The 57378-nt window shown below is 69.2% G+C and carries 54 protein-coding genes and 1 pseudogene (1 of these 55 only partly in view); 34 read left to right on the top strand and 21 right to left on the bottom strand.

Annotated features, from left to right (window positions below; translation table 11 throughout):
* Positions 1 to 646, bottom strand: the 5' portion of a protein-coding gene (locus IE307_RS29230) for a beta family protein (RefSeq protein WP_191302605.1). 446 nt of this gene lie to the left of the window's left edge; the window shows 646 of its 1092 coding nt (coding positions 1-646); it begins with the start codon at positions 644 to 646; the stop codon falls past the left edge of the window.
* Positions 647 to 1062: 416 nt separating this feature from the next.
* Here IE307_RS29230 and IE307_RS29225 point away from each other — a divergent pair, with 416 nt between their 5' ends.
* Positions 1063 to 1341 carry a type II toxin-antitoxin system Phd/YefM family antitoxin gene (locus IE307_RS29225; RefSeq protein ID WP_191302604.1) on the top strand — a complete coding sequence of 93 codons (279 nt, stop codon included), beginning with the start codon at positions 1063 to 1065 and terminating at the stop codon, positions 1339 to 1341.
* A complete protein-coding gene (locus IE307_RS29220) occupies positions 1334 to 1738 on the top strand; it encodes a type II toxin-antitoxin system VapC family toxin (RefSeq protein ID WP_191302603.1) in 405 nt (134 codons plus the stop codon). The genes IE307_RS29225 and IE307_RS29220 overlap by 8 nt, the downstream gene beginning before the upstream one ends.
* A gap of 46 nt (positions 1739 to 1784) precedes the next feature.
* On the opposite strand, the gene IE307_RS29215 is transcribed toward IE307_RS29220, so the two are convergent.
* Positions 1785 to 2462, bottom strand: coding sequence for an MBL fold metallo-hydrolase (locus tag IE307_RS29215; protein ID WP_191302602.1), 678 nt, complete (start codon positions 2460 to 2462; stop codon positions 1785 to 1787).
* A gap of 138 nt (positions 2463 to 2600) precedes the next feature.
* On the opposite strand from IE307_RS29215, the pseudogene IE307_RS29210 reads away from it, so the two are divergent.
* Positions 2601 to 3560, top strand: a pseudogene (locus IE307_RS29210) (acyltransferase family protein); the annotation flags it as partial.
* A gap of 47 nt (positions 3561 to 3607) precedes the next feature.
* On the opposite strand, the gene IE307_RS29205 reads toward IE307_RS29210, so the two are convergent.
* A complete protein-coding gene (locus IE307_RS29205; RefSeq protein ID WP_191302601.1) occupies positions 3608 to 4360 on the bottom strand; it encodes a maleylpyruvate isomerase family mycothiol-dependent enzyme in 753 nt (250 codons plus the stop codon).
* A 224-nt stretch (positions 4361 to 4584) separates the two neighbouring features.
* Between IE307_RS29205 and uvrA the strand changes: the two genes are divergently transcribed.
* Together uvrA and IE307_RS29195 are read left to right on the top strand one after the other, a co-directional pair.
* Positions 4585 to 7464 (top strand): excinuclease ABC subunit UvrA, encoded by a 2880-nt coding sequence (gene uvrA / locus IE307_RS29200; RefSeq protein WP_191302600.1) that lies wholly within the window; start codon positions 4585 to 4587, stop codon positions 7462 to 7464.
* 83 nt (positions 7465 to 7547) lie between these two features.
* Entirely contained in the window at positions 7548 to 8012 is a 465-nt protein-coding gene (locus IE307_RS29195; protein WP_191302599.1) for an SRPBCC family protein, read from the top strand.
* Here IE307_RS29195 and IE307_RS29190 read toward each other — a convergent pair.
* Genes IE307_RS29190 through IE307_RS29180 form a run of 3 tightly spaced genes read right to left on the bottom strand, consistent with a single transcriptional unit; the run spans position 8009 to position 11077 of the window.
* Complete coding sequence (locus tag IE307_RS29190) at positions 8009 to 9199, bottom strand: vWA domain-containing protein (RefSeq protein WP_191302598.1); 1191 nt, start codon at positions 9197 to 9199, stop codon at positions 8009 to 8011. The two genes, IE307_RS29195 and IE307_RS29190, sit on opposite strands and share 4 nt — an antisense overlap.
* Positions 9196 to 10446: a VWA domain-containing protein gene (locus IE307_RS29185; RefSeq protein ID WP_191302597.1), complete on the bottom strand. Its 1251-nt coding sequence runs from the start codon at positions 10444 to 10446 to the stop codon at positions 9196 to 9198. Before IE307_RS29185 ends, IE307_RS29190 begins: the two co-directional genes overlap by 4 nt.
* A gap of 34 nt (positions 10447 to 10480) precedes the next feature.
* Positions 10481 to 11077 (bottom strand): TetR/AcrR family transcriptional regulator, encoded by a 597-nt coding sequence (locus IE307_RS29180; protein ID WP_191302596.1) that lies wholly within the window; start codon positions 11075 to 11077, stop codon positions 10481 to 10483.
* Between the two features lie 74 nt (positions 11078 to 11151).
* On the opposite strand from IE307_RS29180, the gene IE307_RS29175 reads away from it, so the two are divergent.
* Positions 11152 to 12303 (top strand): FAD-dependent oxidoreductase, encoded by a 1152-nt coding sequence (locus tag IE307_RS29175; RefSeq protein WP_191302595.1) that lies wholly within the window; start codon positions 11152 to 11154, stop codon positions 12301 to 12303.
* 73 nt (positions 12304 to 12376) lie between these two features.
* On the top strand, positions 12377 to 13540 hold the full coding sequence (locus IE307_RS29170) for a hypothetical protein (RefSeq protein WP_191302594.1): 1164 nt from the start codon (positions 12377 to 12379) through the stop codon (positions 13538 to 13540).
* Positions 13541 to 13587: 47 nt separating this feature from the next.
* Here IE307_RS29170 and IE307_RS29165 read toward each other — a convergent pair whose 3' ends face one another.
* The 5 genes from IE307_RS29165 to IE307_RS29145 all read right to left on the bottom strand — a co-directional run bounded on the left by IE307_RS29165 (position 13588) and on the right by IE307_RS29145 (position 20622).
* Positions 13588 to 15678, bottom strand: a complete 2091-nt coding sequence (locus tag IE307_RS29165) for an alpha-galactosidase (RefSeq protein ID WP_191302593.1) — start codon at positions 15676 to 15678, stop codon at positions 13588 to 13590.
* 95 nt (positions 15679 to 15773) lie between these two features.
* A complete protein-coding gene (locus IE307_RS29160) occupies positions 15774 to 16217 on the bottom strand; it encodes a hypothetical protein (protein ID WP_191302592.1) in 444 nt (147 codons plus the stop codon).
* 121 nt (positions 16218 to 16338) lie between these two features.
* Positions 16339 to 17736 (bottom strand): GntP family permease, encoded by a 1398-nt coding sequence (locus IE307_RS29155; RefSeq protein ID WP_191302591.1) that lies wholly within the window; start codon positions 17734 to 17736, stop codon positions 16339 to 16341.
* Positions 17733 to 19316: an N-acyl-D-amino-acid deacylase family protein gene (locus IE307_RS29150; protein WP_191302590.1), complete on the bottom strand. Its 1584-nt coding sequence runs from the start codon at positions 19314 to 19316 to the stop codon at positions 17733 to 17735. Before IE307_RS29150 ends, IE307_RS29155 begins: the two co-directional genes overlap by 4 nt.
* A gap of 13 nt (positions 19317 to 19329) precedes the next feature.
* On the bottom strand, positions 19330 to 20622 hold the full coding sequence (locus IE307_RS29145; protein ID WP_191302589.1) for an amino acid deaminase: 1293 nt from the start codon (positions 20620 to 20622) through the stop codon (positions 19330 to 19332).
* Between the two features lie 85 nt (positions 20623 to 20707).
* On the opposite strand from IE307_RS29145, the gene IE307_RS29140 reads away from it, so the two are divergent.
* From IE307_RS29140 to IE307_RS29110, 7 genes are all read left to right on the top strand, one after another.
* Positions 20708 to 21673 (top strand): sugar kinase, encoded by a 966-nt coding sequence (locus IE307_RS29140; protein ID WP_191302588.1) that lies wholly within the window; start codon positions 20708 to 20710, stop codon positions 21671 to 21673.
* Positions 21674 to 22420, top strand: coding sequence for an IclR family transcriptional regulator (locus tag IE307_RS29135; protein WP_191302587.1), 747 nt, complete (start codon positions 21674 to 21676; stop codon positions 22418 to 22420). It begins immediately after the preceding gene.
* Positions 22421 to 22432: 12 nt separating this feature from the next.
* Positions 22433 to 22813: a RidA family protein gene (locus IE307_RS29130; RefSeq protein ID WP_089923748.1), complete on the top strand. Its 381-nt coding sequence runs from the start codon at positions 22433 to 22435 to the stop codon at positions 22811 to 22813.
* A gap of 89 nt (positions 22814 to 22902) precedes the next feature.
* Positions 22903 to 23553: a hypothetical protein gene (locus IE307_RS29125; protein WP_229905172.1), complete on the top strand. Its 651-nt coding sequence runs from the start codon at positions 22903 to 22905 to the stop codon at positions 23551 to 23553.
* Positions 23550 to 24305 (top strand): DUF7919 family protein, encoded by a 756-nt coding sequence (locus IE307_RS29120; protein WP_191302585.1) that lies wholly within the window; start codon positions 23550 to 23552, stop codon positions 24303 to 24305. Before IE307_RS29125 ends, IE307_RS29120 begins: the two co-directional genes overlap by 4 nt.
* A gap of 75 nt (positions 24306 to 24380) precedes the next feature.
* Positions 24381 to 24971, top strand: coding sequence for a hypothetical protein (locus IE307_RS29115; protein ID WP_191302584.1), 591 nt, complete (start codon positions 24381 to 24383; stop codon positions 24969 to 24971).
* Positions 24968 to 25621 (top strand): hypothetical protein, encoded by a 654-nt coding sequence (locus IE307_RS29110; protein WP_191302583.1) that lies wholly within the window; start codon positions 24968 to 24970, stop codon positions 25619 to 25621. Before IE307_RS29115 ends, IE307_RS29110 begins: the two co-directional genes overlap by 4 nt.
* Positions 25622 to 25656: 35 nt before the next feature.
* On the opposite strand, the gene IE307_RS29105 is transcribed toward IE307_RS29110, so the two are convergent.
* Entirely contained in the window at positions 25657 to 25998 is a 342-nt protein-coding gene (locus IE307_RS29105; RefSeq protein WP_090096082.1) for a DUF1844 domain-containing protein, read from the bottom strand.
* A gap of 298 nt (positions 25999 to 26296) precedes the next feature.
* On the opposite strand from IE307_RS29105, the gene infC reads away from it, so the two are divergent.
* From infC to IE307_RS29080, 5 genes are all read left to right on the top strand, one after another.
* Complete coding sequence (gene infC / locus IE307_RS29100; protein ID WP_191302582.1) at positions 26297 to 26908, top strand: translation initiation factor IF-3; 612 nt, start codon at positions 26297 to 26299, stop codon at positions 26906 to 26908.
* Between the two features lie 50 nt (positions 26909 to 26958).
* Positions 26959 to 27153, top strand: coding sequence for a 50S ribosomal protein L35 (gene rpmI, locus IE307_RS29095; RefSeq protein ID WP_086663968.1), 195 nt, complete (start codon positions 26959 to 26961; stop codon positions 27151 to 27153).
* Positions 27154 to 27232: 79 nt separating this feature from the next.
* Positions 27233 to 27622 (top strand): 50S ribosomal protein L20, encoded by a 390-nt coding sequence (gene rplT, locus IE307_RS29090; RefSeq protein ID WP_090067920.1) that lies wholly within the window; start codon positions 27233 to 27235, stop codon positions 27620 to 27622.
* Positions 27619 to 28461: a TrmH family RNA methyltransferase gene (locus IE307_RS29085; RefSeq protein WP_191302813.1), complete on the top strand. Its 843-nt coding sequence runs from the start codon at positions 27619 to 27621 to the stop codon at positions 28459 to 28461. The genes rplT and IE307_RS29085 overlap by 4 nt, the downstream gene beginning before the upstream one ends.
* Positions 28462 to 28497: 36 nt before the next feature.
* Entirely contained in the window at positions 28498 to 29388 is an 891-nt protein-coding gene (locus IE307_RS29080; protein ID WP_191302581.1) for a S41 family peptidase, read from the top strand.
* Here IE307_RS29080 and IE307_RS29075 read toward each other — a convergent pair.
* Together IE307_RS29075 and IE307_RS29070 are read right to left on the bottom strand one after the other, a co-directional pair.
* Complete coding sequence (locus tag IE307_RS29075; RefSeq protein ID WP_191302580.1) at positions 29385 to 32087, bottom strand: tetratricopeptide repeat protein; 2703 nt, start codon at positions 32085 to 32087, stop codon at positions 29385 to 29387. The two genes, IE307_RS29080 and IE307_RS29075, sit on opposite strands and share 4 nt — an antisense overlap.
* A 2-nt stretch (positions 32088 to 32089) precedes the next feature.
* Positions 32090 to 33853, bottom strand: a complete 1764-nt coding sequence (locus tag IE307_RS29070) for an HSP90 family protein (protein ID WP_191302579.1) — start codon at positions 33851 to 33853, stop codon at positions 32090 to 32092.
* A gap of 147 nt (positions 33854 to 34000) precedes the next feature.
* Between IE307_RS29070 and pheS the strand changes: the two genes are divergently transcribed.
* The 3 genes from pheS (at position 34001) to IE307_RS29055 (ending at position 38472) form a co-directional block, all read left to right on the top strand.
* Entirely contained in the window at positions 34001 to 35068 is a 1068-nt protein-coding gene (gene pheS / locus IE307_RS29065; protein ID WP_191302578.1) for a phenylalanine--tRNA ligase subunit alpha, read from the top strand.
* A gap of 5 nt (positions 35069 to 35073) precedes the next feature.
* A complete protein-coding gene (gene pheT / locus IE307_RS29060; protein WP_191302577.1) occupies positions 35074 to 37551 on the top strand; it encodes a phenylalanine--tRNA ligase subunit beta in 2478 nt (825 codons plus the stop codon).
* Positions 37552 to 37974: 423 nt separating this feature from the next.
* Positions 37975 to 38472, top strand: coding sequence for a hypothetical protein (locus tag IE307_RS29055; RefSeq protein ID WP_191302576.1), 498 nt, complete (start codon positions 37975 to 37977; stop codon positions 38470 to 38472).
* Here IE307_RS29055 and IE307_RS29050 read toward each other — a convergent pair.
* Positions 38441 to 38950 carry a GNAT family N-acetyltransferase gene (locus IE307_RS29050; protein WP_308436410.1) on the bottom strand — a complete coding sequence of 170 codons (510 nt, stop codon included), beginning with the start codon at positions 38948 to 38950 and terminating at the stop codon, positions 38441 to 38443. The two genes, IE307_RS29055 and IE307_RS29050, sit on opposite strands and share 32 nt — an antisense overlap.
* A gap of 225 nt (positions 38951 to 39175) precedes the next feature.
* Positions 39176 to 39844 (bottom strand): DNA alkylation repair protein, encoded by a 669-nt coding sequence (locus IE307_RS29045; protein ID WP_191302575.1) that lies wholly within the window; start codon positions 39842 to 39844, stop codon positions 39176 to 39178.
* Between the two features lie 146 nt (positions 39845 to 39990).
* Here IE307_RS29045 and IE307_RS29040 point away from each other — a divergent pair, with 146 nt between their 5' ends.
* The gene (locus IE307_RS29040) at positions 39991 to 40995 is read left to right on the top strand and encodes a hypothetical protein (RefSeq protein ID WP_191302574.1); all 1005 of its coding nucleotides are present in this window, start codon (positions 39991 to 39993) and stop codon (positions 40993 to 40995) included.
* A 10-nt stretch (positions 40996 to 41005) separates the two neighbouring features.
* The gene (gene sthA, locus IE307_RS29035) at positions 41006 to 42421 is read left to right on the top strand and encodes a Si-specific NAD(P)(+) transhydrogenase (protein WP_191302573.1); all 1416 of its coding nucleotides are present in this window, start codon (positions 41006 to 41008) and stop codon (positions 42419 to 42421) included.
* On the opposite strand, the gene IE307_RS29030 is transcribed toward sthA, so the two are convergent.
* The 3 genes from IE307_RS29030 to IE307_RS29020 are packed head-to-tail and all read right to left on the bottom strand — an operon-like array spanning position 42422 to position 46045.
* A complete protein-coding gene (locus IE307_RS29030) occupies positions 42422 to 43063 on the bottom strand; it encodes a response regulator (protein ID WP_191302572.1) in 642 nt (213 codons plus the stop codon).
* A 10-nt stretch (positions 43064 to 43073) separates the two neighbouring features.
* Complete coding sequence (locus tag IE307_RS29025) at positions 43074 to 44552, bottom strand: sensor histidine kinase (RefSeq protein WP_191302571.1); 1479 nt, start codon at positions 44550 to 44552, stop codon at positions 43074 to 43076.
* Positions 44549 to 46045 carry a sensor histidine kinase gene (locus IE307_RS29020; RefSeq protein ID WP_191302570.1) on the bottom strand — a complete coding sequence of 499 codons (1497 nt, stop codon included), beginning with the start codon at positions 46043 to 46045 and terminating at the stop codon, positions 44549 to 44551. The genes IE307_RS29025 and IE307_RS29020 overlap by 4 nt, the downstream gene beginning before the upstream one ends.
* A gap of 118 nt (positions 46046 to 46163) precedes the next feature.
* Between IE307_RS29020 and argC the strand changes: the two genes are divergently transcribed.
* From argC to IE307_RS28975, 9 genes are read left to right on the top strand one after another with little or no spacing between them, the layout of a single operon-like run.
* Positions 46164 to 47177, top strand: a complete 1014-nt coding sequence (gene argC / locus IE307_RS29015) for an N-acetyl-gamma-glutamyl-phosphate reductase (RefSeq protein ID WP_191302569.1) — start codon at positions 46164 to 46166, stop codon at positions 47175 to 47177.
* On the top strand, positions 47174 to 48346 hold the full coding sequence (gene argJ, locus IE307_RS29010; protein WP_191302568.1) for a bifunctional glutamate N-acetyltransferase/amino-acid acetyltransferase ArgJ: 1173 nt from the start codon (positions 47174 to 47176) through the stop codon (positions 48344 to 48346). The genes argC and argJ overlap by 4 nt, the downstream gene beginning before the upstream one ends.
* Positions 48343 to 49212 carry an acetylglutamate kinase gene (gene argB / locus IE307_RS29005; protein ID WP_191302567.1) on the top strand — a complete coding sequence of 290 codons (870 nt, stop codon included), beginning with the start codon at positions 48343 to 48345 and terminating at the stop codon, positions 49210 to 49212. Before argJ ends, argB begins: the two co-directional genes overlap by 4 nt.
* A 20-nt stretch (positions 49213 to 49232) precedes the next feature.
* Positions 49233 to 50366 carry an acetylornithine transaminase gene (locus IE307_RS29000; protein WP_191302812.1) on the top strand — a complete coding sequence of 378 codons (1134 nt, stop codon included), beginning with the start codon at positions 49233 to 49235 and terminating at the stop codon, positions 50364 to 50366.
* Positions 50363 to 51295: an ornithine carbamoyltransferase gene (argF, locus tag IE307_RS28995; RefSeq protein WP_191302566.1), complete on the top strand. Its 933-nt coding sequence runs from the start codon at positions 50363 to 50365 to the stop codon at positions 51293 to 51295. The genes IE307_RS29000 and argF overlap by 4 nt, the downstream gene beginning before the upstream one ends.
* Positions 51292 to 51777, top strand: a complete 486-nt coding sequence (locus tag IE307_RS28990) for an arginine repressor (RefSeq protein WP_191302565.1) — start codon at positions 51292 to 51294, stop codon at positions 51775 to 51777. Before argF ends, IE307_RS28990 begins: the two co-directional genes overlap by 4 nt.
* Positions 51770 to 52036 (top strand): argininosuccinate synthase, encoded by a 267-nt coding sequence (locus IE307_RS47675; RefSeq protein ID WP_373306049.1) that lies wholly within the window; start codon positions 51770 to 51772, stop codon positions 52034 to 52036. Before IE307_RS28990 ends, IE307_RS47675 begins: the two co-directional genes overlap by 8 nt.
* Positions 52037 to 52048: 12 nt before the next feature.
* A complete protein-coding gene (gene argH / locus IE307_RS28980; protein WP_191302564.1) occupies positions 52049 to 53440 on the top strand; it encodes an argininosuccinate lyase in 1392 nt (463 codons plus the stop codon).
* The gene (locus IE307_RS28975; protein WP_373306048.1) at positions 53430 to 54032 is read left to right on the top strand and encodes a DNA-3-methyladenine glycosylase; all 603 of its coding nucleotides are present in this window, start codon (positions 53430 to 53432) and stop codon (positions 54030 to 54032) included. Before argH ends, IE307_RS28975 begins: the two co-directional genes overlap by 11 nt.
* Here the strand turns inward: IE307_RS28975 and IE307_RS28970 are convergent.
* Together IE307_RS28970 and IE307_RS28965 are read right to left on the bottom strand one after the other, a co-directional pair.
* Positions 54024 to 55064 carry a toll/interleukin-1 receptor domain-containing protein gene (locus IE307_RS28970; protein WP_191302563.1) on the bottom strand — a complete coding sequence of 347 codons (1041 nt, stop codon included), beginning with the start codon at positions 55062 to 55064 and terminating at the stop codon, positions 54024 to 54026. The two genes, IE307_RS28975 and IE307_RS28970, sit on opposite strands and share 9 nt — an antisense overlap.
* A 12-nt stretch (positions 55065 to 55076) precedes the next feature.
* A complete protein-coding gene (locus IE307_RS28965) occupies positions 55077 to 55469 on the bottom strand; it encodes a hypothetical protein (RefSeq protein ID WP_229905170.1) in 393 nt (130 codons plus the stop codon).
* Positions 55470 to 55606: 137 nt separating this feature from the next.
* Between IE307_RS28965 and tyrS the strand changes: the two genes are divergently transcribed.
* Complete coding sequence (gene tyrS, locus IE307_RS28960; protein WP_191302561.1) at positions 55607 to 56881, top strand: tyrosine--tRNA ligase; 1275 nt, start codon at positions 55607 to 55609, stop codon at positions 56879 to 56881.
* Positions 56882 to 57378 lie beyond the last annotated feature (497 nt).

The following is a 57378-nucleotide window of genomic DNA, read 5'->3' as shown; positions in this document are numbered from 1 at the left end:
TCCTGGTGGCGGGGGTCGAGCCGGCGAGCAGCGTGGTCGAAGCCGGACCGAGGTGATCGCTCAGCGCCGTGGCGAGTGACATCGCCAGTCCGACCTGCTGCGGATCAACGTTCTCCACGTGACCCAGGTCGATGACGGCGTGCATTGCGTTGTCGGCGAGGTGCGTCAGGCGGGCGATGTGGCGGAGTCGTTCGCCGAGCTGCGCGGTGCCGAGATCACGGAAGCGGACCACGATGTCGCGCGGCCTGTGTTCCTGAAGCATTGCGACCGATCCAAGCCGGTCATCGGTCGCCGAAGCCGGAATGACCGGCACGAAGGCCGGGGCGTCTGGGACGAAGAGGCCGAGTTCCTCGTGCAACGCGTTCTCGATGCGGTTGTCCAGGTACTCGAACGGGCCACCTGGGCACTGGGCGAGTGCAGCCGCCGAGCTCAGAAGATACGGGTCGATCCATGCGGGATCACCTCGTTTGCTCAGCTCAACCGCGGCAAGCACCAGCGAACGGAGGAGCCCACGACCTTCAGGCTGCACGGAGTCGAGAAGCTCGATGATGACTCTCGGAGTAGAATTCTTGCCATCGCCGAGATGTAGCAGGGAGTCGAACTCGCCCATCTTGCTCTTCATGGCGATCAGCGGCCTGAAGGACATGAGTCGCCCTTTCCCCAGCAGCAGCGCGAACCACTTCGATCATGCCGGGTGAAAGTTTGCAATCGGGCCGCCGTACGAGTGAATCTCGCGGGACGTTCGCTACCTCACGTCATCGCGACGGTGAAGGTTGCAGTCAACTGGCCTCCGCAGGTCGACCACGCCGAGTGTTTTCGAGGACCGGATTGCGCGGGTCAGGAGTGTTGACTTTTGGTGTGCAGCAGTAGTTCGTGCACTTCAGCGGCCATGTTAAAGCCATGATTGCCAGTGAGGCCGCTCGCTTGTGTGTGCGTTAGGAATAGTACCGATAATCAGAGGAGGCAAACCATGAATGATGAACGAGCGGCACCGTCGGCCAGCTGCTGCCAACGAATCCAGTCCGCGTAGCCTGATGAGCTACGCGGCGCTACACTCGAGGTGTGAAGGTCATCAGCCAGCGGGAGTTCCGCAACCACTCCGCAGCCGTCATGGACGCGGTGGAGGCGGGCGAGACGTACCACGTGACGCGCAACGGCGTTGAGGTCGCCGAACTCCGGCCCTTGCCTCGCCGTCGCCGGCTGACCGCTGAGGAGCTCGTGGAACGGCACCGGGCCTTGCCCCAGGTCGACCACGCCGCCATGCGCCACGAGGCTGATGAGTTCTTCGGCGACGAAGACCGAGTGGGCGACTTCGACCCGTGGGAGCGCAGCAATGACTGAGCGTCCCGCGTCCGGGGTTCTCGACACGTGCGCCTACATCGACCTCGGTCTTCTGGACCCGGCCGACCTACCCGTGACGCCTGAGCTCACAACGGTCACGATGGCGGAGCTGCATCAGGGGGTGGCGATGGCCAAGGACGCCGCCTCCAGGGCCGCACGCACCGAGAAGCTCGGCGCGGCGATCGTGGAGTTCGAACCGCTGCCCTTCGATGGTCAAGCGGCGGCCCGGTACGGCACGTTGGTCGCGTTGACGATGGTGGCGAACCGGAACCCGAAGCCCCGGCGGATGGATCTGATGATCGCCGCTGTCGCGTCGTCGCGCGGGTTGCCGCTCTACACGCGAAATGCCGACGACTTCAAAGGGCTCGACGACATGGTCACGATCATCGAAGTCTGATCGCGTTGAATGAGAGCCCGTTCTGACGGGCTCTCGTTCAACCAGCTCACCAGCCGCGTGAACGCCACTCCGCGAGGGAAGGGCGCTGCTCGCCCAGCGTCGAGTCGTCGCCGTGGCCGGGGTAGAACCACGTGTCGTCGGGCAGCACCGCGAACAGCCGGTCCTCGACGTCGTTGATGAGCGACGCGAAGTTGTCGGCGGACGTGGTCTTCCCCACACCCCCCGGAAAGAGTGAATCTCCGGTGAAGAGGTGCGGGTGGCCGTTCGGGTCGTCGTAGACGACGGCGATGGAGCCCGGGGTGTGGCCGCGCAGGTGGATGATCGAGAGCGGGACTTCTCCCACGTTGATGGTGTCGCCGTGGTCCACGAGGGTGTCCGGCGGGACGGGGAGGACGGCGGCGTCCAGTTCGTGCGCGACGGTGTTCGCGCCGTGTGCGCCGGCCAGGGAGCCGAGTGCCTGCCAGTGATCGGCGTGCTGGTGCGTGGTCACGATCATGCGCAGTCTCGGGCGGTCCGGGCTGTGGGCCAGGAGGTCCGAAAGGCGCTCGTGGTCGTTGGCCGCGTCGATGAGCAACGCTTCGTTCGTGGACCGGCAAACCAGCAGGTAGGCGTTGTTGTCCATCGGACCGACGGAGATCTTCGTGATGGTCAGCGCGTCCAGGGTGCGGCGGGCGGCTGGGCCCTCCGGATCGACGTGACCGGTGTAGTTCTCTAGTACGTCCACGGTGGCAGACGGTAGTCGCTCGATGCGGCGGGACGCACACCTTCAGGTTGCATACAGGTCTCACTCATAGGGTAAGTAAGGATCAAGCCTTCAAGCCCGAGTAGTCCGAACGAACCAACGAACAGGTCCCCGCCTCTCGTGATTCCAGAGCAACGGCAGAAGCCCCGGACGGCCCGCAGGGTCAGCTGGGACGTCCTCCGGGTCGTCGCCATCGGGTGCGTGCTGCTCCACCACGCCACGCTCACGAGCATCAGCAGCCACCCCGATCTCGGGCCGCTGCCGTTCGCCTTCCCGATGTCGATGGGCGCCAGCACGCTGATGGTCGTCTCGGCCTTCTTCGCCTGTGCCTCGCTCGACAGCGGCAAGCCGGGGCGGTTCCTGTGGAGAAGACTGGCGCGCCTGCTGCCCGCGTACATGGCGGCGGTGCTGCTCACCTACGCCGTGCAGAAGTGGATCGCGCCGGAGGGGTGGAGCCAGCTCGACGTCCGGGACGTCCTCTTCAACCTGCTGCTGGTCAACCAGTGGATGCCGGACGTCAACATCGTCGACTTCGCCTACTGGACCGTGCCGGTGCAGATCGCGGCGTTCATCGCCGGTGCGGCGCTCGTGAGGGTCCTCAGGGGCACGCGGCTCCGCGTCTTCCTGTGGGTGCTCGTCGTCACGCCGCTGCTGCTGCGGCCGTTGCTGGACCACTCGCACGTCCTGTCCGTCGTCTACAACGGGTTCGCGCTGCACAGGGCGCAGTTGTTCGCTGCTGGCATCGCGATCTGGCTGTGGCACAAGGACAGGCTGAAGACGCCCCATCTCGCCGCGCTCCTCACCGTCACCCTGATCGCGCAGGCGATTCACACGGGCGAGTACGGATCGACGCTGGGCTTCGGCGTACTGCTACTCCTGGTGTGCGCGGCGGCCGCTGGACCCGATTGGGTGTTCTTCAACCCGGTCGCCAAGCCGATCACGTGGCTCGCCGGCATCTCGTACGGGGTCTACCTCGTGCACCAGCAGATCGGCACGGTGGTGATGGACCGCATGCACGCCTTCGGGCTGCGGTCCTGGTGGCTGCTCGCCGGGTTCGTCACCTCGGCGCTGGTGCTCGGGTGGGCGATGACGAAGTTCGTCGAACGCCCCGCCTACAGACTTCTCACTCAGAGCCAGTCGGGCAGGTCCGGCAGCTCCCCGCGCAGGTCGGAGCCGTCGGTCCTGCCGGTCAGCCACCCGAGCACGGCGCTGGCGGACCCGCTGACGGAGTTGCGGCTCGCCGGGCCGTTGACCACCCAGTTGCGCTGATCACCGGTGGGGAGGGTCACCTCGACGCTGAAGGCCTCGACCCTGCCCTCGAACTGCTTCACCGCGTCGTCGAGGAACTCCTCCACGAAGTCGGCGGGCAGGTCGTCGAAGCCGACGCCCGCGTCGAGGTCGATGAGGTGGATCCAGATCTCACGCAGGCGCAACAGCGGCACGGCGGACGCCGGGATCGTCTGGCCCTTGGGCGCGGTGACCTCCGAACGCCAGGCGTGCGCTGGGAACTCGCGGCACGCGACCTCGAACCGCTGTGACGCGGAGTCCAGGTCGGCCTTGATTACCTGCAGCAGCCGGTGGGAACCCTCTTCGATGTCGGCGTCGCGGTCCGCCCGCGACGCGTAGGCCTGGTGCTCGACCCCGGTCTTCGCCCAGGTGAGCAGGTTCACCAACGCGTCCGCGTTGCGCGCGAGGTGGGTGATGACGTGTCCGCGGGTCCATCCCGGGAGCAGGCTCGCGCCGCGCACGGCGCTCTCGTCCAGCTCCTCGACGACCTCGTACAGGACGTCCGTCGCCTGGCGCACGGCGTTGATGTGCCGGTCGGGCACCCCTCGCGGTGCCGGTACGGAGGTGTCCTGCGTGGACGGCGTGTAGGTCATGTGCTGCCTCTCCCCGACGTTGAGGCTCTGATCGAAGTGACCAGACTATGAGTAAACCCAGCTCAGGGGAATGCGATAGCCGTCCGAACCGTTTTTGTCAGGGGTCACCCCTAGCATGGGCGGCGGGTCGGTCGCAGCCTCCAAAACGATGCTAGTACTCTTCGAACGCTTGTTCGGGAGAGTGTGGCGTGAGTGACCCGCCAATCGCAGCCGAAGGGACCCCAGTGGCAGACCGTCTTGTTGTTCGCGGCGCCCGCGAGCACAACCTGCGCGGCGTTGACATCGACCTGCCGCGGGACAGCCTGATCGTCTTCACGGGGCTGTCCGGCTCCGGCAAGTCGAGCCTGGCTTTCGACACCATCTTCGCCGAGGGCCAGCGCCGCTACGTCGAGTCGCTCTCGGCCTACGCGCGCCAGTTCCTCGGGCAGATGGACAAGCCCGACGTCGACTTCATCGAGGGCCTCTCGCCCGCGGTCTCGATCGACCAGAAGTCCACCAGCCGCAACCCGCGCTCGACCGTCGGCACGATCACCGAGGTCTACGACTACCTGCGCCTGCTCTACGCCCGCGCCGGCAAGCCGCACTGCCCGCAGTGCGGCGAGGCGATCGGCAAGCAGACGCCGCAGGAGATCGTCGACCAGGTGCTCGCGATGGAGCAGGGCGTCAAGTTCCAGGTCCTCGCGCCGGTCATCCGCGGCCGCAAGGGCGAGTACGTCGACCTGTTCCAGAACCTGCAGGGCCAGGGCTACTCGCGCGCGAAGGTCGACGGTGTCGTCTACGCGCTCGCCGAGGTGCCCAAGCTCAAGAAGCAGGAGAAGCACCACATCGCGGTCGTCATCGACCGCCTGAGCGTCAAGGCCTCCTCCAAGCAGCGCCTCACCGACTCGGTGGAGACGGCGCTGCGGCTCGCGGACGGCCTGGTCGAGCTCGAGTTCGTCGACCTCCCGGAGACCGATCCGAAGCGGATCAGGGGCTTCTCCGAGAACCTGGCGTGCCCCAACGGCCACCCGCTCGCGATCGAGGACTTGGAGCCGCGCTCGTTCTCCTTCAACTCGCCCTACGGCGCGTGCGTGGTCTGCACGGGCATCGGCGTGCGCAAGGAGGTCGACCCGGAGCTCGTGGTCACCGACGACGAGCTGAGCCTGGCCGACGGTGCCATCGCGCCGTGGGCGGGCGGGCAGACCGCGGAGTACTTCCAGCGCCTGCTGCAGTCACTCGGCGAGACCATCGGCTACCGGATGGACACGCAGTGGCGCCACCTGCCCGCCAAGGCGCAGAAGGCGATCCTGCACGGCATCGACGAGCAGGTGCACGTCCGCTACAAGAACCGCTACGGCCGTGAGCGCTCCTACTACGCCAACTACGAGGGCGTGATCCCGTTCCTCGAACGGCGTCAGGAGCAGACCGAGTCCGAGTTCATGCGGGAGAAGTACGAGGGCTACATGCGCGAGGTCCCGTGCCCCGCGTGTTCCGGCACCCGCCTCAAGCCCGAGATCCTCGCCGTGACGCTGCACCACGGCAAGAAGGGCGACCGCTCCATCGCCGAGGTCTGCGCGATGAGCGTCTCGGAGTGCTCCGACTTCCTCGACGGCCTCAAGCTCGGCAAGCGCGAGTCGATGATCGCGGGCGCGGTGCTCAAGGAGATCCAGGCGCGCCTGCACTTCCTGCTCGACGTCGGCCTCGACTACCTCTCGCTCGACCGCGCGTCCGGCACCCTGTCCGGCGGCGAGGCGCAGCGCATCCGGCTCGCCACGCAGATCGGTTCCGGTCTGGTCGGTGTGCTCTACGTGCTGGACGAGCCGTCGATCGGCCTGCACCAGCGCGACAACCACCGGCTGATCGAGACGCTGACGAGGCTGCGCGACCTGGGCAACACGCTGATCGTCGTCGAGCACGACGAGGACACGATCCGCGCCTCGGACTGGGTGGTCGACATCGGCCCCGGCGCCGGTGAGCACGGCGGCAAGGTCGTGCACAGCGGCCCGTACAAGAAGCTGCTCACGAACAAGGAGTCGATGACCGGCGCCTACCTGTCGGGCCGCAAGTCGATCCCGATGCCGGCCAAGCGCCGCAAGGTCGACAAGAAGCGCCAGCTCACGGTCGTCGGCGCGCGCGAGCACAACCTGCGCGGCATCGACGTGGCGTTCCCCCTCGGCACGCTCGTGTCGGTCACGGGCGTGTCCGGCTCCGGCAAGTCGACGCTGGTCAACGACATCCTGGCCACGGTCCTCGCGAACAAGCTCAACGGCGCGCGCCAGGTGCCCGGCCGCCACACCCGCATCAACGGCCTGGGCGAGGTCGACAAGCTGGTGCGGGTCGACCAGTCGCCGATCGGCCGCACCCCGCGGTCGAACCCGGCCACCTACACCGGCGTGTTCGACCACGTCCGCAAGCTGTTCGCGGCGACCACCGAGGCGAAGGTCCGCGGCTACCAGCCGGGCCGCTTCTCGTTCAACGTCAAGGGCGGCCGCTGCGAGGCGTGCGCGGGCGACGGCACGATCAAGATCGAGATGAACTTCCTCCCGGACGTCTACGTCCCCTGCGAGGTGTGCAAGGGCGCGCGGTACAACCGCGAGACGTTGGAAGTGCACTACAAGGGCAAGACGATCTCCGAGATCCTCGACATGCCGATCGAGGAGGCCGCGACGTTCTTCGAGCCGATCAACGCCATCCACCGCCACCTGAAGACGCTGGTGGAGGTCGGTCTCGGCTACGTGCGGCTGGGCCAGCCGGCGCCGACGCTGTCCGGCGGTGAGGCGCAGCGCGTGAAGCTCGCGTCCGAGCTGCAGAAGCGTTCGACCGGCAAGACGGTCTACATCCTCGACGAGCCCACGACGGGCCTGCACTTCGAGGACATCCGCAAGCTGCTGGGCGTGATCAACGGCCTGGTGGACAAGGGCAACAGCGTCATCGTGATCGAGCACAACCTCGACGTCATCAAGACGTCGGACTGGATCATCGACATGGGTCCCGAAGGCGGCTCCGGCGGCGGCATGGTCGTGGCCGAGGGCACGCCCGAGCAGGTCTCGCAGGTCGAGAAGAGCTACACGGGCCAGTTCCTGCTGCAGGTGCTCGAGAACGAGGAGGTGTCGGCGACAGGGTGATCCCGCTCGTGAGGGATTTTCGGATCGTGTGAGTTCTGTCGGGAACCTGTCACTCGGACGAGGTATCCGGGATGATGGCGGCCGTGCCACTCAACCGCTATCGCTTCCACAGCGTGTGGCACGTCGACGCGTGCCCGGCCGATGTGTACGAGGTGCTCTCGGACATCGCGAACTACCCGCTGTGGTGGCACGAGGTCCGGAAAGCCACGAAGATCGACGACGAGACCGGCGAACTCCGCTGCCGCTCCTTCCTGCCGTTCGACCTGGTCGTCCAGGTCAAGCACAGCATCCGCAACCAGCAGGCCGGCCTCCTGCGGGCCACGTTGTCCGGCGACCTCGAGGGCTACGCGAGCTGGGAGATCACCGGCCGTGACGGCGGCACCGACCTCCTGTTCGACCAGGAGGTCGTGGTCAACAAGGCGCTGCTGCGGCGCCTCGTGCTGATCGCGAAGCCGTTCTTCCGCGGCAACCACGACATGATGATGCGCGGCGGCTTCAAGGGCCTGAAGCAGGCCCTTGAGGCGAAGGCCGCCAGCCGCGAGGCCTAACGCTGGTACTCGCCGATCCGGATGACCTTGTTGTCCGTTGTGCGCGTGCACTTCAGCGGCGTTCCAGCGTGAGAGTAGCCGTCCTCGTAGGGCCAGACGCACGACCACTCGGCAGAGTCCCAGAACAGTCCCTGCCCTTGGGGTTCACCCGCCGTGATGGCCGCCCTGTACCGGTTCGCGATGTCGATGGCCGCGGGACAGCCGACCCCATCCACGTCAGTCACCTTGGACGGGGTCTCGCTGCAGACGACGGGCTCGAACTTGCATGTCAGCTTCCAGTCCTGCCACACCTCCTGCGGGACGGGATCGCAGGCCGGTGGCACACCGGAGCTCAGGTACTGCCACCTGCCCTCCTTGAATTCGAACAGCGCGTTGCCGCTGTCGCCCGCCATCAACGCCGTGTTCACCGCCGCGATGGCGTACCGGTCTTTGCACCTGATGTCGAAGTAGAGCAGATCGGCGTCGAGCGGGCGGGCGGCGCTCAACGTCTCCGGCGACATGCCGTCACACGCGTTGGTCTTCACCTGCTGTGTCACCAGATCCGTCGGGACAGACACTTCCTTCACGGCGGTCACGAGCTCGGCAGAGGTCTTGGTGAGACGTGGCTGCTGAGCGTTCGACGCGTCAGCGATCTCGGTGAGGACTTTTGCTTGCTCTGGACTGAGTTGGTGTCCGACGTACCGAAAATCAATCTTCACGCCCGAACGTGCGGTGTGGTCGGCGACGATCGCACGCACCTCGTCTGCACTCTTGCCGCACGAGTCCGCATCGCCCCGTGCGATCACCACGACGTGGTTGGTCTCGGACCCGCGGAACGGGTAGGCACGCGCGAAGTCATCGATCGCGGCGAGGACGCCGTTGAGCAGCGTAGCCTTCCCGCTCGGCGCGATCGCACGGGCCGCATCAACGATCTGGGTGGCCTGTCCGGTGCCCGGCGTGACGACTTCCGAGGTGCTCGGCGAGTCGCAAGAACCACCGAACTTCCGCAGTGCCAAGGAATCGTCAGGCGACATGTTCGAGGCCGCAGCACCGACGGCCTCCGCTACCTCGCGGAAGTCCGCAGACGATTCGGACGCGTCGACCAGGAACGTGGTGCGGTGGGCTGGAGTCAAGAACACCCACAGTCCGCCGGTGGTCAGCCCCAGAACCAACACCACGGCTCCCGCGACCAGCCACCAGCGTTTCATCGCGTTCCTCCTGGGCCCTGGGCGCGTAGCGATGTCAACGCGTCCGTCATGTTCCGCGCCTCGGCGTTGTACGCGTCGGCGGCCTTGGTGTAGCTGAGCAGTGGTTCCGCCAGGGCCCGCCCCGCACGAGCAGAGGCGAGCAGTGTCTCCGCGGCTCCGATCACTTCTGCCTGCAACGTCCGCAACCGGACCGCCATGTCGCGCAACCGGACTGCGTCGGTTGAACTGGTGCGACCGTCCAGGTCCTCGATCTGAACGTCCACGACGGCGTTCTTCGCATCTGCCATCGCGGTGTCGGCGAGGTCGAATCGGCCGTTCTTGATGGCCTCGGTGGCCGAGTTGAGCTTGTCGACGGTCGGGTTCAGCACGTTGACCACAGATTGCGACGACCGCAACACCGGCTCGATGGTGGTGAACCAGGCGAGCACCCGTTTCAGTTCCTCCGGGGAGTTCGTGAACGTCGGTTCTTGCTGCTTGAGCTGTGTGGCCAGCTCGGTCAACCGATCGCCGTCGTCGTCGACCTGGTAACCGATGAACTTGAACTCGATGGACAGGCCGGCCGCCGCGACCCGGCTCCGGATCTGGTCGTGGACGAACTCGTGGTCGGAATCGCAGGCGTCCTTGCCGTGCCTGGTCACGACGATGATCCGGTTGACCTGTCTGGCTTTGAGGGAGAGCGGAGTCGTGAAGTCGCCGACCGCCTCGACGATCCCACGCTGCAGCGTGGCCTTCGTGCCCTGTCGCACGGATCGCGCGGCTTCCGCGATCTCCTGCTGGTTACCGGTGCCGAAGCTGACGAGCTGCGAGGTGTTCTCGTCCGATCCGCAATCGCCGCCGAAGCTGCGCAACGACTGGGAATCTCGGTCACCCGAGTTCCCGACGATGGTGGTCAACGCACCGGTGACACTGGCCAAATCGCCTTCGGCGGCGTCGATCAGGAACATCGTCTTGTAGACGGGGGCGAACATCGGAACGATCCATCGGATCGCGACCACGCCACTCCCGACGACCAGCACGCCCGCGAGCAGGACGATCAGCAGGCGCCGGACGCTTTTCGGAAGCTCCCAGAACGTGTTCCACTGCCGGGCGTTGTCGCCGACGATGACGCCTTTGGACTTGCTCAGATTTACCGTGTAGGTGGAATTTCCTTCTGGTGTCTTGAGCTCGCCATGCGCTTTCTGGATCGCATCGGACGTCGTCGACGACAGCTGGTTCGCCGCGTCGACGGAAAGTCTGATCTCGTCCATGCGGAAAAGGTACAGAGTTTGGGGGGAAAAGAAATCAAGTTCGGCCGGACAGGTGACGCACCAGCAGGGTCAACTGTTCCGCGTACTTCGTGGCGAACTCGGGCGTGGCCGGGTCCTCGCCGGTGATCTGGCCCGCGGTGTGCCGCAGGGTCAACGGTGCCGAGGCCGCGGCCATGAGCGCCAGCAGCAGGAAGCCGGGGTCGAGGTCCGCGGGTAGTTCGCCGGCGGCCTGGCGTTCGCGCATCTGGTCGACCTGGGCGCGCAGGAACGCCTCGTCGGTGGGCGGGCTGTCGCCTGCCAGGTTCGACCACGCCCACAGCCGCCCGTGGTCGGTGAGGGTGGTGTGCACGAAGCCCGCGATCACGTCGGCGAGCGGCTCCGAGGTGCTCGCCATCTCCGCCGCGGACGAGTGCCAGCTCGTGGCGATCTCCTTGTACAGGCCCTCTTTGCCGCCGAAGTAGTACGAGATCAGCTGTTTGTTCACGCCTGCCCGCGCCGCGATGTCCGTGGTGCGCGTGGCCGCGTAGCCCTTCGCGCCGAACTCCGCCGCGGCCGCCTCCAGGAGCAGGGCCCGCGTGCGTTCGGGGTCCCGTTTGCGTTCCGAGGCGCTGGGAGAACGGCGTTGATCCACGGCGTCACGGTAGCCGACGAGCTTTATCAACCATCGGGTTGACTTAATCAACCGTACGGTTGAAACTCGACGGCATGAGGATCGCTGTGGTGGGTGGGGGAATCGGTGGGCTGTGCCTGGCGCACGGGTTGCGCAAGGCCGGTGTGGACGTGGCGGTGTACGAGCGCGATCGCTCGCGCACGGACCGCTTGCAGGGGTATCGGGTGCACATCAACCCGGACGGTGCCGCCGGGTTGGAGGAGTGCCTGCCGGCGAGGAACTGGCAGCGGTTCGTGGAGAGCGCGGGGACCAGCGACAACGGGTTCGGGTTCCTGACCGAGCAGCTCAAGCCGTTGCTGGTGCTCGACGCCGAGGAGGAGAAGCACTACTCGGCCAGCCGGATCACGCTGCGGCAGGTGCTGCTCGACGGGCTGGACGTCCAGTTCGGCAAGAGGTTCGTGCGCTACGAGCAGAACGACGCGATCAGGCTGCACTTCGAGGACGGCACGACCGCCGAGTGCGACGTGCTCGTCGGCGCGGACGGCATCAGGTCCCGCGTGCGCGCGCAGTACCTGCCGCACGCGGGGACCGAGGAGGTCGGGATCACCGCGGTCGCGGGGAAGCTCTTCCTCGACGACCACGACTGGATCCCGCGAAGCCTTCTGGTCAGGGCCAACTCGATCATTCCGACCAGCCGGTGCGGCATGTTCCTGGTGACCCACGACGGGCTGGGCCGTTCCGACGCGGATGGCGTGCTGTTCGACAACGTGCGTCCGTACCTGATGTGGGCGTACGCGGCGAAGGACCTCGACCTGAGCGACGGCATGCAGTCGGAAGTGCTGCGGCGGATCTCGGGGTGGAGCCCCGACCTGCGCAGGATCGTCGAGGCGTCCCCGGAGGAGACGGTCAGTCAGTGGCACATCAGGTCGTCGAAGCCGATCGAACGCTGGCGCTCCACCAACGTCACGTTGCTCGGCGACGCCATCCACGCCATGACGCCGATGAGGGGCATCGGCGCCAACATCGCGTTGAAGGACGCGCGGCTTCTCGCACGGTGCGTGGCCGAGGGCGGTGACGCGATTGCCCGGTACGAGGCGGAGATGTACGAGTACGGGTTCGCGGCGGTGCGCGACTCGCTGCGGGCGGCGAAGCAGTTCGCGCAGGGGAGTCCGGTGTCGCGGACCCTGTTCCGCACGGTGCTCAGGACGGCCGCGGCGATGCCCGCGTTGAAGCGCGCGATGTTCTGAGAAATTCTTTTGAACCGATCTGGCTCGCTCTACGTGTGATGGGCGTTGGAGGGCACGAGCCAGGAGGTTCAGGATGATCCGCAAGAGCGTTGCGGTCGTCGCGCTGGGGTTGATCTCGCTGACCGCCTGCGCGGGGACGCCGGAGACCACGCCGGTGGCGCAGCAACAGCAGGAAGGCGTTGTGGCGCTGAAGATCGCCGACATCGCGGACCTCGGTCAGGTCGTCACCGACGACCAGGGCTTCACCCTCTACCGGTTCGACGGCGACAAGCCGGGGGAGTCCACTTGCGACGGTGAGTGCGCCGCGGCCTGGCCGCCCGCCACGGTCGCCGACGAGAACTTCTCGGTCAACGGCGTCGACAAGAACCTGGTCAGCACCTTCGTCCGCAAGGACGGCAGCCGCCAGCTCCTCGTCGACGGCATGCCGCAGTACCGCTTCGCCAAGGACACCTCGCCTGGGGAGACCAAGGGGCAGGGCCTGCAGGGCAAGTGGTTCGCCACCGGCACGGACGGCACCCGCTCCCAGCTCGCGGCGCGCACGGGTGTCGTCACGGGGCTCGGCGCGGTGCTGACCAACAACGCCGGCCTCACGCTCTACCGGTTCGACGGCGACACGGCCCAGCCCCCGGTGTCCAATTGCGACGGTGGGTGCGCGGCGAACTGGCCGCCGGTGCTGGTGGAGGGCGGGACGCCGCGGGTCAAGGGCGTCGACTCGACGCTGCTCGGCACGATCACCCGCAAGGACGGCACGAAGCAGCTCACGGTCGCGAACTGGCCGCAGTACACGTTCAAGAACGACACCAAGCCCGGTGAGGCCAAGGGCGTCGCGGTGGAGAAGTGGTTCGCCACGGCCACCGACGGCAGGAAGGCCCAGCAGAACAAGGCGATCGCGCTCACCAGCGCGACCGTCGGGGACCTGGGGGTCGTCGCCACCGACAAGGACGGCATGACGCTCTACCGGTTCGACGACGACTCCGCGGAACCGCCGACGAGCACGTGCTCCGGCAAGTGCGCGGAGCAGTGGCCGCCCGCCTTCGTCAGCGAGGGCTTCCAGGTTCAGGGCGTGGACGCCTCGCTCGTGGGGACGATCGAGCGGGACGGCAAGCAGCAGCTCACCATCGCGGGGTGGCCGCAGTACCTGTTCGCAGGGGACGAGGTGTGCGGTGAAGCCAACGGGCAGGGCGTTGGCGGAAAGTGGTGGGCCACCAAGGCCGACGGAAGTCGCGCCGGCCGGTAAGAGGGGAGAGGAGAGAGCCCCGGCGGGATTCCGCCGGGGCTCTTTTCTCACTTGAGGCGCAGCAGCAGAGCCTGCTCCGGTTCGAGCACCGGCAGCTGGATCCCGACCTCCGACAGCACGGAACCGGGCAGCTCCACCGGCTTCCACTCCTCGGGCTGTCGCTGGATCAGTGCCGGGCGGCCGGCCGGAGCGTCGAACGACACCCGGTAGGTCCGCGCGGGGTCGAGCCCAGGCAGCCGCACCCGGCGCGGCTTGTTCTGCGTCGACGTCGTGAGCTGCACGTACCCGAACAGGGCCTCGGACCGGTCCGGCGCAACGATCCCGTGCACCCAGGCCGCGGGGTCCGGGTGGTCGGAGTGCACCGTGACACCGGTGTGCACCAACGACCGCACATCCTTGTAGTACTCGATCGAGGCCTGCAGCCCGGCGCGTTCCTCGTCCGTGGCCGAGTTGATGTCCCACTCGATCCCGAAGTGCCCGAACATCGCCGTCGCCACGCGGAACGACAGGTCGTGCACGCGCCCGGTCGTGTGCGACTTCGTGGGGCCGACGTGCGCGCCCATCAGCTCCGGCGGCAGGAACACGCCGGTCCACCGCTGGATCAGCTGGCGTTCCAGCGCGTCGTTGCAGTCCGACGTCCACACGCGGTCGGTGCGCGAGAGCACGCCGAGGTCGATCCGCGCGCCACCGGACGAGCAGCTCTCGATCTCCACGTGCGGGTGCCGCAGCCGCAGCTCGTCGAGCAGCCGGTAGAACGCGGCTGTCTGCTCGTGCACGCGCGAGCCGATCAGGTCGCGGTTGTGGTCCCACTTCACGAACGCGATGTCGTTGTCCGCCAGCACGGACGACACGCGGTCGAGGATGTACGCGTACGCCTCGGGATGCGCGATGTTCAGCACCTGCTGGTTGCGCGACGGCGGCGGCAGCACCCCGGGACGCGGCCCGAGCACCCAGTCGGGGTGCGCGCGGTAGAGGTCGGAGTCGGTGTTGACCATCTCGGGCTCGAACCACAGCCCGAACTCCATGCCCAGCGCACGGACGTGCTTGATCAACGGGGTCAGCCCGTCCGGCCACACCGTCTCGTCGATGAACCAGTCACCGAGGCCCGCGGAGTCGTCGCGGCGGTGCCGGAACCAGCCGTCGTCCAGCACGAACCGCTCCACGCCGATGGCGGCGGCGGTGTCGGCCAGCGACGTGAGGCGCGCGAGGTCGTGGTCGAAGTAGACCGCCTCCCACGTGTTGAGCACGACCGGACGCGGCCGCAGTGAACGCTCTCGCAGCTGCCGGTGGAACGCGGCGCTGATGCCGTCGACGCCCTCCTTCGAGTACGCCGCGTAGATCCACGGCGACTCGTACTCCTGGCCTGCTTCCAGGGTGACCTCGCCCGGCAGCAGCAGTTCCCCGCCGCCCAGGACGGGCGAGCCGTCGACCAGGTTCTCCGCGTACGTCACGTGGTTGCCGCTCCACGCCACGTGCAGGGCCCACACCTCGCCGTCGCGGAACGAGAAGCCCGGCGTGCCCGCCAGCAGCCCGATGGTCGCGTCGTGGCCTGTGCGCCCGCGCCGGCTCTCGCGTACCCAGGAGCCGTACTGGAACGCCTGCCGCTGCGGCGCGCGCTCACGAGCCCAGCGCCCGGTGAAGTCGAGCAGTTCGGTGGCGTGCGAGGGGACGGGGAGCGCGGTTTCCAGGCCCTCCAACGAGTACGGCGTCCCACCGTCGTTGCGCACGACGTGGCGCAGCCGCAGCATGCCCGACGGCAGCAGCTCGAGGGTGCCGGTCACGGTCAGCCCCGCGGCCTCGTCCGACGCCACGTACCGGAAGATCGAGTCGTCCTCGGCGCCGAACGACGTCACCGTCAGCGCGGGCGCGAAGTCCGAGCCGCCGCGGTGGCCGCGCAGTCCGGGCCTGCCGACGTACCCGGCACCGGCGTCGGGCAGCAGCGCGAGAGGTACGGGCGCGTCCGGCGCGTTGTTCGGGTTGGTCCACGACACGGCGCCGACGAGGCCCCGCAACGCGGCCTGGTCGACGTCTCCGAGCGTGCGCCCCCAGTGCGTCACGACCGGCAGGCTCGCGCCCGCGAGGGTGATGACGACGCTGGAGGTGTCGTCGTGCAGGTGCACGACCTCCGTGTTGCTCATGCGGGCCCCGTCCACATCAAACACAACTGAACAATGCGCCGATCCTCAGATGTGTGAAGCGGGTTGTCAAGCGTTCGAAGCTGTTGAGTTGTGTCTTAGCTCGTGCAGTTCGGGGCCTGCTTGTAGGCCTCCTCCAGCACGGGTTCCGCATCGCGCAGATTGCCGAGGCCGGGACCTTCCGGCAGCCACGACACGATGTCGGCGCCCGCCAGCAACGCGGGCGAGTCGATGCCCTGCGCGGGGAACCTCTGGGCGTTGTCGAGGTGGTCCTGCAGCTTCGGCACGAGCTCGGCCAGTCCCTTGCGGTGACCGGCGACCAGTTCGTCGCCGCGGGGGACGGGTGACGGACCGATGCCGTCGTACGCGGCCTTCGCCTGCGTGTACATGTCGCGCAGCCTGGTGAGGTAGGCGATCACGGCAGGCCGGTCGGCCTCCGTCGGTTGCTGCCCCTGGGCGAACTTCGGTCCGGTGGCGATCACGGCGCTCACCCCGAGGATCGGGTCGTCGGCGGCGCAGATCTGGTCGATCCACGCCAGCACGGCTGCTTTGTCCGGTCCGGCGGAGGAGGAAGTGGGGGGCGGAGACGAAACCGGCGGTGGCGAGGAACATCCCGCCACCGCCGCGATCACGAACGCGCAGATCAGGTTTCGATGCACACGGTCAGACAACCAGACTGAGCAAGGCGGCGACCACGAAACCGACGACCGAGAGAATGGTTTCGACGATCGTCCACGACTGCAGCGTTTCCTTCACCGACAGGCCGAAGTAGCGGGACACGATCCAGAACCCGCCGTCGTTGACGTGCGAGGCGATGATCGAACCCGACGCGATGGCCATGACGACCAGCGCGAGCTGCGGCTGCGAGTAGTTCAGGTCCGCCAGCGTCGGCGCCACGATGCCCGCGGTCGTCACGATCGCGACCGTCGCGGAACCCTGCGCGATGCGGATGACGCAGCTGATCACGTACGCCAGCGCGATCACCGGCAGGCCGATGCCCGACAGCTCCGTCGCGAGCGTCTTGCCGATGCCCGTCGCGGCCAGCACGGCGCCGAAGAAGCCACCGGCACCGACCACGAGCAGGATCATCGCGACCGGCTTGAGGGAGGCTGCGGACAGCTCCGCGACCTTCTCCCTCGTCATGCCGCGCCGGAAACCCAGCAGCCAGAACGCGAGCAGCACCGAGATCGTCAGCGCCACCGCGGGCGTGCCGAAGAACGTCGCCACCGAGTACAGGCTCGAGCCCTTGGCCAGCAGGATGGAGCCGAACGTGCCGGCGAGGATCAGCACCAGCGGCAGGCCGATGATCGAGAGCACCAGGCCGAGCGACGGCGGTTCGCGGCCGTCGTCGTCGCGGCGCGCCGCCTCGGCGGCCGCCAGCATCTCCTCCGGCACCGGCACGATGAGGCGGTTGCCGATCCAGTACGAGTACAGGATGCCGCCGACGAACCAGGACGGGATCGCCACCGCGAGACCCATGATGATGATCCAGCCGAGCGACACGCCCAGCAGACCGGCCGCGGCCACGGGACCGGGGTGCGGCGGCATGAACGCGTGCATGACCGAAAGGCCCGCCAGCAACGGCATGGCGAACAACACGATCGACTTGCCGCTGCGCTTGGCCGCCACGTAGACGAGCGGTGCGAGCACGAAGATGCCGATGTCGAAGAAGACCGGCACGCCGAAGATGAGACCGGCGAGACCGATCGCGACCGGCGCCTTCTTCTCGCCGAACGAGTTCATCAGCTTGTCCATCAGCACCTGCGCGCCGCCGGACGCCTCGAGGATCGCGCCGAGCAGCGTGCCGAGACCGATGATCGCGGCGATGTGGCCGAGGATCGAGCCGAAGCCCTTCTCCAGCAACGAGTCCGAGGCCTTCTGCGCCGACCCGACCAGCGTCTCCACCGGCACGCCCGCCAAGAGGGCGACCAGCAGTGCGACGACGATCAGCGCGATGAACGGCTCGACCTTGAACTTGATGATCAGCAGGAGCAGCACCGCGATGCTGACCACCGCGAGGGTCAACAGACCCGGAGTTGAGTGTTGCAACCAGTCGATCACGGGCGGCTCCTGAGTGAATGGCCTGGCAATGAGCCGGTGGCGGTTCCGTCGTCGATCACCGGCACCCCGTTGCAGAACACGAACGGGATGCCGGCTGCCTGCTGCCGAGGCTGGTCGAAGGTCGCCGTGTCGGCGATCGTCGAGGGATCGAACAGCACCAGGTCGGCCGCGTAGCCCTCGCGGACCAGACCCCGGTCGGTGAGCCGCAAGCGCTGGGCGGCACGGCCCGTGAGGTGCTCGACGCACTCCTCCAGGCTCAGCACGCCCAGCTCGCGGACGTAGCGCGCGAAGTAGCGGGGGAACGTCCCCCACGCGCGCGGATGTGGCCGGTCGCCGACCAGCAGCCCGTCGCTGCCGCCGGTGTGCGCCGGATGCTTCATGATCGCCTGCACGTTCTCCTCATGGCCCACGTGCATGAGGCACGAGGTACCCATGCGCTCGTCGACCAGCACGTCGAAGTACAGATCGGCCGGGGCGCGGTCGAGGCGTGCGGCCGAGCGCAGGACGCTCGCGCCCACGAGGTGCGCGTTGCGGTCGTTGCGGACGCCGTTGATCTCGATGGAGTCCCAGTCGACCGGCACGCCGTGGCAGCCGTCCGAGCCGGTCTCCTCGATCTCCACGCGGATGCGCTCGCGGGTGTCCACATCGGACAACCTTGCCAGCGCCCTCTCCGGCCCGCCCTCCGTGGCCCACGAGGGCAGGAGCGCGGACAGGTACGTCGCGCCCGGCAGGTACGGGTAGGTGTCGAGCGAGATGTCCGCGCCCTGGGCGATCGCGTCGTCCAGCAACTGGAGCAGTTCGGGCGCCTTGCCCTTGTTGACCGGGAAGTTCATCGTCGCGTGCGCGAGGTGCAGCGCGCAGCCGGCCCGTTTCGTGACGTCGACCATCTCGGCGTACGCCTCCAGCGCGCCGGCGCCGTAGCTGCGGTGGTGCGGGCTGTAGAAGCCGTTGTGCTGCCCGACGACCTCGCACAGCTGCACGAGTTCGGACGTGTCGGCGTACATGCCGGGCGTGTAGGTGAGACCTGACGACATGCCCATCGCGCCCTCGGCGAGCGATTGCGCGAGGACGGACCTCATCGTGTCCATTTCGGACTGGGTGGGCTTGCGGTCGTCCCAGCCGACGACGAGCATCCGCAGCGTTCCCTGCGGCACCAGGTAGGCGGCGTTGACCGCGATGCCCTGGTCGAGCCGGTCGAGGTACTCGCCGACCGAGCGCCAGTTCCAGTCGAAGCCCGGCGGGTCGTCGTTCCACCCGGCGAGCTGACCGCGCAGCGTCGCGAGCACCTCGTCGTTCACCGGCGCGTACGACAGGCCGTCCTGTCCGAGCACCTCGGTCGTGACGCCCTGCGAGACCTTCGCCAGGTGGTCGGGCTCGGCGAGGACGCGCAGGTCGGAGTGCGAGTGCATGTCGATGAACCCCGGCGCGAGCACCAGCCCGTCGGCGTCGATCGAGCGGGTGGCCGAGATCGAGTCACCGATCGAGGAGATCCTGCCGTCCTTGATCCCCACGTCCGCCTGGTAGGCGGGCGCGCCCGTGCCGTCGGCGACCAGCGGTCCGCGCAGGACGACGTCGTCCATCGCAGCACTCCTTCTAGAAGTAGGTACGGATCAGGTCGACCACGGTCGTGCCCCGCACGACCGGGATGAGCTGCCACTTGTCGAACACCGTGCACGGGTGGGACAGGCCGAGGCCGATCCAGTCGCCGACGCGGACGGTGGCCTCCGGGCCGAGCCGCAGGAACGCGTGCTGGTCGTTGAGCGCGGTGATCTCGGCCTGCGCGAGCGGGGCGATCGCGCCGTCGCCGCGGCGCACCAGCTGCGGTTCGGGCAGACCCTCGTCGAACGACGCGTCGCGCTTGCCGATCGTGAGCAACGCCAGGTCGCGCTGCGGGCGCGACGTGACCTGGGCCCACGCCTTGAGCGCCGGCTTGAACGGCTCCACACCGTCGATTCGCGCGAACGGCGAGATCCCGCGGTAGAAACCGTCGTCGTGCGTGATGTACGCACCGCTGCGCAGCACCGGCGTCACCGGCATCGGCCAGGGCTGGGACAGCGTCGCCGCCACCTGGTCGAAGTAGGCGCTGCCGCCGGCCGTGACGATCACCGAGTCCAGCTCGTCGAGCAGCCCGCCGTCGGCCAGACGCAGCACGAGCGTGCGCAGGTCGGTCAGGTAACCGTCCACAACGGACTTGGACGAGTCGGACGCGTCGTGCGCCAGCGCGCCCTCGTAACCGCCGGCGCCCACGAGCCGCAGCACCGGGCTCTGGTCCACGGCGCGTGCGACGGCCAGCGCCGTCTCCAGGTCACGCGCGCCGGTCCGGCCGCCGGGGGCGCCGAGCTCGACGATCACGTCGACCGGCCGTGAGGGCTGGAGCTCCTGCAGCGTCTCGCTCATCAGCGCGACCCCGGCCTCGGAGTCGGCCCAGCAGCTGAACTCGAAGCCCGGATCGCCGTCCAGTTCGCGGACGAGCCAGCGCAGCGCGGCGGGGTCGAGCAGCTGGTTGGCCAGCAGGATCCGCGAGACGCCGAACGCGCGGTAGACCCGCAGTTGCGACGCGTTGGCCGCGGTGAGGCCCCAGACGCCGTGCTCGACCTGCCGCTGGAAGAGCTGCGGCGCCATCGTCGTCTTGCCGTGCGGGGCCAGCTTGACGCCGTGGTTGTCGCACCACTTGGCCATCGTTGTCAGGTTGTGCGACAACGCGTCCGCGTCCAGCACGACGAGCGGCCCGACGAACTCGTCGGCGAACAGGTCGAGGCGCCGGTCGGCCACCTCGCCGATGGTCGCCCCGAACGTGCTCGACGGCAGGCCCTTGAAGCGCCAGCTCACCTGTTCCGACCTGATGTCCGCGACGGCCGAGAGGTCCATCTCCATCAGATGTTGCATATTTTGCAACTCCCATTGCGCGATGTGATGCTGAGTTGTGTAGCATTCGGTCTCGCCGCCGTCAACGAACACCTCTGGAGCGCGCATGCGGTTCGATCACGTCGGCGGTGTCGTGTGTCTCGGCGAGACCATGGTGATGATGGTTCCGGCTGAACCCGGTCCCGTGCATCTGGTGCGAACCTGGCACAGGGCCGTCGGTGGCGCAGAGTCCAACGTCGCCGTGCACCTCACGCGCCTCGGCGTGCGGTCGTCCTGGGTCAGCGCCGTCGGCGACGACTCGTTCGGGATTGCCGTGCTCGACACCGTCAGCGGCTTCGGCGTGGACGTGTCCGGGGTGCGGGTCGACCCGACCCGCCCGACCGGCCTCTACGTCAAGGAGGCCTCGCCGCACGGCAGCCCGGTGCGCTACTACCGGCGCGGGTCGGCCGCGTCGGGCATGGGCCTCGAGATGATCGACCGGCTCGGGCTCGGCGAGGTCGAGCTCGTGCACCTGAGCGGGATCACGCCCGCCCTGTCCGACTCGTGCCTCGCGATGATGCGCGAACTGCTGCGCCGGCCGCGGCACGGGTTCCGGATCTCGTTCGACCTGAACTGGCGGCCCGCGCTGTGGGCCGACCGCGACCCCCGCGTGCTGCGCGAGCTCGCCGACCTGGCGGACGTCGTGCTCGCGGGCTCCGACGAGGCCGAACTGGTGTGGGGGACGGGCGATCCGGCGCGGTTGCGGCAGCTGCTGCCCGGCCCGGCGTCGCTGGTGGTCAAGCAGGGCGCGGAGGGCGCGACGCTGCTGGAAGGCGGTTCGTCGTACTTCGAACCGGCGCTGAAGGTCGACGTCGTGGAACCTGTCGGTGCTGGTGACGCGTACGCGGCGGGCTTCCTCGCGGCTACCTTGGTGGGGGAGAGCCCGTCGGTGCGGCTGCGCGCCGGGCACCTGCAGGCGGCGTCCGCTTTGCTCACCGCGGAGGACGTCGGAGATCCTTTGCCGGACGACGTGACGGATCCGCTGCTGCGCGCCGACCCGCAGACCTGGGCGTCCGCCCGCCTGGAGGTGTAGATGAGCCAGAGTCTCGACAGAGCGCTCACACTCGTGAGCCAGCTCGCGACGGGACCGAAGACGCTGGACGAGCTGTCCGGCGTGATCGGCGTGCACAAGTCGACGACGCTGCGGCTGCTGCGCACCCTGGAGTCGCACCGGTTCGTGCAGCGCGACGGCGTGCACCACTACCGCCTCGGCACCGCCCTGTTCGACCTCGCGAACCTCGCCCTCGAGGAACGCGACGTCCGCCGCGCCGCCGAGCCCGCGTTGCGCGAGCTCAACTCCCGCCTCGGCCACACCGTCCACCTCGCGTCCTACGAGGACGGTGAGGTGATCTACATCGACAAGTACGAGTCCAGGCACCAGATGCGCATGTACTCGCGCATCGGCCGCCGCGCCCCGTTGCACTGCACCGCCGTGGCGAAGATCCTGCTGGCCGACCTGGCCGCGCCCGCGTTGCAGAAGGTGCTGGCCGGCATGGAGTTCCCGAAGCTGACCGAGAACACCATCCTGGGGCCCGCCGCGTACCTCGCCGAGCTGGAACGCGTGCGCGCCAACGGGTACGCCGTCGACAACTCCGAGCACGAGGACTTCATCCACTGCATCGCCGCCCCGATCAGGGGCGCCCGCGGCGAGGTGCTCGCGGCCGTCTCCATGTCCGTGCCGAAGGTGCTGCTCGACTACGACGGCCTGCTGTCGCACCTGCCGGACCTGCTCGCCACCGCCGAGGCCGCGTCGGTCGAATGCGGTCATGTTCCGAAGTGAAGGGAAGATCCGTTGTCCAAGGTAGAGATCAAGACCGCTGACGCTCCGCAGCCGGTGGCCCGCTTCTCGCAGGGTGTGCGCAAGGGCAACATCCTGCAGGTGGCCGGCCAGGTCGCGTTCGACCCGTCCTCGGGCGAGATCGTCGGCACCACCGTGGCCGAGCAGACGCGCCAGACGTTCGCGAACCTGCACGCCGTCCTCGCCGCCGGTGGCGCGTCCATCGACGACGTCGTCATGATCCGCGTCTACCTCACCGACACCGCGCACTTCGCGGAGCTGAACGAGGTGTACGGCGAGTTCGTCACCGACCCGGCGCCCGCGCGCACCACGGTGTACGTGGGGCTGCCGGCCGGGCTGCTGGTGGAGATCGACGCGCTCGCCGTCGTCGACTGATCTACCGTGCTGCGGGGCGCGCCCAACTCGGGTGCGCCCCGTTCGGCGTTTCTGGGGGAAGCGTGATTTCGGAGAGACCGAACAGACCGATGAGGGCGCACCTCGTGTCAGCGCGGCCGCGCGAGGCCGCGCTGCCCCGGAGTCTCGCCCGCATCGCGGCGGATGGCTGGGCGCGGGACGAGTCGGGTGCCTGTTTGCTGAGCGCCATGCGCTTGGGACCGGCCGGTCCGATCGACGATCTCATCGGCTACGAGGCCAGGGTGAACGGCTGGGGCATCCCGCACCACGACGACGTGGGTGTGTTGATCGAGTGGTCCACCCGGTACGCGCGCGAGTGCCTCCGCAGGGCGGATCGGGAGGTGAAGGCGTTGTTCACGTTCTCCGAACCGCACGACGACGTTCCGCGGACCGCTCGAGTCACGTTCTGGGCCGAGCACCCGGGAAACCTCCCGTACTCGGCGGACTTCCTGGAGTGGGACACGCCCGCGATGGTGCTCAGCAACGAACCGGTGACCTTCCTCTACCCGTGCGACGACATCCAGCAGGAACTGATGGAGGAGATGGCCGGGGTGATGGTGGCCGAACTGGGGCTGGGCGCGGCGGAGGCCGTGACTCGGGTGAACGCCTTCTGGCACGACCACCGCCGACTGCTCCACAGCGGATTGGCCGATCACCAGGACGCGCGCTACTGGGCCAGGACGGCCTGCCACACCGAAGTCGGCGACCTGGAGGAAACGTGACGCACTACCCGGACCTGTCGCCGTACGAGTACTCGGAGTCGCGGGTGCCGATGGTGAACGTCGGCTGGCTCGGCCCTCCGCACGACTTCCCGACCGGCCCCGCGCCCGACGGTCTGGCCGAGGCGTTGTGGCGCATGGGCAAACGGCCCCGGAACAGGATGCGCGGCTTCCACGTCTGCGAGTTCTGCGACGGCCGGCGGGAGTTCGGCGACCTCCCCCTCGCGAACGGTGAGATCCACGTCGACGCGGACGGCGTCCGGTACTCGGCGCCCGTGCTGGTGGGCCACTACGTGCGCGATCACCACTACCTGCCGCCGCGGGTGTTCGTGGACGCCGTGCTGGAGCACGACCTCAAGGGGCGGAGGTCGACCCGGCGGGTGCTCAGGGCGGCCGGGTGGGAGCAGGGCCGATCGGTGGACACGTCCGCCTGGCGCCGCGCCTTTCCCGGGCTCGGCTGGCACGACGCCGCCGAGGAGTTCCTGGCGGAGTTCGGCGGGCTGACGGTGCGCGGACGCGAGGTGGTCGACCTCGACCCGATGCGCTGCACGGGGGCGGCGGATCGGTTCGTGCAGTGGCACAAGACCTTCCGCGAGGCTTTTCCCGTCGGTGTGACCGGTGACCACTTCCTCGCCGTCGACTCGCTCGGTGAGGTGCGCGCCTTCTCGGATCACGGCATCAGGCGGATCGGCCCGGGGAGTGCGGCGCTGCTGCTGCTGAGCGAGGGCGCGCATCTGCACGACTCCGACGACTGAGCTGTTCGTCGCAACGGCGGTCCGGAGTCTCAGCGAGGCGCCGGGCCGCCGCGGGCGTTGTGACACCATCCGCGCATGAAGTGGTACGCGGACAGACCTGTCAGGTTCACGCGTCAGCTGATCGCCGATCTCCTCGCCGTCGGCTGGGTCGCGCTCTGGATCTGGGTGGCGACCACCGTCCACGACTGGGTGCTCGAGCTGCGGGCGCCGGGGGACGGACTGGTCAACGCGGGTGGCAGCATCCGCGACGCCTTCACCAACGCCGCGGGCAAGGCGCGGGGCGTGCCCTTCGTGGGCGAGGACCTCGCGGGGGCGCTCGGCAACGGCAGCAAGGCCGGCGAGACGCTCACCAGCGCGGGCAACGCGCAGATCGGCGTGGTGGAGGACTCCGCGTTCTGGCTGGCGGCGGCACTGGTGGTCGTGCCGGTGCTGTTCCTGCTCATCACCTGGCTGCCGCTGCGGCTCCGGTACGCGCGCAAGGCCGCGAACACCGCCCGTCTGCGCGACAAGCCGGATCTGCTCGCCCTGAGAGCGCTCACATCGTTGTCGCCGCGGGAGCTCGGCAAGTTCGACGGCGACCCCGCGGTGGCGTGGCGGACGGGGGACACGGACGTGATCGACGAGCTGGCACGGCGTCAGCTGGCCTCGGTGGGGGTGCGGGCATGATCGTCCTCGCAGTGATCTCCGCCGTGGTCGCGATGTGCGCGGTGGCCGTGTCGTTGTGGCAGGCCCGCGAGGCCAAGCGCGCCCAGGACGCCGCGAAGCAGTCGGCCGAGGCCGCCGCCAGGGCACAGGAGGAGGCGCAGGCCGCGCGCAAGGCCGTCGAGCAGGCCACGGGCAGCGCCTTCCAGGCGAGGACGTCGGCCGAGGAGGCCAAGAAGTCCGCCGGGAAGGCGGAGGAGGCCGTCGGCAGGGCGGCGGAGGCGGCCACGGCGTCGCGGGTGCTCGCCGACGAGGCGCAGCTCGTCGCCCAGCAGGTGACGGCACAGGTCAACGAGATGGTCGAGGTCCTCGCCTCGCAACGCAGCCGCGTCGGCATGCCGACGTTCGCGATCACGCCCGGCGCGCCCGACGAGTTCCGGCTCAGCTACTTCGGCGGGCCCGCCGTCATCGAGCAGCTCACGGTGTCCGTGGTGCCGGGCAGCCGGGTGCTCGGGCTGTCGCAGTACGACGAGCCGCCGGTCGAGCACATCGAGGTGGGGCCCCTGTACAACGGCTCCGCGATCACGTTCCGCGCGGCCACCGGGCAACGCGCGAGCGCGGTGTTCCAGGTGAAGGCGGAGCCGTGGGAACCGGTCGTGGTCCGCGCCGAGTGACGCCGGCCCGCGCGAACAGGCCGGCGTCGCGGAGGTCAGTAGACGGGACCCGTGAACTTCTCGCCAGGCCCCTGGCCCGGCTCGTCCGGCACGGCCGAGGCCTCGCGGAACGCGCGCTGCACCGACTGCAGGCCGTCCTTCAACGGCGCCGCGTGCGGGCCGAGGTACTCGGAGGTCGCCGTGACCAGGCCGGCGAGGCCGGTGATCAGGCGGCGGGCCTCGTCGAGGTCGCGGCGCGGCGAGTTGTCGGGGTCCGGGTCTGCGAGGCCCAGGCGCTCCGCGGAGGCGGACAGCAGCATCACCGCGGCCCGGCTGATCACCTCGATGCTGGGGACGTCGCCCAGGTCGCGGATGTCGTCTTCAAGCGGATCGGTCACGCCCACATTGAAGCAAGCGCCCTGGCAGGACCCACGTCACAGGCCGCGATTCGGGGGTTGTCAAGAGCGTCTGCTAGTATTTCCGACGCGACCAGCTCTCGTGAGTGCGAGAGCGGCAAGTGGAGCCCCGCTCCCACCCGCGATCACCGCTTCTTGAGGTGGCCGGGTCCGGTCCATCGGATCGCCGGCACACGGGTGCCAGCAGGTCGGGTGTGAGATCGGTTGGAAGCGGGCCCTGTTGTCGACATTCGACGACGGGGCTCTTGTCTTTGGCGCAACCGAGTCTCAAAGGACGTGAATGACAAGTCCCTCGAACCGCGGTGCACCCGTCAGCACCGAGCCGCGCATCAACGACCGCATTCGGGTGCCGGAAGTTCGTCTGGTCGGGCCGAATGGTGAGCAGGTCGGGATCGTTCGCATCGAGGACGCGCTCCGACTCGCGCAGGAAGCGGATCTCGACCTCGTCGAGGTCGCCGCTCAGGCTCGCCCGCCGGTCTGCAAGCTCATGGACTACGGCAAGTTCAAGTACGAGACCGCGCAGAAGGCTCGCGAGTCGCGTCGGAACCAGCAGCTGACGGTCATCAAGGAGCAGAAGCTCCGCCCGAAGATCGACCCGCACGACTACCAGACGAAGAAGGGCCACGTGGCCCGCTTCCTCTCGCACGGGAACAAGGTCAAGGTGACCATCATGTTCCGCGGTCGCGAGCAGTCGCGCCCCGAGCTCGGCTACAGGCTTTTGCAGAAGCTGGCGGAGGACGTCGCGGAGCTGGGCTTCGTCGAGTCGAACCCGAAGCAGGACGGCCGCAACATGATCATGGTGTTGGCGCCGCACAAGAACATCAAGCCGCGCGTGGTCAAGCACGACGACGACGCGACCGAGGCGGACGAGACCGCTTCGGAAGAGGCGTAGGACGCACGCCCGCCCCCGACTCCGGTGGGTAGCACGAGACGAGGACGGAAATGCCGAAGAACAAGACGCACAGCGGGACCTCGAAGCGCTTCAAGGTCACCGGCAGCGGCAAGATCCTCCGGGAGAAGGCCGGCAAGCGCCACATCCTGGAGAAGAAGTCCAGCAAGGTGACGCGTCGCATGAGCGGCACCGCGGTCGTGTCGGAGAACGACGCCCCGCGCATCAAGAAGCTGCTCGGTCTCTGACCCGCTTCGACACCCCCTAGCTAACTCGGGAAACCGGCCCCCGACGCCGGTTTCCCCATGAGATCGACAGGATGTACCCGTGGCACGCGTCAAGCGGGCTGTAAACGCCCAGAAGAAGCGTCGTACCGTTCTCGAGCTCGCCAGCGGTTACCGCGGCCAGCGCTCGAGGCTGTACCGCAAGGCCAAGGAGCAGGTGCTCCACTCGCTCAACTACGCGTACCGCGACCGCCGTGCGCGCAAGGGCGACTTCCGCAAGCTGTGGATCCAGCGCATCAACGCCGCGTCCCGTGCGAACGGCATGACCTACAACCGCCTCATCCAGGGCCTGCGCCTGGGCGGTGTCGAGGTCGACCGCAAGATCCTCGCGGACCTCGCCGTCCACGACGCCACCGCCTTCACGGCGCTCGTCGAGATCGCCCGCAAGGCGCTCCCGGCCGACGTGAACGCTCCGGCCGGGGACCAGGCCTGAGCCAGCACGCTCGCGAGCACAACCGACCCGAGGCAGCTCCGTTCACCGAACGGACGCCTCGGGTCGTTGCTGCTCGCCACCTGACCCGCCGCCAGGGCCGTGACAAGGCCGGTCGCTTCCTCGTCGAGGGCGCCCAGGCCGTGCGCGAGGCACTCGCCTGGAAGTCCGGCGAGGTGCACGAGCTCTTCGTCACGGCGACGGCCGCGCAGCGCAACGCCGAACTGCTCCAGACCGCCTCGAACCAGGGCGTCCGGATCAGCGAGGTCGACGACAAGGCCGCCGCCTCCCTGTCGGAAACCGTGACGCCCCAAGGGCTCGTCGCGGTCTGCGACGTCGTGCCGCAGCCTCTCGAAGCCGCACTGCGGGGCACCCCGCGTCTCGTCGCCGTGCTCCACGGCGTCTCCGACCCGGGCAACGCGGGCACCGTCACGCGCGTGGCCGACGCGGCCGGAGCCGACGCGGTGATCTTCGCGGGCGACACGGTCGACCCGCACAACGGCAAGTGCGTGCGCGCCTCCACCGGCTCGCTCTTCCACCTGCCGATCGTCCGGTCCCGCGACGCGGACGAGGTCTTCGCCGCGTGCCGCCGGGCTGGCCTGAGGCTGGTCGCCGCCGACGGGTACGCGAAGCAGGACCTGGTCGAGGCGTCGGCGAACGGTGAACTCGCCCAGCCCACCGCGTGGGTGTTCGGCAGCGAGGCGCACGGCCTGCCCGACGACGTCGTCGCGAAGCTGGACACCTCGCTGAAGGTGCCGCTGTACGGCGCCGCCGAGAGCCTGAACCTCGCGACGGCCGCCGCGGTGTGCCTCTACGCCTCCGCCAGGGACCAGCGGAATTGAGCTGACGGGTCACGGGCGCGCGGCTATCGTGCGCCCGTGCGCGAACCCGAGATCGACCTCCTCTGCTCCCAGCTCGCCTCCTACTACGTCTTCCCGGACACCGCGAACGAGATCGCGAAGGTCCTCCGCGTCCGCCTGGACGAGGGCGCTTACTCCGATGTGGACGATGACGAGGAGTTCGCGGCCGAGGTGACCGCGGACCTGCAGTCGGTCAACGGCGACAAGCACCTCCGCCTGCTCTTCAGCGCGGAGGAGGTCCCCGAGACCGGCCAGGAGTCGGCCTGGGACCCGGTGGCGTACAAGAAGGAAGCCGAGCTCGACGCGTTCGGCATCCACAAGGTCGAACGGCTCGAAGGCAACGTCGGCCTGCTCGACCTCCGCCTGCTGCACGACGCCGAGATCGCGACGCCGGCCTACGTCGCCGCGATGAACCTCATCGCGCACACCGACGCGTTGATCATCGACCTGCGCAACAACCGCGGCGGTGACCCGCACACCGTCGCGTTGGTCTGCAGCTACCTGTTCGACGAACCGGTGCACCTCAACGACATCTACAACCGCCCGAAGGACTCCACCACGCAGTTCTGGACGCTCCCGCACGTGCCGGGCCCGAAGTTCGGCGGCGAGAAGCCCGTCTACGTCCTCACGAGCAGCCGCACGTTCTCCGGCGCCGAGGAACTGAGCTACAACCTCCAGCAGACCGAGCGCGCGACGCTCATCGGCGAGACCACCAAGGGCGGCGCCCACCCCGGCGACCGCTACCGGGTCGGCCCGCACCTCAAGTCGTCGATCCCGAACGGCCGGGCCATCAACCCGATCTCTGGCACCAACTGGGAGGGCGTCGGCGTCGTCCCGCACATCCAGGTGCCGGAGGACGAGGCCTTCGAGGTGGCCTACGAGAAGGCCACCTCGAAGGCAAACGGCTAATCCAGCCGAGCCGTCAGTTCGCGCACGAGCGGATCGGTGCCAGAAGGCTTGTTCTGGCGCCGCAACGCCTCCGACAACATCGAGAGCACGTTGCCGACCTGCTGGTCGTCGGGCAGCAGGGATGCCGCCCGGCGCGCCTCGGCCTCCGCGCCCTCGGCGTCGTCGGCGTTGAGCAGCATGTTCGCCGACTTCAGCACGACGAACACCCGCCAGCCCTCGTCGCCCAGCGACACCACCAGTTCCTCGGCGTCGCGGTACTGCTTCATCGCCAGCGCGAACTCGCCGACCTGGCCGTGCACCCACGCGCGGATCGCGGCGATCTCGGCCTGCCGCCGCGTGATCTCCCGCGGGTCTTCCAGTTGCGGCAGCAGGGCTTCGGCCTCGTCCACGGCGGCGCGCGTCTCCACGACCTCGTCGTCGGGCAGGCTCGACGCCAGCTCGACCAGCGAGCCGATCGCCTCGGAGAGGTTGCCCTCCTGCAGCCACAACGCGGCACCGGCACGCCACGACGCCATCGCCTCGTCGTGCTTGTCCAGCTGGCCCTGCACCGACGCGAGCGCGTCGAGCAGGAACGCCCGGCGCCCGTTCTCCTCGGGCGGCAGCAGGTCGGCGGCCTCGCGCAGGTACCGCTCGGCCGCCGGGAGCTCGCCCAGCTTGCGGCACACCTGCCCGAGCCGGAACACGACCTGCAGCCGCAGGTCCTCCTGCCCGTCCTGCAGCAGCCGCAACGACTCCTCGAGCACCTCGGCGGCCTCGACGAACCGGTCCGTCTGCACGTAACCGCCGCTCAGCGCGAAGCAGAAGTGCGCGGTGTGACCGGGGGACAGGTGCACGCGCGAGATCGCCACGGCCTCACGCAGATCGCCCAGGCTGGCGCCCTCCTGGTCCAGCTCCTGGATCGCCGCGACCTGGAACCAGCGCGCCTCGGCCGATTCCGGCAGCGGGAACGCAGCCACGAACGCGCGTGCCGTCGCCACCGCCTCGGGAACCTTGCGCATCACCGTCTCGAGCCGCAACCGCAGCCGGTAGCCCTCGAACCGGGCGTTCGGCCGCAGGTCACCCGCCATGGCGGCGAGGACGTCCGCGTACGCGCCTTCGAGGTCCTGCTGCCGCGCCTTGTGCTCCGCCGAGTCCACGGCGACGCGGCCGCGCAGCTCCGGGACGTCCAAAGAGGACGCGAGCGCGAGCATCTCGTCGGCCCGCTCGTGCGCGTGCTCACCGTCGAGCAGTTCGGCCAGCGACAACGCCGCGACCGTCCGCGTGTAGTCGGAGGTCGCCTCGGCGAGGCACTTCTCCGCGAGCTCCCGGCCGCCTTCGAGGCCCATCGCGAGCCGGGCCTGGTAGCGCAGCGCGAGGTCGGCGGGCAGCGCGGTCAGCAGCTGCTCGAAGGCCTCGGGGTCGAACGGGACCAGCCCGGTCGTCATCCGCCGGATGCCCGCGTGCGCCGCGAGATCGGGCGGCAGCAACGAGTCCATGTCCGCGGGCAGCGAGTCGAGCATCCGCCGCGCCTTCACGAAGTCGCCCTGGTCGTACAGCGCCACCATCGACTCGGCGATCTCCACCGGGTCGCTGGACACGACGGACTCCTCGGCGGGCGCGGCCACCGGCGCGGACGGCACGGCCAGTTCGACGGCCGGGTAGTCCTCCTGCTCCAGCGACTTCGTGATCCGCTCGGTCCACGTCGGCGTGCCGTTGCGCTCGTCGAACTGCCTCGCCAGCTGCAACGCCCGCTTCGACAGCCGGTCGAGCAGCTCGGCGGCGGTCCGCGTGCCGACCGCGGGCACCTCGAACACCGCGTCGGCGGGAAGGCGCCGCAACAGCACGGAAGCGCACTCCGCGAACGACATCTCGTCGGCCGGCAGCTGCACGCCCGTCACCTTGTGCAGCGACCGGCGCAGGATCTCCTCGCCGCGCTCCAGGTTCCCCGTCAGGGCGCAGAACCGGATGTGCTCGTGCACGTACGAGGTGATCTCGTCGTCCTTGATCAACCGGTACGCCGTGGTGTGCGCGTGCGCGGCCTTCTCGAGCTCGCCGATCTCCAGCAACGGCCACAGCAGCGCGGACAGGATGCCCTGCGGCTGGGTGGCGCAGCCGGTCTGGCCCGCCAGGCCCTCCCAGCCGTGGGCCGCGGCCTCCTGGTGGCGGCCGAGGCGCGCCAGCATCCCGACCTGCTCCTCGACCACGCAGGCCTCGCAGTCCGCCATCGGCCCGCGTTCCGTTGCGAGATAACGCCCGAGGTGCTCGGCGAGGCCCGTCAGGTCACCCACGTGGTAGGCGTACTCTGCGCGGGCGCCGTGCACCGGCTGCACCGAGAAGCCGAGCCTGGCGTAGCGGTCCGCGAGCTGCCCGATGACGGCCTGCAGCTGCTCCAGCGAGAACTTCGGGTCGCGCCGGAGTCCCGTGGCGATCCACTTGTGCGCCCAGTTCAGCGAGTGGACCTCGTACTCGTTGAACGCCTCGGGGTCCTTCTCCTCCGCGGCACGCACCCACGCGAACGGCGCGAGCATCAGGTCGTAGCGCGACAGGTAGTACGCCGAGTCGATCAGCGCCGTCCGGCACGAGACCCCGAGAGGCAGGTGCCCGAGCGCGTCGGACATGCGCGCGACCCGTTCCAGCGCCTCGTGCTTCGGCATCCCCGTCGGCATGTTGTACGCCTCGAGGAACGCCCGTTCCGCGTCTTCCGCGGTGAAGTCGGCCATGTTCACTTGCCCCCAACGGCACGGTCGAGAAGTTCCAGGAACGAGCGGTTCAGCGCCGCCGTGTCCTTCGGTCGCATCGCCCGCCGAGCCTGCAGGACGGCGTGCACGTAGAGAGATTCGAGCGTCAGCTCCACCAGCGCGGGGTCGGTCAGCCGCGCCAGCCGCTGCACGAGCGGGTTGCGGCAGTTGAGGACCAGCTGCTCGGGACGCGACGTCTCGGAACCCGCGGTCAGCTGCCCCAGCAGCTCCGCCCACAACGGGTCCGTGACCTCCTCCGCGGTCTGCTCGGTGTCGAGCTTGCGCTGCTGCTCGGCGTTGGTGATCAGCAACGCGGGCAGCGAGACGGGGTCGAAGTCGCGGATCACCGCGTCGCAGTCGTGCCGGTCCAGCGCGGCCGCGCCCTCGGAGAGCCGCAGCCGCAGCGCTTTCTCGACGTCCGGTTCGGGATCGGCCAGCGCCGCCAGCAGCTCCGTGGGCGCCACCCTGCGCGCGACGGACGGGCCGTCCAGCGCGCTGAGCCGGTTCAGCAGCTCCATGTCGTAGGCGTAGCCCGCGTTCACCAGGCCCAGGCCCTGCGCGGCGGCGACCGGCGCGAGCTGGTGGAACTCGTCGACGTCCGGGATGTAGAGGATCGCGCCGTGCTTGCGCTTGAACTGCCGCAACGGGATCGCGCCCTCGGTGGTCTCGAACGGCAGCCACCGCTCGACCAGCCGCAGCATCTCGTCGTCCGAGCGCGCCAGCGACTTGATGCCGAGGTGGTGCGCGGCCAGCAGCTCACCGGCGCGGCGCGGTTCGATCGCGTCCAGCCTGATCAGCCAGTCGCGGATCTGCTCGCCCAGCTCCTCGCGCACCGCCAGCAGCATCTCGTCCTGGTACAGCGACTCGCGCGACGCCGTCGGCCGGATCGCGGACGCGTCGACCACGCACCGCACGAAGTACGCCCAGTCCGGCAGCAGGCCCTCGACGTTGTCGCCGACCAGCATCCGCTTCAGGTACACGCGGTGCGTCTGGCGCGTTCCGGGGTGGACACCGGACGGCAGCACGAACGCGACACCGGTCAGTCCCGCCGCCTCGACCTCGATCGGGATCGCCTCGAACGGCGTGAACCCGAAGACCCGCTCGCAGTAGGCGGAGAGGTCCGCGTCCTCTCCGTCGTCCAGGCCGTCCCACGGGCGCACGCCGCGGGTGACCTGAGCGCCGTCCAGCGTCACGACGGCCGGCAGCAGATCGCCGTAGTCCACGACCAACGGGCGCACGACGTCCGCTTCGAGCCAGTGCTCGTTGCCGCGTGAGGCGGTCATGCTCACCGTCGTGCCGACCGGCACGTCACCGTCCACAACCGACACGGTGTAGTTGCCGGACGAATCGGCTTCCCACCGCACGGCCGGACCGCCGCGGGCGGACCGCGTGATCACCGTCACGGACGAGGCGACGAGGAAGCACGACAGCATGCCGACGCCGAACTGGCCGAGGAACCCCTCGCGGGCGAACCCCAGGTCGTCCCGCTTCGACGTGCGGCCGAGCGTGGACAGCAGCTCGTGGACCTCGGACTCGGTGAGCCCCACGCCGGTGTCGGTGATCGTCAGCGTGGACCCGCAGGTGATCGTGACGCCGGCGGAGCACGACGGGTCGAGCTCGCGCCTCGCCGTGATCGCGTCGACGGCGTTCTGCAGCAGTTCGCGCACGTAGACGCGCGGGCTGCTGTAGAGGTGGTGGCTGAGCAGGTCGATGATGCCGCGCAGGTCGACGCGGAAGGTGTGCGACATGATGCCGCCCATCCTAGGGACGACCACGGGCCCGGTGCCGCCCTTTAACGGAAGCGCTCCGAGCGGTCAACACGGCACCGACTAGGATCGGCCTGTTCATAGCCGAAGTCCGCGTGTGGATCAAAACCTGGGAGCTGTCCACCAACCATGTCCGGAGCCAACGACCCGTACGACCCGAAGCAGGTCGCGGCGCTGTCGGCCGAGAACCTCGACGCGGCCGTGCAGAAGGCGCGCGAGGCGTTCGCCGGAGCTGCCGACCTCGAGGCACTGGCCGCGGTCAAGCCCGGCCACCTCGGTGACCGGTCGCCCGTGCTGCTGGCCCGCCGCGAGATCGGCGCCCTGCCCCCCAAGGCCAAGGCCGAGGCCGGCAAGAGGGTGAACGAGGCGCAGTCCGCCATCAGGACCGCGTTCGACGAGCGCTTCGCCGTGCTCCAGGTCGAGCGCGACGAGCGCGTCCTGCGCGAGGAGTCCGTCGACGTCACGCTGCCCTGGGACCGCTTCCCGCGCGGCGCGCGCCACCCGATCACCACCCTCGCCGAGCGCATCGGCGACGTCTTCGTGGCCATGGGCTACGAGATCGCCGAGGGCCCCGAGCTCGAGACCGAGTGGTTCAACTTCGACGCGCTGAACTTCGGCAAGGACCACCCGGCCCGCTCGATGCAGGACACGTTCTACATCGCGCCGGGTGACTCGCAGCTGGTCCTGCGCACGCACACCTCGCCGGTGCAGGCACGCACGCTGCTGGAGCGCGAGCTGCCGGTGTACGTCGTGTGCCCCGGCCGCACGTTCCGCACCGACGAGCTCGACGCGACGCACACCCCGGTGTTCCACCAGGTCGAGGGCCTCGCGATCGACAAGGGCCTGACCATGGGCCACCTCAAGGGCACGCTCGACGCGTTCGCGCGCTCGATGTTCGGCGAGGACTCGAAGACCCGCCTGCGCCCCAGCTTCTTCCCCTTCACCGAGCCGTCGGCCGAGGTCGACGTGTGGTTCCCGGAGAAGAAGGGCGGCGCGGGCTGGGTCGAGTGGGGCGGCTGCGGCATGGTCAACCCCAACGTGCTGCGCGCCACCGGCGTCGACCCGGACGTCTACTCCGGTTTCGCGTTCGGCATGGGCCTGGAGCGCACGCTGCAGTTCCGCAACGGTCTCCCCGACATGCGCGACATGGTCGAGGGCGACGTCCGCTTCACCCAGCCATTCGGAACGGAGGCCTGATCCGGATGCGCGTCCCGGTCAGCTGGCTGGTCGAACACCTCGGTTTCGACGAAGTCCCCACGCCCGACGAGCTCGCCGAGGCGTTCACCCGCATCGGCATCGAGGTCGAGGAGGTGACCCCGCTCGGACCGGTGACCGGCCCGATCGTCGCCGGTCGCGTCGTCGAGATCGAGGAGCTCACCGAGTTCAAGAAGCCGATCCGCTACTGCAAGGTCGAGGTCGGCCCCGAGCAGGTCAACCAGATCATCTGCGGCGCCACGAACTTCGTCGAGGGCGACTCGGTCGTCGTCGCGCTGCCCGGCGCCGTGCTGCCGGGCGACTTCGCGATCGCCGAGCGCAAGACGTACGGCCGCGTGTCGCAGGGCATGATCTGCGCCGCCGACGAGCTCGGCATCGGCGACGACCACTCCGGCATCCTCGTGCTGCCCACCGGCACCGCCCAGCCCGGCGACGACGCCATGGAGCTGCTCGGCCTGAACGACAGCGTCATCGAGCTCGCGCCGACCCCGGACCGCGGCTACGCGTTCTCGGTCCGCGGCCTGGCCCGCGAGATCGCCTGCGCGCTCGAGGTGCCGTTCGGCGACCCCGGCACCGTCGAGGTCCCCGAGCCCGAGGGCGAGGCGTGGCCGGTCCACATCGAGGACCGCCCCGGTTGCTCGCGGTTCGTGGCGCGCCGGGTGACCGGTGTCGACCCGACCGCGCCCACGCCGTGGTGGATGCGCCGCCGCCTGATGCTCGCGGGCATGCGCTCGATCTCGCTGCCGGTCGACGTCACGAACTACGTGATGCTCGAACTCGGCCAGCCGCTGCACGCGTTCGACGCGGCGTCGCTCTCCGGCGCGCTCACGGTCCGCCGTGCGCTGGCGGGGGAGAAGCTCACGACGCTGGACGACCAGGTGCGCGCTCTCGACGTCGACGACATCGTGATCGCCGACGACTCCGGCGTGATCTCGCTGGCCGGTGTCATGGGCGGCGCGTCGACCGAGGTCGGCGACAGCTCGTCGGACATCCTGCTCGAGGCCGCGAACTGGGACCCGGCGTCCATCGCGCGCACGGTCCGCCGCCACAAGCTGCCCTCCGAGGCCGCGAAGCGCTTCGAGCGCACCGTCGACCCGGCGCTGGCCCCGGTGGCCCTGGAACGGGCCGCGAAGCTGCTCAACCACTACGCCGAGGGCCAGATCAAGCCCGGCCGCACCGACGTGGGCGCGCCCGCGCTGCCCGAGCCGGTGTCGATGCCGATCGACCTGCCCGACCGCGTCGCCGGTGTCCGCTACGCCCGCGGCGTCACGGCGCGGCGTCTCGGCCAGATCGGCTGCCAGGTCTCCGTGACCACCTCGGAGGAGGGCCAGACGATCGTCACGGCCGTGCCGCCGACGTGGCGTGCCGACCTCGTGCAGCCCGCCGACCTGGTGGAGGAGGTGCTGCGGCTGGAGGGCTACGACACGATCCCCTCCGTGCTGCCGCCCGCGCCCGCCGGTCGTGGCCTGACCGAGCAGCAGCGCCGCCGCCGCACGGTGTGGCGCACGCTGGCCGAGGACGGTTTCGTCGAGGTCAAGCCGTTCCCGTTCATCGACCCGTCGGTGTTCGACGCGTTCGGTCTCGCCGCGGACGACATCCGCCGCAACACCGTCGGCGTGCTGAACCCGCTGGAAGCGGACAAGAACGTCCTCGCGACGACCCTGCTGCCGGGCCTGCTCGAGACCCTGCAGCGCAACCTGGCCCGCGGTGCGAAGGACGTCTCGCTCTACAACATCGCCCAGGTCACGCTGCCGCGCGCGCAGCAGGTCCCCGTGCCGTCGCTGGGCGTGGACCGCAGGCCGACCGAGGCCGAGGTGGCCTCGCTGCTGGCCTCGCTGCCGAACCAGCCGCTGCACGTCGCCGGTGTGCTCACGGGCCACCGCGAACTGGCCGGCTGGTGGGGCAAGGGCCGTCTCGCCGACTGGTCGGACGCCGTCGAGGCCGCCCGCCGCGTCGGTGCCGCCTACGGCGTGACGCTGCGCGTCGTGTCGTCGGACCTGCTGCCGTGGCACCCCGGCCGTTGTGCCGAGCTGCGCGTCGGCGACTGGCCCGTCGGTCACGCCGGTGAGCTGCACCCGAAGGTCGTCGAGGCGCTGGGCCTGCCCAAGCGGACCGTGGCGTTCGAGCTCGACCTCGACGCGCTGCCGCTCGACGACCACCGCCCGGCCCCGATGGTGTCGGCGTACCCGCCGGTGCTGCTGGACGTCGCGCTGGTCGTGGACGCCTCCGTGCCGGTGCAGTCGGTGTCCGAGGTGCTCGGCGCGTCCGCGGGCGACCTGCTCGAGGACATCCGCCTGTTCGACGTCTACACCGGTGAGCAGGCAGGCGAGGGCAAGAAGTCGCTCGCGTACTCCCTGCGGTTCCGCGCGCCGGACCGCACGCTCACGGTGGAGGAGGCGACGTCGGCCCGCGACGCCGCCGTCGCCGCCGCTGCCGAGCGCCTGGGCGCGGCTCTGCGCGCCTGATCGTCCTAGCAGGAGGCCCGGGACTCTTCGAGAGTTCCGGGCCTTTCGCGTGTGACGTCCTTATGTACATGGTCTTGTGGCAACACCGCAGCTGGCCAGTTCTGAGTCCAGTCGCCGTGTCATAGATGAATTGCCCATGAAAAGTTCGCTCGATCGGCTGAATCCCGTTCGCCGGGATTTGGGATCAAATCAGCAGGTGGTAGCCCTGCGTAGCTGTCAAGGTGCCGAAGGTCCTTCATTACAAGGGGAAATCGGCGCCCGTCGGACGCTTGCGCAGTACGTGAAGCTTCTCCAATATTGGCGGCGCGGCCCGCTGGGCCGAGGGGCGAAGCGATGAACCACCGGGCGAGTCTGGTCGCCGGTCCGGTGGGGAGCTAGAGGCGAACCCACCGCCTGGGAGCAACGACTCTGGAGAGTTGCGCCATGCGTAGTCTGGGCCCGCGCCTTGAGATCGCCGTGTCCTTGACGATCCTGATGCTCGGCGCGGCGGTCGTGGCGGCCATGCACCTCACGTGGCCAGAGCCCGAACTGCCCGCGATGGCGTACTCCGTGAGCAGCGGCGAGTCCGGCATGCAGCAGCTCAAGCCGTTCGAGATCAACGACATCTCCGGCGCGCCCGTGGAGCTCACGCCCGGTGCGGTGGGCGAGCGCAAGGTGCGCCTGTCGAACCCCAACCCGGTCGTCATCATCGTCGAGAGCCTGTCGGCCGTGCCCGGTCAGCCGCTCGACGCCACCCAGCAGCGCGTCGAGGGGTGCCCGGCCGGCGTGCTGACGGTCGTCCCGCTCACCGACATCGTGGAGATCCCGGCAGGTGGCGCCGTCGAGGTCGTCATGAAGGTCGAGGTCGCCCAGGACGTGCCGGCCGCGTGCGCCGAGCTCGTCTTCCCGCTCACCTACTCGGGTCGCGCGAAACACGGCTAGCGAGCCGGGTTTTCGCCGCGGGCCACTCCGAGGGGACCATCGAGTAGACGACCGTGTCGCGCTGCGTCCCGTCCGGCCGCGTGATGTTCGCCCGCAGCACCCCGTCCCTCGACGCCCCGAGCTTCTCGATCGCCCGCTGCGACCGCACGTTCGCCGCGTCGGTGTACCAGCCGACCCGCAGCGCGCCGCGCGCCTCGAAGGCCTCGGTCAGCAACAGCAGCTTGGCCTCGGGGTTGATCGCCGTGCCGTGCCACTCGCCGCCGACGATCGTGTACCCGATCACCAGCCTGCGGTGCTCCGGCGCCACCTCGTAGAACGACGTCGTGCCGACCACCCGTCCCGTGGAGACCTCGATCTGAGCGAACGCCTCCCGCGACATCGTCGCCGCTGCGACCCACTCGCGCATGTCGTCCACATCGGCGGGTTGCGGGCTCAGCAGCCACGTCCAGATGTCCGGGTCGCGGGTGACGTCGAACAATCCTGGGCGTGGTCCAACGACAACGGTTCGAGCCTGACGTGATTCCCCTCCATGTGGACAGACACTAGTGGTGTGACACAGAACGTGGGCGGCGTATTCGCGCTCAGCAGGATCCGTCGCGGCACCTCCCCCACGCCCCCGTACAACCAGTACGAGGGCGTGGGGGAGGCACCGCGACACACCCGTCTGACCACGAATGCACCGGCAACGTTCTGTGCCACACCACTAGTGATGTTTCAACGCTTCGCGCCGTGACAGCGGCGACAATCCCGGCCGCGCCTCGACGAACGCGCGCACCCACCCCGGCTCGGTCTTCGCGAACTCCCGCAGCGCCCACCCGATCCCCTTGCGCAGGAAGAAGTCCGGGTCGTCCGCATTGGCGTCGACGCACGCCGTCAAAAGATCCACGTCCGTCGCGCCCTTGAACCCGAGCTGGCAGATCACCGACGTCCGCCGCCGCCACCGGTCCGCGTCGGCCGACCACTTCAGCATCAACGGCCGCACGACGGCCGAATCCGACCGCAGCAACGGACCGACGCGTTTCGACGCGATCTCGTCGACGTAGTCCCACCACGCGCCGGTGACGATCATCTCGTCGAACCACGGCAGCAGATCAACGGACTGAAAGCGCTTATCACCGCTCAACGACAACGCCATGTAGCGCTCTTCGCGATAGGTCGCCTCGCGCCACAACGTCCGCACGGCGTCGAGCCACTCGTCCCGGTCGTGCAACTGCGGCAACGACTTCAGCAACGCCGCGCGTCCCGGTTTCTGCACGCCCAGGAACGGCATGTCGGACTTCATGTACGCCTGCATCTCCGGTGCCTTCACCGGATCCGCGAGCTCCTCGAGTCCCGCTCGAACCGCGTCGATCAAGGAAACCTTAAGGGTCACGCCCAAACGGTATAGGCATTAGGAGTAGCCCTGTTGAGATTTATGGCCCCATGGGTACCGAAAGTGCTAACGAAGCGGCAAAACATCACTTGACCGGGCGCTTCTGTGAACGGAAAGGCCGCTGGGCACCTATACAGTTCGCGCTCATGCGTGTGTTCATGGTTGTGGCGGCGCTCGTGCTGGGGAGCATGGGCGCCACCAAAGCGGACACGGTGGATTATCTCGATCTGCCGCTGGTGAACGGAAACGGCGAACAGCGGGGTGGCGTGCACCCCGATCTGCCGTCCGACCGTGCCACGATCGAGCAGGCGCTCGCCGCGTACCGGGCCGAGGGCATCGCGCCGACGAGGTTCAAGGCGTTGCTGTGGCAGTACTGGATCGTCCGCGCCGCCGAGGACGCGGGCGTGAACCTGTCCGAATGGGACCCGCAGCGGCCCGCCGCCGCGAACCGGGCGGTGATCTTCGCCGTCTACGACTTCTACGCCAAGCTCTACCTGACGCACCCGGACACGTTGCGGTGGATGGGTTTCGCGAACATCGGCGCGCCCGCGTTCGCCGCCGGGATGCTCGACCTCGGTTCGGTCCCGGAGCTGCGCTGGTTCTCGTCGATGCTGATGTCGATGCAGAAGCACATCTTCATGGACTTGGGCGCGATGCACGCCGCGTACCTGCACGGAGGGATCGAGGCCGTCCGGGAGATGCGCGACGCGGGCATCATCGACCCGGCCACCACCACGGCGTGGGAGGACCCGGCCCAGGCCGTCTACGAGTTCTCGTCGCGCGAGCAGAACCTGGTGATCGCGGGCCAGTTCAACCGCATGCGGTCCCGGCTGCTGCCGCCCGGTGAGATCGTCACCTACGCGATCACGGTCGCCGGGCCGATGCCCGTGCCGGGCGGGAAGACCCCGGCGCAGTACCGGCCGTTGTTCGGCGGCCCGCTGCCCGCGTTCAACTACGCGGACCGGGCGGCGCGCTGGGACTTCCTGGGCAACGACACGGTGCCCGCCTACGAGCGGCTGAGCAGGGACGCCGTGCACAAGATCGTGCAACGGCCGTTCGCGGACCGCGTCGCCGACTACCGCGCCACGACCCGCCTGATCGACCTGCTGCCGTTCAGCGGTTCCGACGTGGAATCGCAGCCGTCGAAGTAGGCTTGCGACCATGACGCCGTACGACTACGACCTGATCGTCATCGGCTCTGGTCCTGGCGGCCAGAAGGCGGCGATCGCGGGTGCGAAACTGGGCAAGCGCGTCGCCATCATCGACAAGCAGGAGATGGTCGGCGGCGTCTGCGCGAACACGGGCACCATCCCGTCGAAGACGCTCCGCGAAGCCGTCATGTTCCTGACCGGCATGAGCCAGCGCGAGCTGTACGGCGCCAGCTACCGGGTCAAGCAGGACATCACGATCAACGACCTGATGGCCCGCACGCAGCACGTGATCGGCCGTGAGGTGCAGGTCGTGCGCGCGCAGCTGCACCGCAACGGCATCGACCTCCTCAACGGTTTCGGCCGGTTCGTCGACGAGCACACCATCACCGTGGACGGTGCCCACCGCGGCGACCACACGACGATCACCGGCGAGTTCATCGTGATCGCGACGGGCACGACGCCCGCGCGTCCGTCCGTCGTGGACTTCGACGAGGAACGCATCCTCGACTCCGACGAGGTCTTCGCGCTCACGGAGATCCCGTCGTCGCTGGTCGTGGTCGGCGCGGGCGTGATCGGCATCGAGTACGCGTCGATGTTCGCGGCGCTCGGCACCCGCGTCACGGTCGTGGAGCAGCGGGAGCGGATGCTGGACTTCTGCGACCCGGAGATCGTCGAGTCGCTGAAGTTCCACCTGCGCGACCAGGCCGTCACGTTCCGCTTCGGCGAGAAGGTCGTGAACGTCCAGGTGTCGCAGGGCGGCACCATCACGACGCTGGCGTCCGGCAAGCGCATCCCGGCCTCCGCCGTCATGTACTCCGCGGGCCGGCAGGGCACCACCGAGAAGCTGGACCTCGCCGCCGCCGGGCTGGAAGCGGACAACCGAGGCCGGCTGAGTGTCGACGAGCACTACCGCACGCCCGTCGAGCACATCTACGCCGTCGGCGACGTGATCGGCTTCCCGGCGCTCGCCGCGACGTCGATGGACCAGGGCCGCCTGGCCGCGTACCACGCGTTCGGCGAACCGGTGCACGACCTGACGGCGTTGCAGCCCATCGGCATCTACACGATCCCGGAGATCTCGTACTGCGGCGCGACGGAGACCGAGCTCACGTCGTCCGCGGTTCCGTACGAGGTGGGCATCTCCCGCTACCGCGAGCTCGCGCGTGGCCAGATCATCGGTGACGCGTACGGCATGCTGAAGCTGCTGGTGTCCACTGTGGACCGCAAGATCCTCGGTGTGCACGTCTTCGGCACAGGCGCCACGGACCTCGTGCACATCGGCCAGGCCGTGATGGGCTGCGGCGGCACGGTCGACTACCTGGTCGACACGGTCTTCAACTACCCGACGCTGTCCGAGGCCTACAAGATCGCGGCGCTCGACGCCACGAACAAGATCCGCGCGCTGGACCGCTTCACCACCCAGTGATCACGACCGCGTCAGGCCGGCGTCGTGGGCCACGATGGCGGCCTGCACGCGGTTGGTGACCGCCAGCTTGGGCAGGATCCGGCTGATGTGCGCCTTCACCGTGCCGGTCGCCATGAAGAGCTGTTCGCCGATCTCGGTGTTGGACAGCCCTTCGCCCACGAGCTTGAGCACGTTGCGTTCCGTCTCGGTGAGCGTGTCGATCTTGCGGCGCGCCTCCGAGCCGTCGTTCGGTGCGGTCAGGTGCCTCTCGATGAGGCGCTTGGTGATCTGCGGCGCGAGGATCGGCTCTCCGGCGGCCGCCTTGCGGACGGCGTTGATCAGCTCCTGCGGCGGGGTGTCCTTGAGCAGGAACCCGGTCGCGCCGACCTTGAGCGCCTGCGCCACGTAGGAGTCCTCGCCGAACGTCGTGAGCATGACGACGTTGACCCGCGACGCGATCTGCTCGGCGGCCTTGAGCCCGTCGCCGCCCGGCATGCGGATGTCGAGCAGCGCCACGTCGACGGAGTGCTTCAACGTCAGCTCCACGGCCTGCCTGCCGTCGCTCGCCTCGGCGACGACGGTGATGTCCGGGTCGTTCTCCAGGATCAGCCGGATGCCGGCGCGCATGAGCGTTTCGTCGTCGGCGATGAGCACTCGGATCACGCTGCGCACCCTACGGCCTCTCCTGCTGCTTCGACTGCAGCCTGCCGTCGCGGAAGCACAGCTTGTAGACCAGGTCGGCGTTGTGCGAGGTCTGGTACCGCGAGCACCCGTCCACGCCGAGCTGCCCGACGCCGAACTGGTCCATGACCTCCTCCTCGGGGGTCACGCCCACCCGCAACGAGTCGAAGTACGGCGCGTTCATCTGGCTCGTGTTGAGCAGGGCGAACAGCAGCAGCACGACCAGCGCGCCGACGATCGGGAACAGCGCGAGCAACCCGAGGCAGCCGCCGCCCAGCACGCGAGGCACCGTGAGCACCTCGGCGGCGAGCGGCGGGGGCACCTCGGTCACCTCGGTGTTCGCCTGCTCGGCCTGGGCGGGCGGGTGCAGCGGGACGTCCGCCGCCACCCGGAACCCGCCTTCGGGCGGGGAGCCCGCGGTGAACGAGCCGCCGAGCAGCCCGACCCGTTCCTCCAGGCCGATCAGGCCCCGGCGGGTGCCCTTGCCCGGCACCGCGGTGGTCGGGCCGTTCAGCACCTGGATGCGCGCGCGGCCCGCCTGGACCGCCACCTGCACCCGTGCGCGGGCCGCCGGTGCGTGCTTGTGGAGGTTGGTCAGGGCCTCGCGGACCACCCGGTGCACCGCCCGGCGGGTGCGGGGGTCGGCGCCGTGCAGGTCGTCGCCGGACCAGTCGAGCGTCACGGAGATCCCGGCGCTCACCGAGCTCTCGACCAGCGCGGCGATGTCGGACCTCGTGCCGGTGTCCTCGTCGAGCGACTCGGGTTCGGGGTTGGTGCGCAGCACGCCGAGGATCTCGCGCAGCTCCGCCATCGCGAGCGACGACGTGGTGCGGATCAGCTCGGCCTGCTCGTGCAGCTGCGGTGCCTTCGACGCGGTCGCGAGCTCGAGGGCCCCGGCGTGGATGGAGATCAGGCTCAGCCGGTGGCCGAGCATGTCGTGCATCTCGCCGGCGATGTGCGCGCGTTCCTCGGAACGGGCGGACGCGGCGGTCAGCGCGCGGGCGCGTTCCAGGTACTCGTTGCGTTCCCGCAGCAACCGCACCATGGGCCTGCGGCGGCCGAGCAGCATGCCGGAGACGGCGGGGAAGGCGATGAAGAACGCCGACCCGAAGAGCCCGCCGAGCACCGTCTGCCACAGCGGGGCGTCGTCGTAGACCTGGAAGAGGCTGAAGGCGGTCTGCAGGACCGTGGCCACGCCCAGCAGCGCCCACAACCGGCCGAGCCGGGGGATGCGCCGGGACGCGGCGAACACCACGAACGCGGTGACGGCCATCGCCCAGAGGTTGTTGACCGCGAAGAGCGGGGCCGTGAGCAGCAGGACCCACTCCGGCCTGCGCGGGGCGAACCACACGAGGGCGGCGATCCACAGCGCGCTGGCGATGGTCAGCAGCGGGTGCGGGACCGGTGCCAGCGGGGCGATCAGCGGCACGAGCCCGACGAGGAACGCGAGCGACGGCCAGACGAACCTCATCGAGCAAGCTCCCTCTTCGTGGTCAGCAGGCCGTTGTCGCGGTCGAAGCACAGCTCGACGTCCCGGTCGTCCGAGTCGCGCAGGTGGTAGCGGTAGCACCCGGCGTTGCCCGACACGACGCCGAACCCGAACGTCTCGGTCACCTCCTCCTCGTGCGTGACCGCGACCTGGAAACCGGCGTACTCCTGCGCGGTGACCTCGCCGCGGGTGAAGATCGCGATGACGAGCAGCACGAACGTCACGCCCAGGGCCGGGAGGACGGCGAGCGTGCCGAGACATCCGCCGCCGATGACGCGCGGGACGGTCAGGACCTCGGCCGTGATCGGCGGCGGCGCCTCCGCCACGGCGCCCGTCGCACCCGTCTCGTCCTGGACGACCGGGTGCACCGGCAGGTCGGCCGTCACCTGGAAGCCCCCGCCGACCGGCACACCGGCGAGGAACGTGCCGCCGATGAGCTCGACGCGTTCCTCCAGCCCGATGAGCCCCCGCCGGGTACCGCCTCCGCGGGGTTCGCCGCTGGGCGCGTTGACGATCTCGACCTTGACGCGGTCCGCGACGGCCACCGTCACGCGAGTGCGAGCTGACGGCGCGTGCTTGTGCACGTTCGTGAGTGCTTCGCGCACGACCCGATGTACCGCCCTGCGCAGCCGTGCGTCGGCATCGGCCAGATCAGGGCCTGACCAGTCCAAGTGGACGGAGACACCTGCTGACATCGACGCGGCCACGAGCCGTTCGACGTCCGCGCGCGTACCGGCGTCCTCGTCGGAGTCGGCCGAGGTGCCGAGCACGCCGAGGATCTCGCGCAGCTCCTCCATCGCGACGGCGGACGTCTTGCGGATCAGCTCGACCTGTTCACGCAGTTCAGGAGCCTGCTCGGCGGCGGTCCGCTCCAGTGCGCCCGCGTGCGCGGTCAGCTGCCGGAGCCGGTGGCTGAGCATGTCGTGCATCTCGCTGGCGATGTGCGCGCGCGTGGCCGACCTCGCGGTGTTCGCGGTCAACACACGCGTGTGTTCCAAGTAGTCGTTGCGCTCCATCAGCACCTGGGTCAACGGTTTGCGCCGCCCCACGAGCGCACCGGCCAAGGCGGGGAAGACCAGCAGGAACAGCCCGGTGAACGAGATGTCGAGCGCCCAGTCGGTGACGCTGCTGCCCGCGCGCCAGGCCTGCAGGGCGCTGAACCCGGCCTGCAGCACCGCGCTGACACCGGTCAACGCCCACAGCTGCCCCTGCGAGCGCACCGACCGGGCCGAGCGGAAGACCACGAGCGAGGTCGGGGCGATCGCGAGCAGGTTGTTCACCGCGTGCAGGGGAGCGGTGAGCACGATCGCCCACCGCGGCCACCGCGCGCTGACCGGCACCAGCGCGGCCGCCCACACCGCCGAGGCCACGACCAGCCACGGTTGCGCGGGCCTGCCCAGCGGTGCCACCAGCATCGTCAGCGCCAGGAGGAAGGCGCCGGCCGTCCACAGCCAGTCGCGCAGCTTCACGTCCACGCTGATCATCATGGTCGACCGGGTTCAGCGGCCCACAGCGCCAGGTGGCCCCGATCGGGTGGCCGGGTGGCCACGTTCACGGTTGAGTGAGTTTGCATGACCGTGCATAATCATGCGCATGACAGTGAGGATCGCGGTCGCGGGCGCCAGCGGGTACGCGGGTGGCGAGCTGCTCCGCCTGCTACTGGGCCATCCGGACATCGAGATCGGCGCGCTGACGGCCAACAGCAGCGCCGGTGACAAGTTGCTCAAGCACCAGCCGCACCTCCTGCCGCTTGCCGACCGAGACCTACAAGACACCACAGTCGAGACCCTCCAGGGCCACGACGTGGTGTTCCTCGCACTTCCCCACGGTCACTCGGCCGCGCTCGCCGAGCAACTCGGCGACGACACCGTCGTGATCGACTGCGGTGCCGACCACCGGCTGACCAGCGCAGACGACTGGAAGCGGTGGTACGGAGGAGAGCACGCCGGCACCTGGCCGTACGGGCTTCCCGAGCTTCCCAACGGGCGGGACGCGCTCGTCGGCGCCCGCCGCGTCGCCGTTCCGGGCTGCTACCCGACGGTGTCCTCGCTGGCTCTGGCACCGGCCGTGGACCTCATCGAGGACGAGGTCGTCATCGTCGCCGTGTCGGGCACGTCCGGCGCGGGCAAGTCGCTGAAGACGAACCTGCTCGGCTCCGAGGTCATGGGCTCCGCCAGCGCGTACGGCGTCGGTGGCGCCCACCGGCACACGCCCGAGATCACCCAGAACCTGACCGCGGCGGCCGGCCGTCCGATCAAGGTCAGCTTCACGCCGGTGCTCGCGCCGATGTCGCGGGGCATCCTCGCCACCTGCACGGCCCAGCTCAAAGAAGGCGCAAACGTTCGCGCGGCCTACGAGAAGGCGTACGCGGACGAGCCGTTCGTGCACCTCCTGCCCGAAGGTCTCTGGCCGACGACGAACGCCGTGCTCGGGTCGAACGCCGTTCAGCTGCAAGTCACCGTCGACACCGACCTGAACCGGCTTGTGGTCGTGGCCGCCGTCGACAACCTGGCCAAGGGCACCGCCGGTGCCGCTGTCCAGTGCATGAACCTCGCTCTCGGACTGCCGGAAACGACCGGCCTCTCGACCGTTGGAGTCGCTCCGTGAACCGCAACAAGGGCGTCACCGGACCCCAGGGCTTCCGGGCCGCCGGGATCGCCGCCGGGATCAAGGAATCCGGCGCGCCGGACCTCACCCTCGTCGTGAACGACGGGCCCTCCGAAGCCGCCGCGGGCGTGTTCACCACGAACAAGGTGAAGGCCGCGCCGGTGTTGTGGTCGCAGCAGGTCATCGTGTCCCGGCGCCTCAAGGCGGTCGTGCTCAACTCCGGCGGCGCCAACGCGTGCACCGGCCCCGAGGGCTTCCAGGACACCCACACCACCGCGGAGAAGGTCGCCGAGGTGCTCGGCACCGGCGCGGTCGACGTCGCGGTCTGCTCCACCGGCCTGATCGGCGAGCGCCTGCCGATGGACAAGGTGCTGACCGGCGTCGAGAACGTCGCGAAGGAGCTGGACTCCACCGTCGAGGCGGGCCTGAACGCGGCCACCGGCGTGATGACCACGGACAGCCGCCCGAAGCAGTCGTGGAAGGCCTCCGAGCAGGGCTGGTCCGTCGGCGGGTTCGTGAAGGGCGCGGGCATGCTCGCCCCGAACATGGCCACGATGCTGTCGGTCATCACGACCGACGCCCAGATCTCCGGCGACTCCCTCGACAAGGCGCTGCGCCTGGCCACCGGTCGCACGTTCGACCGGCTCGACGTCGACGGCGGCACGTCCACCAACGACACCGTGCTGGTCCTGGCCTCGGGCGCCTCGGGCGTCGAGCCCTCGTTCGACGACTTCGTCGCGTTGCTGACCGAGGTCGCGGGTGACCTGGTCAAGCAGCTGCAGGGGGACGCCGAGGGCGTCACGAAGGAAATCAGCATCACCGTCAAGCAGGCCGCCACTGAGGCCGAGGCCGTCCACATCGGACGGACGGTCGCCGAGGACAACCTGGTGAAGACCGCGTTGTTCGGCAGCGACCCGAACTGGGGCCGCATCGCGATGGCGCTGGGCCGCGCGGACGCCGAGATCGACCCGGACGTGCTGCAGATCCTGATCAACGGGGTGTCGCTCTACCGCAACGGGACCCGCGACCGCGACCGTTCCGAGGCGGACCTGAGCGGCCGCGACATCGAGATCGTCATCGACCTCAACGTCGGTGAGGCCGAGGCCACCGTGCTGACCACGGACCTGTCCCACGACTACGTCGAAGAGAACAGCGCGTACTCCTCATGAACGCACAAGAGAAAGCGGCGGTCCTCGTCGAAGCGCTGCCGTGGCTGGAGCGCTTCCGCGGCGCGCTCGTCGTCGTCAAGTACGGCGGCAACGCCATGGTCGACGACGAGCTGAAGAAGGCGTTCGCCGAGGACATGGTGTTCCTGCGGCTGTGCGGCCTGCGACCGGTCGTCGTGCACGGCGGTGGCCCGCAGATCAAGGCGATGCTCGACAAGCTGGGCATCCACAGCGAGTTCCGCGGCGGCCTGCGCGTGACCACGCCCGAGGCCATGGAGGTCGTGCGGATGGTCCTGGTCGGGCAGGTCGGGCGCGAGCTCGTCGGCCTGATCAACCAGCACGGTCCTTACGCCGTCGGCATCTCCGGCGAGGACGCGCACCTGTTCACGGCCACGCGCCGCGGTGCCGTGGTGGACGGCGAGGAGGTCGACATCGGCCTCGTCGGCGACATCACCGAGGTCAACCCGGACGCGGTGCTCGACATCGTGCGCGCGGGCCGCATCCCGGTCGTGTCGTCGGTCGCGCCGGACATCCACGGTGTGCCGCACAACGTGAACGCGGACACGGCGGCCGGCGCTCTCGCGGTCGCTCTCGGCGCCGAGAAGCTCGTGGTGCTCACGGACGTCGAGGGCCTCTACGCGAACTGGCCGGACCGCTCGTCGTTGCTGAACCAGATCCGGGCCTCCGAGCTGGAGAAGATCCTGCCGGACCTGGAGAGCGGCATGGTGCCGAAGATGGAGGCCTGCCTGCGCGCGGTGCGCGGCGGGGTCCCGCAGGCGCACGTGATCGACGGCCGGCTGGCCCACAGCGTTCTACTCGAAGTCTTCACCACTGAAGGTGTCGGAACGATGGTGTTGGGGGACAAGTGACCACGCGGTGGCAACAGTCCATGATGGACAACTACGGCTCACCTTCGCTGACTCTGGAGCGAGGTGAGGGCGCGCACGTCTGGGACGCGGACGGCAACCGGTACGTCGACCTGCTGACCGGTCTCGCGGTCAACGCCCTGGGCCACGCCCACCCGGCGATCGTCGAGGCGGTGTCCGCGCAGATCGCGAAGCTCGGCCACACCGGCAACCTCTACGTCAACGAGCCGGCGCTGAAGCTCGCCGAACGGCTGCTGGACATCGCGGGGGAGCCCGGCAAGGTCTTCTTCTGCAACTCCGGCGCCGAGGCCAACGAGGCCGCGCTCAAGATGGCGCGCCTCACCGGCCGCACGAAGATCGTCTCCACGATCGGCGGGTTCCACGGCCGCACGATGGGCGCGCTGACGCTCACCGGCCAGGAGCCCAAGCGCGCGCCGTTCGAACCGCTCGTGCCCGGCGTCTCGCACGTCCCGTTCGGCGACGTGGCGGCGCTCGAGGCCGCGATCGACGACGACACGGCGGCGTTCATCGTCGAGCCGATCCAGGGCGAGCAGGGCGTCATGGTGCCACCCGCCGGCTACCTGCAGGAGGTCCGCCGGATCACCGCCGAGCACGGCGCGCTGTTCATCCTCGACGAGGTGCAGACCGGCATCGGCCGCCTCGGCACGTGGTTCGCGTTCCAGCAGGCCGGGATCGTGCCGGACGTCATGACGCTGGCCAAGGGCATCGGCGGTGGTCTGCCGCTGGGTGCCACGATCGGTTTCGGCGCGGCGGCGGAGCTGTTCAAGCCGGGCCACCACGGCACGACCTACGGCGGCAACCCGGTGTGCTGCGCGGCCGGTCTCGCGGTGCTCGACACGATCGCGTCCGAAGGCCTGCTGGAGCACGTCTCGTCCGTCGGCAAGGAGATCGCCGCGGGGGTCGAGGCGTTGCACCACCCCGCGATCTCCGGAGTTCGCGGAGCAGGTCTGCTGCTCGGCATCACGTTGCGCGACAAGGTCTCGGCGAAGGCCGCGGCGGCCGCGCAGAAGGCCGGCTACCTGATCAACCCGATCCAGCCCGACGTGCTGCGGCTCGCCCCGCCGCTCGTGCTGGAGGAGTCCGACGCGCAGGCCTTCGTCGCCGCGCTCCCCACGTTCTTCGAGGAGACGCCGTGAGCCCCAGGCACTTCCTGCGCGACGACGACCTGTCCACCGAGGAGCAGGCGGCCGTTCTCGACCTGGCCGACGCCTACAAGGCGGACAGGTTCACCGCGAAGCCGCTGGCGGGACCCAAGTCCGTCGCGGTGATCTTCGAGAAGAACTCCACGCGCACCCGGCTCTCGTTCGAGGTCGGCATCGCGCAGCTCGGCGGCAACCCGGTGATCATCGACGGCCGGTCGATGCAGCTGGGCCGCGAGGAGACGATCGAGGACACCTCGCGGATCCTGTCCGGGTACGTCGACGCCGTGGTGTGGCGGACGTTCGCCCAGGCCCGCATGGAGGCCATGGCCTCCGTGTCGCGGATTCCCGTGGTGAACGCGCTGACCGACGAGTTCCACCCGTGCCAGGTGCTCGCGGACCTGCAGACGATCCGCCGCCGCTACGGCAAGCTGGCCGGTCTGACGCTGACGTACCTGGGCGACGGCGCCAACAACATGGCGCACTCGCTGCTGCTCGGAGGTGCCACGGCCGGCATGCACGTCCGCATCGGCGCGCCTCGCGGCTTCGTGCCGAACCCGCAGTTCCTGGAGGACGCCAAGAAGCGGGCCGCCGAGACCGGTGGTTCGGTGGCGCTGATCAGCGACCCGCTCGAGTCGGTCGACGGCTCGGACGTGCTGGTCACCGACACCTGGACGTCGATGGGGCAGGAGAACGACGGCAAGGACCGCGTCGGCCCGTTCCGCCCCTACCAGGTGAACGCGTCCCTGCTGGCCGCCACCGGGAAGCCGGACTCGACGGTGCTGCACTGCCTGCCCGCGCACCGCGGCTGGGAGATCACCGACGACGTGCTCGACGGCCCGCAGTCGCTGGTGTGGCAGGAGGCCGAGAACCGTCTGCACGCGCAGAAGGCGTTGCTCGTGTGGTTGCTGGAGCAGTCGTCATGACCCGCACCGCCCGTCAGGGCCGCATCGTCGAGATGGTCGCGCACCAAGCCGTGCGCAGCCAGTCCGAACTCGCGAAACTGCTGGCGGCGGAAGGCATCGACGTCACGCAGGCCACGTTGTCGCGGGACCTCGACGAGCTGGGCGCGGTCAAGCTGCGCGGCCCTGACGGCGGTGCGCCGATCTACGTGATCCCGGAGGACGGCAGCCCGGTGCGCGGCGTCCAGGGCGGCACGACGCGCCTGGTCCGCGTGCTGGGCGAGTTGCTGGTGTCGACGGACTTCTCCGGCAACCTCGCGGTGCTGCGGACCCCTCCCGGCGCCGCGCAGTTCCTCGCCTCCGCGCTGGACCGGGCGGCGTTGCACGAGGTCGTCGGCACGATCGCGGGGGACGACACGATCCTGGTGGTGGCCCGCGAGCCGATGACCGGCGCCGAGCTCGCCGACCGGATCACCGCGCTCGCCTCGGGCGACGTCGATGAATGAGCCCGTGCACGCCGTGCTGACGTTCGACGCGGGCGTGGTGGTGGCGGTGGACGGCGAGACCGTCTCCGTCGCCGAGGCCGTCCGCGAGCTCAACTTCCGCGCCGGCGTGATCAGGTCCAGCCTGGGCACGGTCGCGGTGCGGGTCGCGCGGATGGCTTTGCCGTCGGGTTTCGGCGAGGTCGACGTCGCGCTGTACGAGGGGCGCGTGGTCGGTCTCGTGGCCCGTTCGGAAGAATCGCTGTACGACTTCGCTAGCTGAAAGTTGCGTGGGATGAGTTCTTTGTGGGGTGGCCGGTTCGAGTCGGGACCGGCCGAGGCCATGGCACGGCTGTCGTTGTCGACGCACTTCGACTGGGTGCTGGCGCCGTACGACATCGCCGGTTCGCGCGCACACGCCCGTGTGCTGCACGCGGCCGGTTTGTTGACCGACGATGAGCTCGCCGGCATGCAGAAGGCACTGGACGAGCTGCTCGCCGACGTCGAGTCGGGCGCGTTCACCCCGGTGCTGGAGGACGAGGACGTCCACACGGCGCTGGAGCGGGGCCTGATCGACCGCGCCGGCACCGAGCTGGGCGGCAAGCTGCGCGCGGGCCGCTCCCGCAACGACCAGGTCGCGACCCTGTTCCGCATGTGGCTGCGCGACGCGGCCCGCCGTGTCTCCGCCGGCGTGCTGGACGTCGTCGACGCCCTGGCCGCGCAGTCCGAGACGCACTTCGGCGCCGTCATGCCGGGCCGCACGCACCTGCAGTCCGCCCAGCCCGTGCTGCTCTCGCACCACCTGCTGGCACACGCGCACGCGCTGCTGCGCGACGTCGACCGCCTGCACGACTGGGACAAGCGCGCTGCGTTCTCCCCGTACGGCTCGGGCGCCCTGGCCGGTTCCTCGCTGGGCCTGGACCCGGCGAAGGTGGCCGCGGACCTCGGCTTCTACGCCCCGGTCGAGAACTCGATCGACGGCACCGCCTCCCGCGACTTCGCCGCCGAGATCGCGTTCGTGCTGGCCATGATCAGCGTGAACCTCTCGCGCGTGGCCGAGGAGGTCATCATCTGGACCACCGCCGAGTTCCGCTTCGCGGTCCTCGACGACGCCTGGTCCACCGGCAGCTCGATCATGCCGCAGAAGAAGAACCCGGACGTGGCCGAACTCGCGCGCGGCAAGTCGGGCCGCCTGATCGGCAACCTCGCCGGCCTCCTGGCGACGCTGAAGGCCCAGCCCCTGGCGTACAACCGCGACCTGCAGGAGGACAAGGAGCCGCTGTTCGACGGCGTCGGACAGCTGGAGCTCCTGCTCCCGGCGTTCGCGGGCATGGTGGCGACGTTGAAGTTCGACGTCGACCGCATGGCCTCGCTGGCCCCGGCCGGCTTCACCCTCGCCACGGACATCGCGGAATGGCTGGTGCGCCAAGGCGTTCCGTTCCGCGTGGCCCACGAGGCAGCCGGCGCGTGCGTCCGCGCGGCCGAGTCCCGCGGCGTCGGCCTCGAAGACCTGACCGACGACGAGTTCCTCGCGATCTCGCCCTCGTTGACCCCCGAGGTCCGTTCGGTGCTGACCGTCGAGGGCTCCATCGCCTCCCGCGACGCCCACGGCGGCACCGCACCCGTCCGCGTCCGCGAACAGCTGGACGCACTCGTCGCGAAGGCCGCTGCCGCACGTGAGTTCTAGGCTGCTGACCAGGGAGGAGCTGGCCATCGACCCTGTCGATGCGTCCCGGCTCCTCCTCGGTTCGTACCTGGAGGCCGACGGCGTGCGCGTGCGCATCGTCGAGGTGGAGGCGTACCGGGGCGGCGACGACCCGGCGTCGCACTGCTACCGCGGCAAGACCCCGCGCAACGAGGTCATGTTCGGCCCGGCCGGCTTCCTCTACGTCTACTTCGTCTACGGCATGCACTTCTGCGCCAACGTCGTGTCCTTGGTCGACGGCGTGCCGGGTGCGGTGTTGCTGCGCGCGGGCGAGGTCGTTTCCGGTGAGGACGTCGCGTTCTCCCGCCGCCCCGCCGCGCGTTCGGCCGCGGAGCTGGGCAAGGGACCCGCACGGCTGTGCAAGGTCCTCGGGCTGGACCGGTCGTCCAACGGTCTCGACCTGACGTCCGCTTCCTCGCCCGTGCGCCTGTACGCGGGCGAAGCGGTTTCCGAGGTGCGTTCCGGCCCGCGCGTCGGTGTTGCTGTGGCGATGGACGTGCCGTGGCGGTTCTGGATCGACTCTCCGGCCGTGTCGACCTACAAGAGAGGCGGCAAGCGCCGCCCGTCAGCGTGAGAGCTTGTCCAGCGCTGCCTTGAACTCCAGCTCCAACGCCGGTTCCACCTCGAAGACCAGTGGCACCGTCATGGTGATCTGTTCCCCGGCGGTCAACCGCTCGACCAGCGTGTCCGCCACCTCGCGCAGGTCCTGAGCCACCCCGTGCATGGCCTCGAGCTGCCGATCGGCGAACCGGGCCTGCACCCTCGCCGCGGCACGGGCGTCCTCGCTCGCGTAACTGGTCCCGTGGATGCCCCGCGCCCACTCGAGGATCTCGTCGAACGTCCGCACGAAGAGCTCGCCGATGTGCACGATCCGGTCCGCGTCACCGGCCTCGCCGGCCCTGCCGAACGCGGCCTCCTGCGTCTCCGGCGTGAAGACCGACTCGACCGCGACCTTGATGATCTCGCTCAGCAGCACGTTGCGGTCCCGGATCAGCCCGATCCCGGTGCCGTGCTCGACGGCCCCGTTGCGCGGCGAGTAGCGCAGGAAGTGCTCGCGGTACTTCGGCTGCAACCCGGCAAGCCCTTGCGCCACAACGGTTGCGTAGAGCAGGTACTCCCAGCCCTTCGGCTTCTCCCGCGCCAGCGCGGCCACCGATTTCGGCGTGATGGGCGTCGCCGGGGTGAACTCGGCGCGGTGCTGGGCCAGTTTCTGCACGACGGCGTCGGCGATCGTCGCCGCGTCGTGGACGCGCAGGTCCAGGTATCCGACGTGCGGGGACAGACCGGGCACCTCGGTGTCGTCGATCCGGATCGGCAACACGTACTCGGTGTGCTGCTCCAAGGCGCGCCCCAGAGCGGCCCGGCGTTGCAGCCGCGACCACTTGTCCACGTAGTGCTTCGAGCCGAAGAGCAGCACGTACCTCGCGCGTCGGCCGAACGCCTCCGAGAAGTACTCGACCAGGTCGAGGCCCCACATCTCGGCCTCGCGCTCCCGGTCGTGGAAGACCTCGACCCCGGCTTCCTTCAGCCTTTCGACGACGGGGAGGACCAGGTGCTGGTCCTCCCCGGCACAGGACAGGGCGACGTCGAACTCGTACTCGGCCACCCCGTCATTGTTCTAGTGGCGCACGGTCCTGCGGTACCAGGCCCTGCGGTGTCCGGAAGGCAGTGCGACGCGGGTGATCAGGTTCGTCAGCAACGCGCCGATGACCAACCACAGGAGAGCGGCGAGACCCTCGTTGAGGAGCGTGGCCACGGACGCGTTGGCCGGTGTGAAGAGGCCGTCCAGGCCGAGGGTGATGCCGTCCGCCCAGCCGGCGACGAACTGGAAGAAGCCGTTGCCGGCGTTCGCGCCCGCGATCACCAGGAAGATGTGCACCAGCAGCACGATGGCGAACGTCCAGCAGACGATGTCGATGATCGCGCAGACGGTCCGCACCGTCCGCACCCTGCGGTAGTCGTCGTCGCGTTGGACGACCTCCTCGACCACCGGCTCGTTCACACGCGGCATATGGGGCTCGTTCACGCGCGGCATGCGTTCAGTGGGCCGCCGTAACTCCGCATCACGTGGATCCGTCATGCCCACGTGCGTACCCATCCGCGTACCAGGTCGAAACCCGTTGGACCAGGTAGGCGACAATGAGTGCCGTGAGCGAGCACATCCTTGACGAACTTGCCTGGCGCGGCCTGATCGCGACGTCCACCGACCTCGAAGCACTCCGGAAGGACCTGGACGCCGGCCCGCTCACCCTCTATTGCGGTTTCGACCCGACGGCGCCGTCGCTGCACGCCGGCAACCTGGTCCCGCTGCTCATGCTCAAGCGCTTCCAGATGGCGGGCCACCGGCCGATCGTGCTGGCGGGCGGGGCGACGGGCATGATCGGCGACCCGCGCGACACCGGTGAGCGCACGCTGAACTCGCTGGACACCGTCGCCGAGTGGGCCGGTCGCATCCGCGGTCAGCTGGAGCGGTTCGTCGACTTCGACGACTCGTCCACAGGCGCGGTCGTCGAGAACAACCTCAACTGGACCGGCCAGGTCAGCGCGCTCGAGTTCCTGCGCGACGTCGGCAAGCACTTCTCGATCAACGTCATGCTGTCGCGGGAGACGGTGAAGCGCCGCCTCGAGGGCGACGGCATGTCGTACACCGAGTTCAGCTACCTGCTGCTGCAGTCCAACGACTACCTGGAGCTGCACCGCAAGTACGGCACCGCGCTGCAGATCGGCGGCTCGGACCAGTGGGGCAACATCGTCGGCGGGGTGGACCTCATCCGCCGCGTCGAGGGCAAGCACGTGCACGCCCTGACCGCGCCCCTGGTCACCGACGCCGAGGGCAGGAAGTTCGGCAAGTCCACCGGTGGCGGCAACGTGTGGCTCGACCCGGAGATGACCTCGCCGTACGCCTGGTACCAGTACTTCGTGAACGTCGGTGACGCCGACGTGCTGCGCTACCTGCGGTTGTTCACGTTCCTCACGCGTGAGGAGCTCGACGAGCTGGAGAAGCAGACCGCGGAGGCGCCGCACCAGCGCGCCGCGCAGAAGCGGCTCGCGCAGGAGTTCACCGACCTGGTGCACGGCGAACGCGCCACACAGCAGGTCATCCTCGCGTCGTCGGCGCTGTTCGGCCGGGGCGAGCTCCGAGACCTGGACGCGCCGGTGCTCCAGGCGGCACTGGCCGAGGCGCCCAAGGGGGAGGTCCGGCTGGCGGACGAACCCACGATCGTCGACCTGCTGATCGCGTCCGGCCTGGCCGACAGCCGGGCCGCCGCGCGGCGGACGGTCAAGGAGGGCGGTGCCTACGTGAACAACGCGAAGGTGACCGACGAGGAGTGGAAGCCGGCGTCGTCGGACCTGCTCCACGGCCAGTGGCTGGTGCTCCGTCGCGGCAAGCGCAACAACGCGAGCGTGCGTGTAGAGCTCTGAGCTGCGCGTTCAGGACCTCGAAGGCCGTCGATCCCGCCTGGGACCGGCGGCCTTCGATCTTTCTGTGTGTGATCGCGGTCACAGTGTGCACGGGTTTGGGCTGCGATAGCGTGGTCGGAGGGTCCTGTACGGGGCTGCTGACCTGCGGTTCTTCGATCGCGGGCGGCCGGGTTGCCCCCGATTTGACCCTCAGTTGGCGTGCGTGTAACTTTCTCCATGTCAGCGAGGAACGGGCCGGGAACACCGGAACGGAGCGCGACACAGGTCACGAACCAAGCTTCCACGGACTGTGGTAGAGTGGGTGACTGAGAAACGACGAAGACCCAGCCGGTAGCTCTTCTGAGCTCAGAGGCCAAGGGCGTCGGAAGTTTCAAATACAAGCTTATGTACGACACAGCCTCGGATCGAGTCGCCATGCGGCGGGTCGTGATGATGAGCGCGTGTTCTTTGAGAACTCAACAGCGTGCCGAAACACAGCCAGTAATATATGAATTACC

Source organism: Lentzea cavernae (genome assembly GCF_014653695.1).
Classification (GTDB): Bacteria; Actinomycetota; Actinomycetes; order Mycobacteriales; family Pseudonocardiaceae; genus Lentzea; species Lentzea cavernae.
This window is presented reverse-complemented; position numbering and strand designations above follow the sequence as displayed.

Excerpts from the sequence above, each read along its gene's own strand:
- argH (WP_191302564.1), top strand. The coding sequence starts at position 52,049 with ATGAGTTCTTTGTGGGGTGGCCGGTTCGAGTCGGGACCGGCCGAGGCC.
- IE307_RS29135 (WP_191302587.1), top strand. The coding sequence starts at position 21,674 with ATGAGCCAGAGTCTCGACAGAGCGCTCACACTCGTGAGCCAGCTCGCG.
- IE307_RS29205 (WP_191302601.1), bottom strand. The coding sequence starts at position 4,360 with ATGACCTACACGCCGTCCACGCAGGACACCTCCGTACCGGCACCGCGA.
- IE307_RS28965 (WP_229905170.1), bottom strand. The coding sequence starts at position 55,469 with ATGCCGCGTGTGAACGAGCCGGTGGTCGAGGAGGTCGTCCAACGCGAC.
- IE307_RS29170 (WP_191302594.1), top strand. The coding sequence starts at position 12,377 with ATGATCCGCAAGAGCGTTGCGGTCGTCGCGCTGGGGTTGATCTCGCTG.
- IE307_RS28990 (WP_191302565.1), top strand. The coding sequence starts at position 51,292 with ATGACCCGCACCGCCCGTCAGGGCCGCATCGTCGAGATGGTCGCGCAC.
- IE307_RS29125 (WP_229905172.1), top strand. The coding sequence starts at position 22,903 with ATGAGGGCGCACCTCGTGTCAGCGCGGCCGCGCGAGGCCGCGCTGCCC.
- IE307_RS29175 (WP_191302595.1), top strand. The coding sequence starts at position 11,152 with ATGAGGATCGCTGTGGTGGGTGGGGGAATCGGTGGGCTGTGCCTGGCG.
- argB (WP_191302567.1), top strand. The coding sequence starts at position 48,343 with ATGAACGCACAAGAGAAAGCGGCGGTCCTCGTCGAAGCGCTGCCGTGG.
- IE307_RS29025 (WP_191302571.1), bottom strand. The coding sequence starts at position 44,552 with ATGAGGTTCGTCTGGCCGTCGCTCGCGTTCCTCGTCGGGCTCGTGCCG.
- IE307_RS29055 (WP_191302576.1), top strand. The coding sequence starts at position 37,975 with ATGCGTAGTCTGGGCCCGCGCCTTGAGATCGCCGTGTCCTTGACGATC.
- IE307_RS29075 (WP_191302580.1), bottom strand. The coding sequence starts at position 32,087 with ATGGCCGACTTCACCGCGGAAGACGCGGAACGGGCGTTCCTCGAGGCG.
- rpmI (WP_086663968.1), top strand. The coding sequence starts at position 26,959 with ATGCCGAAGAACAAGACGCACAGCGGGACCTCGAAGCGCTTCAAGGTC.
- infC (WP_191302582.1), top strand. The coding sequence starts at position 26,297 with ATGACAAGTCCCTCGAACCGCGGTGCACCCGTCAGCACCGAGCCGCGC.
- IE307_RS29140 (WP_191302588.1), top strand. The coding sequence starts at position 20,708 with ATGCGGTTCGATCACGTCGGCGGTGTCGTGTGTCTCGGCGAGACCATG.
- IE307_RS29115 (WP_191302584.1), top strand. The coding sequence starts at position 24,381 with ATGAAGTGGTACGCGGACAGACCTGTCAGGTTCACGCGTCAGCTGATC.
- IE307_RS29110 (WP_191302583.1), top strand. The coding sequence starts at position 24,968 with ATGATCGTCCTCGCAGTGATCTCCGCCGTGGTCGCGATGTGCGCGGTG.
- IE307_RS29190 (WP_191302598.1), bottom strand. The coding sequence starts at position 9,199 with ATGAAACGCTGGTGGCTGGTCGCGGGAGCCGTGGTGTTGGTTCTGGGG.
- IE307_RS47675 (WP_373306049.1), top strand. The coding sequence starts at position 51,770 with ATGAATGAGCCCGTGCACGCCGTGCTGACGTTCGACGCGGGCGTGGTG.
- IE307_RS29000 (WP_191302812.1), top strand. The coding sequence starts at position 49,233 with ATGATGGACAACTACGGCTCACCTTCGCTGACTCTGGAGCGAGGTGAG.
- pheS (WP_191302578.1), top strand. The coding sequence starts at position 34,001 with ATGTCCGGAGCCAACGACCCGTACGACCCGAAGCAGGTCGCGGCGCTG.
- sthA (WP_191302573.1), top strand. The coding sequence starts at position 41,006 with ATGACGCCGTACGACTACGACCTGATCGTCATCGGCTCTGGTCCTGGC.
- IE307_RS29070 (WP_191302579.1), bottom strand. The coding sequence starts at position 33,853 with ATGTCGCACACCTTCCGCGTCGACCTGCGCGGCATCATCGACCTGCTC.
- IE307_RS29150 (WP_191302590.1), bottom strand. The coding sequence starts at position 19,316 with ATGGACGACGTCGTCCTGCGCGGACCGCTGGTCGCCGACGGCACGGGC.
- pheT (WP_191302577.1), top strand. The coding sequence starts at position 35,074 with ATGCGCGTCCCGGTCAGCTGGCTGGTCGAACACCTCGGTTTCGACGAA.
- IE307_RS29165 (WP_191302593.1), bottom strand. The coding sequence starts at position 15,678 with ATGAGCAACACGGAGGTCGTGCACCTGCACGACGACACCTCCAGCGTC.
- IE307_RS29040 (WP_191302574.1), top strand. The coding sequence starts at position 39,991 with ATGCGTGTGTTCATGGTTGTGGCGGCGCTCGTGCTGGGGAGCATGGGC.
- argC (WP_191302569.1), top strand. The coding sequence starts at position 46,164 with ATGACAGTGAGGATCGCGGTCGCGGGCGCCAGCGGGTACGCGGGTGGC.
- IE307_RS29145 (WP_191302589.1), bottom strand. The coding sequence starts at position 20,622 with ATGCAACATCTGATGGAGATGGACCTCTCGGCCGTCGCGGACATCAGG.
- IE307_RS29185 (WP_191302597.1), bottom strand. The coding sequence starts at position 10,446 with ATGGACGAGATCAGACTTTCCGTCGACGCGGCGAACCAGCTGTCGTCG.
- IE307_RS29220 (WP_191302603.1), top strand. The coding sequence starts at position 1,334 with ATGACTGAGCGTCCCGCGTCCGGGGTTCTCGACACGTGCGCCTACATC.